We start from the raw sequence: 55719 nt of genomic DNA, 5'->3' as shown, positions 1-55719 counted from the left end.
GCCGCCATCATCAACCCGGGCATTCTGGGGTTGATGGAGACCCTCTCCGGCCCCGTCATCGCCATGATCCTCTTCATCATGCCGGTGGTGGCCATCTACAAGGTGGAGGCGCTGGCCCGCTTCCGTCACCGTTGGGTCAACGGCTTCATCCTGCTGACCGGTGCCCTGGCGGTCTCGGCCCTGCTGTTCAGCCTGCTGAAATAAGCCAGGCCGTCAGCATCAAACAAGAGAGGCGACCCCGGGGGTCGCCTCTCTTGCTTCTGCTCTCTGGTTGCCTTGCCGTCGTCTCACCCCAGCTTGGCGCCGTTCTCCACCGTCTGCTCGGGGATGGCGATCACCACGGCGCCATCCGGGCGATAGAAGCCGGTCAGCAGAAACTCCGACTGGATGGGGCCTATCTGCTTGGGGGGAAAGTTCACCACGGCGACGATCTGGCGGCCCACCAGATCCTCCGGTCGATAGAGGTCGGTGATCTGGGCGCTGCTCTTGCGCACCCCGAGCTCGGGGCCGAAATCCGCCCACACCTTGTAGGCGGGGCGGCGCGCCTCGGGGAAGGGCTCGACCCGCACCAGGGTGCCCACCCTGAGCTCCACCATCTCGAAATCCTGCCAGCTTATGGTCTGCATCTTGACTCCTCGTTGCCCATACCTTGCATGAGCCTCAGCATGCCTCGAATGCCCGGGGATTGTCTTCGGCAAAGAGCCGACCGATTACGGCAGGCAGCCGTTTTGCCGGCGCCAGAGGGAAGGGGTCAGTCCGGTCTCGGCCAGGAAACGCTCGGCAAAGGCCCCCTGGTTCTGGTAGCCGCAACGGCTGGCCACCTCGCCGACGGGCAGCCGGGTGCGGGCGAGCAGGGTGCGGGCCAGCGCCATTCGCCGCATCCTGAGGTAGTGGGAGACGCTCGTGCCCACCTGCTGGCGAAAGGCGTGTTTGAACTGGCTCAGGCCGAGGCAGGCGATGGCGGCGAGTTCCTCGTTGGTGAGGGGGTCTGCGAGGTGGGCTTCCATATGACGCTGCACCTTGGCGATACGAGGGGCTATGCGGGGAGCGACGGCGGGGCCCATGCCGCGTCCCTCGGTCAGCAGCCCGAGCCACACCTGATCCATGCCGGCCACGTGGCGCCCCTCGGCCACCATGCGGTGCAGGAAGGCGAGGTAGTGGCGCTGGGCCTCATCCAGCTCGACGAAGGGGTGGTCCCCCAGGGCGGCCGGCAGCCAGTGGCTCTCCTGCACCAGAAACACGTGCGCCGGGTCGGCGGCGTAGTCGTGGCGAAGGCCAGGGGCGATGATGCAGGCAAAACCGGGGGCGAGACGACATCCCCGACCCTGCACCTCGATCTCGAGGGGACCGACGAGGGGGATCACCAGCTGGGCGTGGTCATGACTGTGGCTCTGCATGTCGCTCTGGTAGTGACGCAGGCTGAAGGGGGAGGCGGCAGATAAGCATGACGCGGCACCGGGCCGCGTCATTGAAAGGGATGCATCGTTTGCCATGGGCAGCCGCATTACTCGGCGTCGAAGTCTTCGATCTCTTTGCCAAGGGCTTCCATGATGGCGCGGGCCTCGGCGGGGACGCTGTCCGGGTGATCCTTGCGCAGGTCGTCGTCACAGGGCAGCGGCTGGCCGGTGAAGGCGTGCAGGAAGGCTTCGCAGAGCAGCTCGCTGTTGGTCGCATGACGCAGGTTGTTCACCTGGCGACGGGTGCGCTCATCGGTCAACACCTTCAGCACCTTGAGCGGGATCGAGACGGTTATCTTCTTGACCTGTTCGCTCTTCTTGCCGTGCTCTGCATAGGGGCTGACGTAGTCGCCGTTCCACTCTGTACCCATGTTCCACCTGTAGTCGTTTGGCCGTGAGCGCGGATTTTAACCCTTAAGGAATTCAATGGCAATCCAACAGCAAAGCCATTTAGACGTCTAGAAGTGTTGACGGCTTTTTTAAGGTGGCGTAGTGTGGTGCACCATGGGCCGGCAGTCCGGCCAGCGAAAATGAGAGCGGGGCTGGACGACCCACGAGGCGGACCGGCTCCGGCAACCCATCAAGGAGAGTGACATGACCCACAAGGCCACCCTGGCGGTACGCACCGGGATTGAGACAGACACGCAGCACGGTGCCGTGGTGCCCCCCATCTACCTCTCCAGCAACTACACCTTTGCCGACTTTGGCGAGCCCCGTCAATACGACTATGCCCGCTCCGGCAACCCGACCCGCACCAATCTGGCGGATGCCCTGGCGGCCCTGGAAGGGGGGGCCGGCGCCGTGGTGACCGGTACCGGCATGGGGGCCGTTCACCTGGTGACCACGGCTCTGCTCAAGGCGGGGGATCTGCTGATCGCCCCCCACGACTGCTACGGCGGTACCTGGCGCCTGTTCGAGTATCTGGCGGCCAAGGGCCACTACCAGGTGCAGTTCGTGGATCAGGGGGACGAGGTGGCGCTGGCCGCCGCGCTGGCCCAGAAACCCGCACTGGTGTGGGTGGAGACCCCCTCCAACCCGCTGCTGCGGGTGGTGGACATCGCCGCCATCACCGAGGCCTCCCACGGGGTGGGGGCCCAGGTGGTGGTGGACAACACCTTCCTCTCCCCCTTGCTGCAACAGCCCCTGGCCCTTGGTGCCGATGTGGTGGTCCACTCCACCACCAAGTACATCAACGGCCACTCCGACGTGGTAGGGGGTGTGGCGATCGCCAAGGATCAGGCTCTTGCCGACTCCCTGGTGTGGTGGGCCAACTGCCTGGGGCTCACTTCCGGTGCCTTTGACTCCTACCTCACCCTGCGGGGCCTGCGCACCCTGGCCCCGCGCCTGCGCACCCATCAGGAGAACACGGATCGCATCCTCGCCTTCTTGCAGCAGCAGCCGCTGGTCAAGCGGATCTATCACCCCAGCCTGCCGAGCCATCCGGGCCACGACATTGCGCGCCGTCAACAGTCCGGCTTTGGCGCCATGCTAAGTTTTGAGCTCGATTGCAACGAGACGGGGCTGCGCGCCTTCCTCGCGGGGCTGCGCCTCTTCTCGGTGGCGGAGTCCCTCGGCGGTGTGGAGAGCCTGGTGGCCCATCCGGCCAGCATGACCCACAGGGCCATGACCCCGGCGGCCCAGCAGGCGGCGGGCATCAGTGCCCAGTTGCTGCGCCTGTCGGTGGGGATCGAACACGGTGAGGATCTGGTGGCCGATCTGGCCCAGGGGTTTGAACAGGCGCAGTTGGCACAACAGGCAGAGCAGGTGAAGTAATGGAACAACAACAAGGAGAGTGTGTGGTGGCAACAGAGGCAGTCTTCAAGCGGCGCCATGTACACAAGTTCGGCGGCAGCAGCCTGGCGGATCCGGTCTGTTATCGCCGGGTCGCCAGCATTGTCGAGCAACAGGTGGGGGGCAACGAGCTGGTGGTGGTCTCCGCCGCGGGCAAGACCACCAACCGGCTGATCCAGCTGGTGGAGCTGGCGGAAGCGGGGGATGAGGCCGCAGGCGAAGCCATCACCGCCCTGCACGCCTATCAGCAGAGCCTGATCGACGGCCTGCTGGAAGGGGAGCTTCACCTCGATCTGAGTCAGCAACTGACGGACGACATGCAGCTGATCGCCAAGACCCTGGAGGGGCAGTTTGACCGCTTCGAGCGCAACGGCCTGCTCGCCTTTGGCGAGGTGTGGTCCGCCCGCCTGCTGGCTGCCCTGCTCACCAGCCGGGGTGAGGTGGCCGCCTGGCTCGATGCTCGCAGCTTCCTGCGCGCAGAAGACGGCGCCCTCATCAAGGTGGATACCGCCCTCTCCAGCGAGCTGCTCAAGGCTCGGCTGGCCGAGCACGCCGGTCGCATCGTGGTGACCGGCTTCATCGCCGCCGACATGGAGGGGCGTTCCCTGCTGCTGGGGCGCAACGGCTCCGACTACAGTGCCAGCCTCCTGGCGGCGTTGGCAGACGGGGAGTCCACCACCATCTGGAGTGACGTGGCCGGGGTCTACAGTGCCGACCCGCGCCGGGTGAAAGAGGCGCGTCTGCTGGAGCGCCTGAGCCTGGCCGAGGCCAACGAGCTGGCGCGCCTGGGCTCCTCGGTGCTGCATTCGCGTACCCTGCAGCCGGTGGCCGACAGCCGTCAGCGCCTCACCCTGCGCTGCAGCTACAATCCGGACGAAGGCTGCACCCACATCCTGCGCCGTGCGCCCCGCTCCGGCGGTGCCCGCATCGTCTCCTCGGTGGATCAGATAGCCCTCATCGAGCTCAAGGTGCTGCCGCAGACGGACTTTGAGCAGACAGTGGCGGCCATCGAGGCCCATCTGGCCCGCCATCGCCTCCATCCGCTCACCCTGCAGCGCCAGCCGGATCGGCGGGTGCTGCGTTTGGCCTACACCCTGGAGGTGGCACAAGGGGCCTTCGAGGTGCTCCGTGACTTCCAGTTGCAGGGCAACTTTACCGGCCTCATCCAGAAGGAGGGGTTCAGCCTGGTCGCCCTGGTGGGGGCCGGCGTCACCGACAACGCCGAGCAGTGCCATCGCTTCTACCAGCTGCTGGCGGATCAGCCTCTGGAGTTCGTGCAGGTGGCCAAAGACGGCCTGAGCCTGGTGGCCGTGCTGCGCCAGATCGTGCTGGAGCCGCTGCTCATCGCTCTGCACAGTGCCCTGTTCAGCCGCCCGACCCGGGTCGGGCTGGTGGTGTTCGGCAAGGGCAATATCGGCGGTCACTGGCTGGGGCTCTACGCCCGCGAGAAGGCGCGCCTCGAGCATGAGCTCAATCTGGCGCTCACCCTCTACGGGGTCTTCGACTCCAAGGGCGGGCTGCTGGACGAAGAGGGGCTGGATCCCCTCAAGGTACAGGACAACTTCCATCCCAAGCCGCTCATCTGGCCGGAGCTGCTCTCCCAGCTGGAGCAGCACAGTTTTGACTCCCTGATCGCGCTCGACATGACCGCCAGCGAGACGGTGAGCCGCTACTACCCGGACTTTGCCCAGCTCGGCATCCACATCATCGCCGCCAACAAGTTTGCCGGTGCCGCCGACAGCGAGTTTTACCAGCGCATCAAGCAGACCTGTCGCGACCACCAGGTGCAGTGGCGCTACAACGCCACCGTGGGGGCCGGGCTGCCCATCCAGTCCAGCATCCAGATGCTGCGCCAGAGCGGTGACCGCATCCAGGGGGTCTCCGGCATCTTCTCCGGCACCCTCTCCTGGCTGTTCCAGCAGTATGACGGCACTCGCCCCTTCTCCGAACTGGTGGACGAGGCGTGGCAACACGGCCTGACCGAGCCGGATCCCCGGGAGGATCTCTCCGGTCAGGATGTGCGCCGCAAGCTGCTCATCCTGGCGCGGGAGGCGGGCTTCGAACTCGACTCCGCCGACATCGAGCTGGAGAACCTGGTGCCGGTGGCCCTGCGCAAGGTGAGTGCGGATCAGTTCATGGACAGGCTCAAGGAGCTGGATGACCCTATCCAGACCGCCTTCGAGGGGGCGCGCCGGGTCGGCAAGGTGCTGCGTTATGTCGCCCGCTTTGAGCACGACGGCAAGGCCCGCGTCGGGCTGGAGGCGCTGGAGCCCCATCACCCGTTTGCCAACCTCTTGCCCTGCGACAACGTGTTCGCCATCGAGAGCGACAGCTATCGCACCAACCCCCTGGTGATCCAGGGGCCGGGAGCGGGCCGGGAAGTGACGGCCGCCGCCATCCAGTACGATCTCTGGCAGATCTGCGCCAGCCTCTGAGGCTGCGTGACACGATGCAATGAGAAGAGGCGCCCCTGGGCGCCTCTTCTGTTATCGGGTGGAGGTGTTACCAGAACAGCCTGCCCAGAAGGGGGGCGAGCAGCACGGTGGCCATGCCGGCTATCATCATTACCATGCTGGAGACCACCCCCTCCTCGTTGCCCATCTGATAGGCCCTGGCTGTCCCGGCCCCGTGGGCCGAGGCACCAAAGCCCGCGCCCTTGCCGAGGCGGCTGCGGATGGCGAGCACGGTGAGCACGCTTTCTCCCACCGCCATGCCGATGACGCCGGTCAGCACCACGAACAGGGCGGTGAGATCGGCGTTGCCACCCACGGAACGGGTCGCCTCCACCGCGAAGGGGGTGGTGATGGATCTCATGGCCATGCTGCGCTGCAACAGCTCGGAGAGGTTGAGCCAGCGGGCCAGCAGCACAGTGCTGCCCACCGCCATCACCACGGACGCCACGACCCCGACCGAGAGGGAAAGCCAGTGGCGGCGCATCAGCTGGCGATTCTCGTAGACGGGCACCGCGAAGGCGACGGTGGCAGGGCCCAGCAGCCAGAGCAGCCAGTGGGATTCGGCCATGTAGTCCCGGTAGGGAATGTGGAACAACATCACCACGGCCACCAGCAGGGTGGGGGCCAGCAGCAGCGGCATCAGGGGCAGGATGCGCTTTTTGCCATAGAGCCACTTGCTGGCGTAGTAGAAGAGCAGGGTCAGGGCGAAGCAGAGCAGGCCGAGCAGGGTGTCAGACATGGCGGCGACTCCGGCGGGCCAGCTTCAGCTCGAGGCGATAGACCCTGTCCACCACCAGCGCCGTGGTGCCGAGCACCAGCACGGTGCTGACGATCAGGACCACCATGATGCGCCACCCCTCCTGCAGCAGCAGCTCCTGATAGTTGACCACGGCCACCACGGCAGGGACGAAGAAGAGCAGCATCTCCGCCAGCAGCCAGCGGGCCCCGGCACTGAACCACTGGGCCTTGACCACCCCGAGCAGGATGCAGACCAGCAGCAGCAACATGCCGGTGAGGTTGGCGGGCAGGGGCAGGTGCAATGTGCGCACTGCGATGTCGGCCAGCAACCAGATGGCCGCCAGCAGGGCGATTTGGAAGGGGGTTTGCAACCAGCGAAGGCAGAGGGTTTTCATGGCAAGCGTCTTTCTGTGAACCTGCTCACAGTATAGAGAGGGACAAAACCTGCAAAAAATGAATTTAAATTATCAAAATCATGCCAAAGAGGCATGATTTAGCCAGCCATCCCCGTCAAGAGAGCACCATGGATATTCGAGCCCTGCGTTACTTCGTCGAGCTGGTGCGGGAGCAGAGCTTCACCCGCGCCTCCGAGAAGCTGTTCGTCACCCAGCCCACCATCAGCAAAATGATCCGCAACATGGAAGAGGAGCTGGGCCAGCCCCTGCTGAGCCGGGTCGGCCGCCGCTTCACCCTGACCGACAGCGGCCAGGTGCTGTTCAATCGGGCCCAGACCATCCTGGCGGAGATGCAGCAGCTGGAGGCGGAGCTGGCGGATCTGCAGAGCCTGCAATCCGGGCGTCTTGCCCTCGGCATCCCGCCCATGGTGGGCCATGTCTATGCGGATCTCATCCGTACCTATCGCAGCCGCTACCCCGGTGTGGAGCTCTCCATCGTCGAATATGGCGGGCGGCGCATCGAGCAGGCGGTGCTGGCGGGGGAGCTGGATCTCGCCATCACCATGCTGCCGACCAGGGAAGAGGGGGCCCTCTGCGCCCTGGATCTGGACAGTTACCCCATCCGGGTGGTGCTACCGGACCTGCCCCGCTGGCGCGAGGGGGGCGAGATCCGGCTGGAGGCTCTGCGGGACGAACCCTTCCTGCTCTATACCCAGGCCTTCACCCTGAGCGAGCGGCTGGAGCAGGCCTGCGAGCAAGCCGGGTTCGTGCCTCAGGTGGCGGCCCGCAGCAGCCAGTGGGACTTTCTCACTGCCATGGTGCGAAGCGGCATGGGGGTCGCTTTCCTGCCGGAGCCCATCTGTCGGCGGCTGACGCCGGATGGGCTGGTGTTGCGCCCTCTGGCCCCGGCGCTGAGCTGGCGGCTCGGGGTGATCTGGCCAGGGGATCGCTACCTCTCCCGCACCGCCGAGGCCTGGCTTGCCCTGTGCTGCGAGCAGGGCTGAGGGAGGGGGGGCTGGGGTTAGGGGGTCCCCGGTGACGCCATGCCTGTGACGAAGCGGGCATAGGCTGCGGAGTGTCGCACCTCCTCAATCTCGTCCCACACCTGTTGGCTGAGATCGGGGTGGGCCTGATGGAAGGGGTGGGAGAAGATGAGGTAGTAGGGTTTTTCGACCAGGGGAGGGGTGATTCGCTCGAGTGTGGCCTGCAGCTGCGGGTGGGCGGCCAGGGTCCGTTCTGCGACCCCGGTTTGCAGGGCGGCGGCAACGGCGCGCTGCATCGCGACCTTCTTGAGCAGGATCAGTGGCTCCCTGCTGGAGTCATCCACCCTGACACCGCTCTCCTGCAGCTGGGCGACGATGGAGAAGCCGGATTGCGCCGCAATGACGCCATGGGCGACGAGTTGCCGGCCATCCCAGCGAACCTGTCCGCCTTTTGGCTGGTAGAGGCTGTAGCTCTCGGTGAGCAGGCGCTTGGCGGGATCAGGTGCTCCGTGTCGCATGGGATAGACCCCTATGGTGCGAGCACGCTCTTCGCTGTAGCTCAGCTTGACGGCGGCATCGAGCTGGCCCTGGCTGACGAGGGAGAGGCAGCGTTTCCAGGGAAGGGGGGTGAGAATGATGGGGTGCCCGATCCGGTTTGCCACCTCCTTGAGGTGGAACTGCACTATCCCCTCGCCGGACATCAGCAACCAGGGAGGCGAATCACTGTTCTCCATGCAGGCTCGAATGCTGCCGGGGGCGGCCATGACGCAGGTCGGCAGCAACCAGAGCAGCAGCGCCAGGCAGAGAGTGCGCAAGGGGAGCCTGCCTGACAGGGGAGAACCGGCGAGCCAGTCAGGGAGCGATGCCAAAGTCATCCCTCATCGGGTCATAGAGATAGGAGCGGTAGTCGGTGATCTCGTCGGGCAACTGCGGGTTGGTCAGCCGGAAGATCTGGCGTGAATCGAGCCGGGCAAAGACCAGGGAAGGCTGGAAATGATGGCGCCAGAGGCGCTGCAGGGAGCCATCTTTCCAGGCCAGTTGCAGGCCGCGCAAAAGGCGCTCGCGCTCCTTGCTGTAGGTGGCGTGGCTGTAGAGGGAGTGGATGAGCGGATAGAAGAGGGCGACATGGCTATCCACGGTCAGCCCCGGCAGGCCGGGTCTGTGGTTTTTCCACTCGCTCAATATCTCGTTGGCACCACGGCAGAAGAGATCGATCCGGCCACGGGCCACCAGGCGAAACAGTGACTCATAGTTATCCACCTCCTGCACCCTGAAGCCGTTGTAGCGCAGGATGTCGGCATCCCGCCAGCCGGTGCCCACCCCTTGCGTGAACTGCTGCAACTGGGACAGGGTGTGAACCCCGGCCAGGGCCTGGGCACGGGCGCTGCCGACAAAACAGACCCGGTAGCCGAGCACACCCAGATCGATGGGGAAGGGGACCAGGGTGACGCCGGGTTGAGGGATCTCCTGGGGCCAGCTGTCGACGATGAAGAGGGCATTCTTGCCCGGCGTTTGCACTTCGAGCCGCATCCTCGCCTTGTTCATCCTGATGGCGTCGAGCAGTTCATAGTCGCCGTAATCGGGCCGTGTTTTCTCCAGCGCCAGCCGCATCGCCGCCCGGTAATAATTCATGCGGACATCCTGTTGGGTTTCCCCGGTGATCAGGGTGAAGCGGGTGGCCGCCATCGTGAGGGACGGGAGGGAGAGGGCGAGCAAAAGGAGCAGGATTCGATGCATCTTGACCGGGTTCGGCAACGGGATTGTGCCCAGTATAGACGGGCCATTCCCGTCGACACAGCGCTATCAGGCTCTGGCAAATCTGACCTCTTGAGAAGGGGGTCATGCGGATTTCATCAAGAGACCCAGGCGACGACATAGCTGGCGCAGCGTCTGGTTGTCGAGGCAGCCAAAGCCGAGCAGCCACCCTTCCAGTGTCTGCGGGCCCAGGTAGAACTGGCCCAGATGGCGCAGCCCCAGCCCGCAGGCGTTGGCGGCATCGGTCCAGCGCGCCTCGCCACCGGGGGGCAGCAGCACGGCGCACTGCAGGCCGGCGCCGCTGTGGATGGGAGTAAGCCCCGGGCAGTGCTCTGCCAGTTCCGCCAGCAGCAGATCCCGTCTGCTCTGGTAGAGGAGGCGGCTCTGGCGCAGGTGGGTGGCGAAGTGCTCGCCCCGGATGAAGTCTGCCGTGACTGCTTGCTGCAACTGGTTGCTGTGGCCGTCGACGGCGGCCCGGGCGCGGCAGAAGGAGTCCATCAGCGGCCTGGGCAGCACCAGGTAGGCGAGGCGCAGCGAGCCGAACAGCACCTTGCTGAAGGTGCCCACATAGATCACCCGCCCCTGGCCGTCGAGCCCCTGCAGGGCGGGCAGGGGACGCTGATCATACTGGTACTCCCCGTCGTAATCGTCCTCCAGGATCCAGGCGCCGTGACGCTCTGCCTCGGCCAGCAGCGCCATGCGGCGGGGCAGGCTCATGGGGACGCCAAGGGGATACTGGTGTGCCGGGGTGCAGTAGATGAGGCGTGGTGCAGGATGATCCCCATGAGGGTTGAGCCCCTCTTCATCCACCGGCACCGGATGCACCCGGGCACCGGCGCTCTCCATGGCGGTGCGAGCCCCGGGATAACCGGGGTCTTCCACCCAGACGGTGTCACCGGCATCGATGAGCAACTGGGTCGCCAGCAGGATCCCCTGCTGGGAGCTGGTGAGGATCAGGATCTGATCCGGCTCGCACACCACGCCGCGTGACTGCACCAGATAGCTGCTGATGGCGGCGCGAAGTTCCCCAAGCCCCTGGGGATCCCCGTAGTTCATCCAGTCGCTGGCGCGCTGGCGCCACTGTTGCTGCATCAGCCGACCCCAGAGTGCCTGGGGGAAGAGGCGGGGATCCGGCTGGCTGGAAGCAAAGGTGGTGCCCACCTCGGGCACGTCGTGACAGGCGCCACCCAGGGCCATCTCCTGACCGCGACGGGAGAGGCCCGCCGCTGACTGGGGCGGGCGCGGCGCGGGGCGCACCGCCGCCAGGGCGACAAAGCTGCCGGCGCCCACCTTGCGCACCAGATACCCCTCCGCCTCGAGCCGGCCATAGGCCAGTTCCACCGTGCTGCGGGAGATACCGAGATCCCGGGCCAGGAGACGGCTGGCGGGCAGGCGGCTGTGCAGGGGCAGGTGGCCCGCCAGGATGGCCTCGCGCAGGGTACGCACCAGTTGTTCGTGCAGGGGCAGATCCCCTTGCTGCTGGCTGGCGAAGAGCGTTGGCAGAACGGTCATGGTGTGCTCCCGTTGGCGCGGGGGTTGCGCCTCTTTCGAGGCAGGGATCCTGCCCGCAGGGCATGGCGCGGCTGTGGGGCTGGCGAGCGACGGGCAGAGCGGGTGGGGTGGATGGTCATGGTGGCGGCCCGATGAAATTGGTCTGCCCATATTGGCAAAATTGGTCGGCGTGGCAAGGCCATTTTGTCGCTACATTGGTGGTCACAGGGTGGCGCCAGCAGGCGGCACGGATTGGCAACACAAGGAGTCTGCATGTCGGAATACAGTGCCACCATCAGTTGGCAGCGGGGGGAGCATGAGCCCTTTGTCGATCAGCGTTACAGCCGGGCCCATGAGTGGGCGTTTGATGGCGGGGTCAGAGTGCCGGCCTCCTCCTCTCCCCATGTGGTGCCGCTGCCTTACTCGGTGGCGGAACATGTGGACCCGGAAGAGGCGTTTGTGGCGGCCCTCTCCAGTTGCCACATGCTCACCTTCCTCTGGCTGGCGGCGAAGGCGGGCTATCGGGTAGAGAGCTACCGGGACGAAGCGGTCGGCATCATGGCGAAAAACGGACAAGGTCGCCTCGCCATGACCCGGGTCACCCTGCGTCCCAGGGTGATCTTCGGGGGAGAGCAGGAGCCCGCCCTGGCCGATCTGGAGCAGTTGCACCACCAGGCCCATGAGGAGTGCTTCATCGCCAACTCGGTCAACACCGTCGTCACCACAGAGATCGTCATCTAGTCATCAGGAGCGTTCAGGATGAGTCATGTATTGAGCACAGGGGTGGCAGGGGCCGCTGAAGCCAGCGCCTTTTTCGAGGCCCAGCTGAAGTTTCGTACCGATCCGGCGGATCTGGCCGCCGATCTGCTGGCCGGGGCGGCGGGGATCGTGGTCATCGATACCCGCTCCCCCGCACACTATGCCGAGGGGCACATTCCCGGCGCCATCTCCTTCCCCCACAGGACCATGACGGCGTCGACCACGGCGGTACTGGACCGAAACCTGGTGTATGTCTGCTATTGCGACGGCATCGGCTGCAACGGTTCGACCCAGGGGGCCTACAAGCTGGCGTCCCTCGGGTTTGAGGTCAAGGAGTTGATAGGGGGTCTGCACTGGTGGCGCCAGGACGGTTTCGCCGTCGCCACGGGCAGCGAGCCCGGAGTGCTGCTGGAAGGGGGAATTGCCTGTGCCTGTTGAACGTTGCAATGAGGGGGGCGACGCCTCCCTGTCCGGCGCCGCCCTTTTCAACGACTTTGGGCAGCCTCTGGGGCGTGCGCTGCCAGAATGGCGCGGCGCCGAGTTCCCTCCCCACCGCGCACTGCATGGCTGGGGCTGTCGTCTCGAGCCCCTTGATCCCGAGCGCCACCTGGGTGATCTGTGGCAGGCGTTCGGTGCCGACAGCGGGGCCATGTGGACTTACCTGACCAGCGGCCCTTTCGCGGACGAGGCCGCCATGGGGGTCTGGCTGCGGGAGGTCGCCACCAAGCGGGATCCCCAGTTCTACGGCATCATCGACGAGGGGAGCGGACGGGCGCTGGGACTGGCGAGTTACCTGCGCATCGATCCCCTGGCGGGCAGCATCGAGGTGGGCTGGCTGCACTTCTCCCCCGCCATGCAGCAGTCACGGCTGGCGACGGCGGCCATGGTGTTGATGATGGCGAATGCCTTTGCTCTGGGATACCGTCGCTACGAGTGGAAGTGCAATGCCCTGAACCTGCCTTCGCGCCAGGCGGCCCTGCGCCTGGGCTTTCACTATGAGGGGACCTTCCGTCAGGCGCGGGTGGACAAGGGACACAACCGGGATACGGCCTGGTTCTCCGTCATCGACAGAGAGTGGCCCGCCCTGAAAGGGTGCTTCGAGCGCTGGCTGGAGGACGGCAACTTCGACCATGCCGGGCGTCAGCGTCGCCGACTCTCCGAACTGACCGCCACCTGCCGCTCTGCGGCGTGTTGAGGGCGACAGATCACCTGCGGGGACGGGGCGGTTTCCGGTGCCGGGGCTTTGGGTATCCTTCGCACACAGGCGCCAGATCCGACATCCAGACGCAAGAGGCGCCAGTCATGGCGCCTCTTTTGTTTGTTCAGTCGTGATGATCGCCGATGGGGGCCGCAATCCAGTTCATCAGCCGGACCATGTCCCCGGGGGCCACGCCGACCGAGAGCCCCCGCTTGCCACCGCTCACCAGGATCTCGTCGAAGGCCATGGCGGAGTCGTCCAGCACGGTGGGCAGCAGCTTCTTCTGGGCCAGGGGACTGATACCGCCCACCTTGTAGCCGGTCAGCTTTTCGGCTTCCGCCGGCTTCATCATCTCCACCTTCTTGAGCCCGGTGGCCTTGGCGAGCTGCTTGAGGCTGCACATGCCCGAGGAGGGCACGATGGCCACCACCGCCTGCTTGTCGTGATGGGCGAGCAGGGTCTTGAACACCTGCGCCTCAGGCAGACCCAGCTGGGTAGCGGCATGCTTGCCGAAGTCGTCGTGGGCTTCGCACTCGTAGGGGTAGAGCCTGTGGGGGATCTTGAGCTTTTTCAGCAAGTTGATGGCGGGTGTCATGGGGTCTCCTCGAACCGTGGCAAGGCCAGACAGTCTGCGCCCGGGAGCCGGATGTGGCAAGAACCAGTCTTCACACCCAATCGGGGCCTGTGTTAGCGTAACCGGGTGCCGGATCCTATGATTTGGGCACTTGTCCCCGCATTCCAATGCAATGCGCCGGCGATCGAAAGGAATCGTAGCCATGAATACCACAGCACTTTGCGCTCGCGATATCGACGCGATGGATCGATATGAGACCCTCGCCAGGCTGACCGCCCTTGATCGGGCCTATGGCATGGTCGAGTTCGATCTCGATGGTCGCATGGTGTCGGTCAATCCCCTGTTTTGCGACATGCTGGGCTATCCCCCCGAAGCGCTGGTGGGCCAGTCCCATCTCATGCTCTTGCCGCCGGATCTGCAGGCCGAGCATGAGCTCTTCTGGCAGAGGGTATTGGGTGGCGAGATCCAGTCGGGGGAGTTTCGCCGGGTCAGGCAAGGTGGCAACCCCCTCTGGCTCCATGCCACCTACATGCCCGTGACCGACGAGGCAGGCATCCTGCTGGGGGTGGTCAAGCTGGCGCACGACATTACCTCGGCTGTGATGGCCAAGCAGCGGGTCGAGCAGCAGAGCCAGCTGTTTGACATCGTGGTGGCCGCTCACCAGAGTTTTCTGCTCGATCGCAATCTCGGCTCCGCCTGCGACACCGTCTTCGAGCGGCTGCTGAGCGTGAGCGAAAGCTCCTATGGTTTCATCGGCATCATCCAGTACGAGGATGGCCGCCCCAGTCTCTATGTCCCCTCCATCTCCAATGTCTCCTGGGATGAGGCGACCCATGCCTGGTATGAGCAGCAGCGCCAGAGCCGGGGCGGGCTCATCTTCAGCAAGCTCGACAACCTGTTTGGGCACGTGGTGACCCACAATACCCTGGTGTGCTGCAACGATCTGCCGAGCCATCCAGCCAGTCGCGGTGTCTCCCCCCGTGGTCATCCGCACCTGGAGAGCTTCCTCGGCATTCCCATCCGCCACAAGGGAGAGGCGATCGGCATGATCGCCCTGGCCAACCGCCCGGGTGGCTTTGACGAGACCCATGTCAGCCTGCTCGAGCCCCTCACCACGGCCCTTGGCACCCTTATCCACGCCCGCAACCTGGAGGATGAGCGCAGCCGCATGGAGCGGGTGCTGCGCTTCAACGCCGAGCACGACTTCTTGACCAAGCTGCCCAACCGCAGCAGCTTTTTCCAGCAGGCAAACGTGTTGCTGGATCACGTCCAGCACCATCCCGCCGAAGGGGAGGCCTGCTGCCTGGCCTTGATAGACATCGACTTCTTCAAGCAAATCAATGATGTATATGGACACCTTGCCGGGGATGCCGTGCTGGCGTCGCTGGCGGGGCTCCTGATGCAGGCGGTGCGCAGCAAGGATCTGGTGGCGCGATTTGGCGGGGAGGAGTTCATCCTGCTGCTGCGGGGCACGACCCTGGAGGAGGCCCACACCATCATGGAGCGCATCCGGCACCAGGTGGAGCAGCACACCTTCCTGTACCAGCATCAGGCGATCACCGTCACCATCAGCGTGGGGCTCACCCCCTATCAGATGAGTTACAGGCGCATGGATGACTGGCTTCAGTGCGTGGACCAGCGACTTTATGAGGCAAAACGTCGTGGTCGCAACCAGGTATCCTGATGAGAGGCTATATCGCGAAATAAAACAGGGCGCCATCATGGCGCCCTGTTTGTTGTGGATGCTTTTTTCCCTTAGAGGGGGCTGTGCTGGCGGGAATATCGGGATCCCCGTGCCCGGCAGAGACGAAAAAGGGCGCCGGGGCGCCCTTGTTTGCAACGGTCCGGGATCAGCCGGTGTTGCGCATGCCGGCGGCGATGCCGGCGATGGTGACCATCAGCGCCTGATCCAGCTCGGGGTGCAGGGTCTCCGGGTGGTTGCGGGAGCGATTGAGCAGCTCGGCCTGCAGCACGTTGAGCGGGTCGGTGTAGGGGTTGCGCAGCTTGATAGACTCCTTGATCCAGGGCTGATCGTCCAGCAGGTCGCCCTGCGGGCGCAGTTTCAGCACCACTTCGATGGAGTCGGCAAGCTCCTGACGCAGCTGCTTGCCGAGTGCCCACAGGTTCTCCGGCACCAGGCGGGTGTCATAGTATTCCGCCAGCCAGAGGTCGGCCTTGAGGAACACCATCTCCAGCATTTCGAGACGGGTGCGGAAGAAGGGCCACTGGCGGCTCATCTCGTCCAGCACGCTCTTCTGGCCGTCGTCGATGGCCTGTTGCAATCCCTTGTGGGCGCCGAGCCAGGCCGGCAGCATCAGCCGGTTCTGGGTCCAGGCGAAGATCCAGGGGATGGCGCGCAGGCTCTCGACACCGCCGTTGGGCTTGCGCTTGGCGGGGCGGGAACCGAGCGGCAGCTTGCCGAGCTCCATCTCCGGGGTGGCGGCACGGAAGTAGGGCACGAAGTCCGGGTGACCGCGCACGATACTGCGGTAGTGATCGCAGGAGACAGACGCCAGCTGCTCCATGACGGCGCGCCAGCTCTCTTTCGGCTTGGGCGGCGGCAGCAGGTTCCCCTCCAGCACGGCGCTGGTGTAGAGGTTCAGACTCTGGATGGCCACTTTCGGCAGGCCGAACTTGAAGCGGATCATCTCCCCCTGTTCGGTGACCCGCAGGCCGCCGCGCAGGGATCCCGGGGGTTGCGACAGGATCGCCTGATGGGCGGGGGCGCCGCCACGGCCGACGGTACCGCCGCGGCCATGGAACAGGGTGAGGCGGATGTTGTTGGCTTCAGCCAGCGCCACCAGGGATTCCATGGCGGCGTACTGGGCCCAGCCAGCGGCCATCATGCCCGCATCCTTGGCGGAGTCGGAGTAGCCGATCATCACGTACTGACGGCCCTGGATGTAACCGCGATACCAGTCCACCGACAGCAGGCGTTCCATCACGGCGGTGCCCGCCATCAGGTCTTCCTGGGTCTCGAACAGCGGGGCAACCGGCATGCGGAACTTGCAGCCAGCTTCCTTCAGCAACAGCTGGACCGCCAAGACATCGGACGGGGCACCGGCCATGGAGATGATGTAGATGCCGAACGCATCGGGGTCGTGCTGGGCGATGACGCGACAGGTGTCGATGGTCTCGCGGGTCTCGGCACTGGGATCCCAGTCGCTCGGGATGAGGGGGCGGCGGGAGTTCAGCTCGCGCAGCAGGAAGGCCTGCTTGTCCTCTTCGCTCCACTCGGCGTAGTCGCCCACACCCAGGTAGCGGGTCAGCTCGGAGAAGACCTGGCCGTGACGCTCGCCATCCTGACGAATGTCCAGCTTGACCAGGTGGATGCCGAAGCAGGCCAGCTTGCGCAGCACGTCCAGCAGCATGCCGTCGGCGATGTTGCCCATGCCGCAGGCGTGCAGGGAGTGGTAGCAGAGCTCCAGGGGCTCGCGCAGCTGGGCGGTGCTCTTGACCAGATCCCGGCTCTCGCTCGCCTGGCCCTGTACCTTGGCGGTCAGGTACTCCTGGGTCTCGCGCAGTTGCTCGCGCAGCTCGCGTACCAGGGCGCGATAGGGCTCGGGATTGTCGCCGACCCGGGCACGCACGGCGTCGGTGCAATCGGCCATGGAGAGCTCGGAGGTGAGCTCCTTGATGTCCTTGTAGAACAGGCTCACCGCCATCCAGCGGCCCAGCTCCAGCACTTCGGCGGTCACCTTGGCGGTGACGAAGGGGTTGCCGTCGCGGTCACCGCCCATCCAGGAGGTGAACTTGACCGGCGCGGCGTCCAGCGGCAGCCGCACACCCAGATGGTGTTGCAGGCGCTCGTCCAGATTGCGCATGAATTCGGGGATGGCCGGCCACAGGCTGTTTTCCACCACGGCGAAGCCCCACTTGGCTTCGTCCACCGGGGTCGGGCGCTGTTCGCGGATCTCGTTGGTGTGCCAGGCCTGGTTGACCAGTTGCTCGATGCGACTCTGGATCTTGTCCCGCTCGCGGGGCAGCAGATCGGAGAGTTCCAGGGCCTCGAGGCAGTCGTTGAGCTGCACGTGCTTGTGGATCAGGGTACGACGGGTCACCTCGGTGGGGTGAGCGGTCAGCACCAGATCGATGTCCAGCTCGCGCACGGCCTGGATGATGGCCTCCTGGGACAGGTTGGAGGCTTTCAGCTTGTCGAACATCTGCTCCAGCGGGTCCGGGGTGCAGACCTGCTCTTCGCAGCGACGGGAGATGGTGTGGAACTGCTCCGCCACGTTCGCCAGGTTGAGGAACTGGCTGAAGGCACGGGCCACGGGCAGCAGTTCGTCATCGGAGAGGGTACGCAGGGTGTCGAGCAGGCGCTCTCTGTCTGCCTCGTTCCCCTTGCGGGAAGACTTGGCCAGTTGGCGAATGGTCTCAATCTTGTCGAGGAAGGCCTGCCCCTGATGATCCTTGATGGATTTACCCAGCAGTTGGCCCAACATGCCTACGTTGGCCCGTAGTGCGGCGTACTTTTCGTTCATTCCACATCCTTATTTTGTTGGTGCCTCCTGACCTTCCAGGCGGGAGGCGACCTCACTTATTGTTGTGCGATTACAACATATGCTCCGTCATCTTAGGGGGACAATCTACCCAGATTGTCTGCGCAAGGTCAAATAACAAGCCGATTCAGAACATGTATTTCCCTCACCTGTCCCAAGGCGCCTGTCATGTAACTTACTTACACCCCTGTTTGGCTAGACGCAGAAGCGCCGGATCAGGTGCTGCAGCACCGCCGTGGTCGGTTTGACGAACGACAGATCCAGGTATTCATCGGGCTGGTGGGCCTGGGTGATATGGCCTGGGCCCATCACTATGGTCTCGCAACCCAGTTGCTGGATAAAGGGGGCTTCGGTGCAATAGTTCACGGACTCGGCGGCCCGGCCGCTCGCCTTTTCCGCCTCCCGCACCAGCTCGGAGTCATCCTGGCAGGCATAGGCCGGAATGGGTTCGTGCAGGTGCTGCAGGTGCAGGCAGCCGGGCTGGTGGATCTCGATGGGGGAGAGCGCCTCTTTCAACATGCCCATCAGCTCGTCGGGACCCACCTGCGGGGTGGGACGCATGTCGATGTGCAGCTCGCAGCAGCCGCAGATGCGGTTTGGGCTGTCGCCCCCCTGGATGTAGCCGAGGTTCAGGGTGGGCTGGGGCACGGCGAAGCGGTGATCCGCGTACTTCTCCTTCAAATCCTGCTGGAGCCTGAGCACCTGACCCATGGCCTTGTGCATGATCTCCATGGCATTGACGCCGTTGGCGGGATCCGAACTGTGGCCGCTTCGGCCTGTGATGCGAATGGCTTCCGACATGTGGCCCTTGTGGGCCACCACGGGCACCAGCCCGGTGGGTTCGCCGATCACCGCGTAGTCGGGTTTGAGTTCGGCTGCGGCGGCGATGGCGCGGGCCCCGGCCATGGTGGTCTCTTCATCGGCGGTGGCCAGGATGCGCAGCGGCTTGCTCAGGGTCTTGAGGTCGACTTCCTTGAGCGCTTCCACGATAAAGGCGAAGAAGCCCTTCATGTCGATGGTGCCGAGCCCGTACAGGCGGTTGCCCTCTTCGGTCACCTTGAAGGGGTCTTTGGTCCAGGCTCCTTCATCGAAGGGAACCGTATCCGTGTGGCCCGCCAGCAGCAGCCCCCCTTCTCCGTGACCATAGGTCGCCACCAGGTTGAACTTGCCCGGCAGATCCGGCAGGGCCGTCACCTCGCACTGGAATCCGAGCTGACCGAACCAGTCGGCCAGCAGCCGGATCACCGCCTCGTTGCTCTGATCCCAGCGAGTATCCGTGCTGCTGATAGAGGGAATCGCAATAATATTCTTATAAAGTGAAAAAAAATCCAGTTTGGCCATCAGCTCCTCCTTGCGTCCCCGGAGTGTTTCTGTTAGAAAATACAAATGCAAAGTGAGTGCATGAATATTCTATTCGAGTGCTCATCGACAAGACCTCTAGTTGTAAGGGAAAGTTAATGTTCTGTCACCTGATCTGTAACCGACGACGCATATCCGCCTGAATTGCCCCTCCGCACTCGTTGCATCAAAGGGGCGATAGCCGACCCCTTGCACCGCAGCACCATGCTGTGAATTTCGAACCCAGACTTGGAATACTCAAACATGCTTAAGACCGTTATCGTCGGTGCCAGTGGCTACGCGGGGGCCGAACTGGCCGCTCTGGTCCAGAACCATCCACAACTCGAGCTGTTCGGCCTCTATGTTTCCGCCGGCAGCCAGGACGCCCACAAGCGCTTCTCTTCCCTGCATCCCCAATGGGTGGGCAAGCTGGATCAGCCGCTGCTGCCCCTGGACGAAGACGGCATGACCCGGATCCTGACCCAGGCCGATCTGGTGGTGCTGGCCACTGCTCACGAGGTGAGTGCGGAACTCGCGCCCAAGTTCCTGGCCAAGGGGTTGCCGGTGTTCGATCTCTCCGGTGCCTTCCGGGTCAACGATCAGCAGTTCTACTCCTCCTTCTACGGCTTCACTCACGAGAATGAGCAGTGGCTGGAGCAGGCCGCCTACGGTCTGGCCGAGTGGAATGCCGATGCTGTCAAGGCCGCCCAGCTGATTGCCGTGCCGGGATGCTACCCGACCGCCTCCCTGTGCGCCCTCAAGCCGCTGCAACAGGCCGGGCTGATTGCTCAGGGATGGCAGCCCATCATCAATGCGGTTTCCGGCGTCTCCGGGGCCGGTCGCAAGGCCGCCATCAACACCAGTTTCTGCGAAGTGAGCCTCAATCCCTACGGCACCTTCAATCACAGGCACCAGCCGGAGATCAGCCACCACCTCGGCAAGGAGGTGCTGTTCCAGCCCCACCTCGGCAACTATGTGCGGGGCATCCTGGCCACCATCTATGTGCAACTGGCGGAAGGGGTGACGCACACCCAGGTGGATCAGGCCTACCTCAAGGCCTACGAAGGCAAGCCCCTGGTACGCCTCACCGGCCAGATGCCCTCCATCCGCGGCGTGGCGAGCACACCCTACTGCGACATCGCCTGGCAGCAGCAGGGCAACATGCTGGTGGTGGTTTCTGCCATCGACAACCTGCTCAAGGGGGCCGCCTCGCAAGCCATGCAGTGCATAAATATCAAGTTTGGTTTTGAACCGGCCACCGGCCTGATTTAACGCTTTAAGAAAGGATCGAGAAGATGGACAAGCAGACGCTGGTAATCAAGTTGGGTGGTGCCCTGATCGAGAACGACGAGGCCCTGACCGCCCTGTTCGCCACCCTGAAGACCTTCCTGGATGATCAGCACCGTCCTCTGGTGCTGGTGCACGGTGGTGGCTGCCTGGTGGACGACCTGCTCAAGGGGCTGGGCATGACCTCCACCAAGAAGAACGGCCTGCGGGTGACCCCGTTCGAGCAGATCCCCGTGATTGCCGGTGCCCTGGCCGGGACCGCCAACAAGATGATGATGGCCAAGGCCATCTCCACCGGCATTCCTGCTGTGGGTCTGTGCCTCGCCGACGGCGGTCTGTGCCAGGTGACCCAGCTCGATCCGGATCTCGGTGCGGTCGGTGACTGCAAACCGGGCAACCCGGCGCTGGTGGCCGGCATCCTGGGGCAGGGCTTCCTGCCGGTGGTGAGCTCCATCGGCATTACCGCCGACGGACAGATGATGAACGTCAATGCGGATCAGGCGGCCACCGCCATTGCCGAGGCGCTGGGCGCCGATCTGGTGATGCTGTCGGATGTGAGCGGCATTCTGGATGGCAAAGGCAAGCTGGTGCCGCAACTGGACAAGCAGAGCGCGCTGGACCTGATGGAGAAGGGGGTTATCACGGACGGCATGGCCGTCAAGGTGAAAGCCGCCCTGCACGCAGCCGAAACCCTGGGCAAGCCGGTCTGTGTCGCCAGCTGGCGCTACCCGGATCAGCTGCTCAAGCTGCTGGCTGGCGGCGCTGTTGGCACCCAGGTCACCCTCTGATCTCCACCGGGAAAAGGACAATCCGATGCAACATCTTCTGAAAGACAGTGATTTAAGCAAGGCCCAGATCGAGGCGCTGCTGGCGCTTGGCAAGGCGATCAAGGCCGATCCGAAGAAATACAGCCAGGCCCTGGCGGGCAAGAGCGTGGTCACCCTGTTCGAGAAGCCCTCCCTGCGTACCCGGGTCACCTTCGACATCGGCATCGCCAAACTGGGTGGTCACTGCGTCTATCTGGATCAGCAGAACGGCGCGCTCGGCAAGCGGGAGTCGGTGAAGGATTTCGCCAGCAACCTGTCCCGCTGGTGTGACGCCATCGTCGCCCGGGTGTTCGATCACCAGACCCTGGTCGAGCTGGCCGAGTTCGGCTCGGTGCCTGTGGTCAACAGCCTGTGCAACCTCTACCACCCCTGCCAGGGGCTGGCGGATTTCATGACCATCAGCGAGCACTACAGCGACCTGTCCAAGGTGAAGCTGGCCTATCTCGGCGATGGCAACAACGTGAGCCACTCCCTGCTGCTGCTGGGGGCTACCCTCGGTACCGACGTGACCCTGGTCTGCCCGAAAGGCCATGGCCCGGATACCCAGATCTTCCTGCAGGCCCAGGCGCTGGCAGCTCAATCTGGCGCGACCATACATATCAGCGATGATGTCGCGGATATCGAAGGCTTTGACGTGGTTTATACCGATACCTGGGTTTCTATGGGTGACAACACACCAATGGAGCAGGTAAAAGATATCTTCATGCCTTATCAGATCAACCAGGCCCTGCTCGATCGGACCGGCATCCAGCACGTGCTGCACTGCCAGCCGGCCCACCGGGAGCTGGAGATCACCTCGGAGGTCATGGACGGCCCAGCCTCCCTCATCATGGATGAGGCAGAAAACCGGATGCATATCCAGAACGCCGTGCTGCTGACCCTGTTCGGACAGGGCCAGAAGTAATCCGGCAACCGACCCGGAATCACCCCTTTTTATCGAATCATCACGGAGAGAAGTAAATGAGCGGAATCAACAAGATCGTACTGGCTTACTCGGGCGGACTGGATACCTCGGCCATCATTCCCTGGCTGAAGGAGCACTATGACGCTGAAATCATCGCCTTCGTCGCCGACGTGGGCCAGGAGCGTGACGATCTGGAAGGGATCGAGCAGAAGGCCATCGCCTCCGGCGCGGTCAAGTGCATCGTCAAGGATCTGCGGGAAGAGTTCGTCAAAGAGTACGTCTACCCGACCCTGAAGACCGGCGCCGTCTATGAAGGCACCTACCTGCTGGGTACCTCCATGGCCCGTCCGGTGATCGCCAAGGCGATGGTCGAGGCTGCCCTGGCAGAAGGGGCTGATGCCATCTCCCACGGTTGCACCGGCAAGGGCAACGACCAGGTGCGGTTCGAAGGGGCGGTAGCTGCCCTGGCTCCCCAACTGAAAGTGATCGCCCCGTGGCGGTTGTGGGACATGCGCTCCCGGGAAGATCTGCTGGCCTATCTGGAAGCCCGCAACATCCCCTGCAAGGCGACCCTGAAGAAGATCTACAGCCGCGACGCCAACGCCTGGCACATCTCCACCGAGGGTGGCGAGCTGGAGAGCACCTGGAACGAGCCGTCCGAAGCCGTCTGGCAGTGGACCGTCTCTGCAGAGGATGCCCCGAACGAGCCGGAATACGTCAAGCTGACCGTGGCCAAGGGCGAAGTGGTCGCCGTTGACGATCAGCCGCTCAGCCCGCACCAGATCCTGACCACCCTGAACGAGCGTGCCGGCAAGCACGGCGTGGGCCGGATCGACATCACCGAGAACCGGATGGTGGGCATGAAGTCCCGTGGCTGCTACGAGACCCCGGGTGGTACCGTAATGGTTGCCGCACTGCGCGCCGTGGAAGAGCTGGTACTGGACAGACCGACCCGCGCCTGGCGGGAAAAGCTGGGTGCCGAGTTCTCCCACCTGGTGTATGACGGTCGCTGGTTCACCCCACTGTGCAAGGCCATTGTCGCCTCCGCCAACGCCATCGCCGAGGAGCTCGACGGTGAAGTGGTGCTGAAGATGTACAAGGGTCAGGTCACCGCGGTGCAGAAGAAGTCGCCGAACAGCCTGTACTCCGAAGACTTCGCCACCTTCGGTGCCGACGAAGTGTACGACCAGAGCCATGCCGAAGGCTTCATCCGTCTCTACACCCTGGCGAGCCGGATCCGCGCCATGAAAGAGCAGCATCAAGCCATCGGTGGCGACCATACCCACGGCTAAGCAAGCGCTATCACCCGTTGATTCGAGGGGGCATGGCCCCCTCTTTTACAGGTAGAGAGGCCCTTTGCCATCCTCATCGGGTGTGACAAGAGCGGCTGCGCCCTGGCCGCTTCTGTGAGATAACAGGCTCGCAGAAAAACAGGGCAAGATTTCAAGTTCGACGGCGCAAGGCGCCGCCGACAACGCATTCAAGGAGAGCAGTATGGCACTTTGGGGTGGACGCTTCAGTCAGGGAGCCGATAGCCGGTTCAAGCAGTTCAACGATTCGCTGCGGTTCGACTACCGTCTGGCGGAGCAGGATATTCAAGGCTCCATGGCCTGGGCCAAAGCGCTGGTCAAGGTGGGGGTGTTGACCGCCGATGAGCAGGCCAAGTTGCAGCAGGCGATGGAAGTGCTGCTCGCCTCCGTGCAGCAGGATCCCCAGCAGATCCTGAACTCGGACGCCGAAGACATCCACTCCTGGGTCGAGAGCCAGCTCATCGACGCCGTCGGCGCCCTTGGCAAGAAGCTGCACACCGGTCGCTCGCGCAACGATCAGGTCGCCACCGACCTGAAGCTCTGGTGCAAAGCGCAAGGGGAGCTGCTGCTCGCCTCCATTACCGCCCTGCAACAAGGGCTAGTCGCCTCTGCCCGTGCCAACCAGGCCGCGGTACTGCCCGGTTACACCCACCTGCAGCGTGCCCAGCCGGTCACTTACGCCCACTGGGCCCTGGCCTATGTGGAGATGCTGGAGCGGGACCATTCCCGTCTGCAGGATGCCCTCAAGCGCCTCGACACCAGCCCCCTCGGCTGCGGCGCCCTGGCGGGCACCGCCTATGCCATCGACCGGGAGGCGCTGGCGCTCGACATGGGCTTTAGCGGCGCCACCCGCAACAGCCTGGATTCGGTCTCCGACCGGGATCACGTGGTGGAGCTGATGCACGTCGCGTCGCTGTCCATGACCCACCTGTCGCGGTTTGCCGAAGACCTCATCTTCTACAACACCGGCGAGGCGGGCTTTGTCGAGCTCTCAGATGCGGTCACCTCCGGCTCGTCCCTGATGCCCCAGAAGAAGAACCCGGACGCGCTGGAGCTCATTCGTGGCAAGACCGGCCGGGTGGTCGGCGCCCAGATGGGTATGTTGATGAGCCTCAAGGCGTTGCCGCTGGCCTACAACAAGGACATGCAGGAAGACAAAGAGGGGCTGTTCGATGCCCTCGACACCTGGCACGACTGCCTCGATATGGCGGCGCTGGTGCTGATCGATCTGAAGGTCAATGGCGAGCGCACCATGGCGGCGGCCCAGGGCGGCTACGCCAACGCCACCGAGCTGGCGGACTATCTGGTGGCCAAGGGGATTCCGTTCCGTGAAGCGCACCATATCGTCGGCGAAACCGTGGTCTACGCGATTCAGGTGAAGAAGCCGCTGGAAGAGCTGACCATCGGCGAGTTCCAGCGCTTTAGCCCGGTGATCGAGTTCGACGTCTACCCCAATCTGGAACTGGAAGCGACCCTGGCCAAGCGGGTCGCCAAAGGCGGCGTCGCCCGCGAGCAGATCGAATCGGCCCTCACCGCCGCCGAAGCCTGGCTGAGCAAGCGGGCGGGTTAAGCCAACCGGCTTGCCATGGGAATTAGAAGGCAGAACGGCAACCTCAGGGTTGCCGTTTTTTTTATGGGTACGCCTAGGCGCCGTGGGGCGCGTTGACCAGGCGCTGTTCAGCCCCTGTGTCCGGCGCTGGCATGATGTACGGCGTCCGTGAGCAGTCGTTGCAACTGGCTCCTGGCCTCGTCGGTTTCATGGCTGGCGGCGAGCAGCACCACCCCCAGGGTACCCGGTGAGGGCAGCACGCCGCCGAGGGTGGCGAGACTGGCCGGCATGCCGATGGGGGAACGCACCGTGATCCCGAGCCCGGCCTGCACGGCGGCCCAGATCCCCCCCAGGCTCTGGCTGGTGAAGGCGATCCGCCAGGGGATCCCGGCATCGTCGAGGGCGCGGATGGCCCGTGCCCGCATCAGGCAGGGGGCATCGAAGAGCACCAGGGGCAGGGGCTCCCCGCGCGCGAGCAAAGGGACGGGGTCCCACTCGGGGTGGGCAATCCAGGCCAGTTGCACCACCTTGATGAGGGGAAGATCCTCCCGCTCTCCCTGTGGCTGCCAGGCGAGAGCCATGTCGAGGGTGCCCTCCCTGATCCCCTGCACCAGAGCCCCGTTGCGATCGATGCGGGTCGTCATGCGCAGGGCCGGGTGCTGGCGACAGAGGGGCCCCAGCACGGCGGGGAGCAAAGATTCACCGAAGTCCTCCTGCACCCCGAGCCGGATCTCCCCTTGCAGCAGTTCCCCTTTGAGGGCGAGCACGGCTTCGTCATTGAGCGCCAGCAGCCGCTTGGCGTAGCCCAGCAGGCGCTCACCGCTGGCTGTCGGCACCAGGTGACGTCCCTGCTTCATGACCAGATCGGTGCCGCACTGCTGTTCGAGTTTTTTCAACTGGGCGCTGACCGCCGAGGTGGAGCGGCACAGCCGCTGCGCCGCCAGCGCAAAGCTGCCGCACTCCAGCCCCAGCACATAGCTGCGCAGGGCATCGAGATCCAGACTGGGGGGAAGGGGTGACATAACTATCCTCATAATCGGGATGATTGGTCTTGAATATTTCGATTTTTTAAATTGTAGCAGTGAGGGAGAGTGGCTTCATCTACCAAGGAGATTGCCATGACACCCAATGTTCCCGATCGCGCCGCCCTGGCGCAGCTTGCCCCCCGACTCGCCCGACTGGCGGAAGAGACGCTGTTTGGCGATATCTGGCAGCGCCCCACCCTCTCGGCACGCGAGCGCAGCCTGATCACCCTGGCCATCCTGGCGTCACTGGGCCGGGTGCAACAACTGCCCTGGCATATTGCATTCGCCCGGCAAAACGGCCTGTCCCGGGATGAGCTGGAAGAGCTGTTTACCCATCTTGCCTTCTACGCCGGTTTGCCCGCCGCAGTGACGGCCGTGGGCTATCTGCCCCCCCGCGAGGAGGTGACCCCATGCCGCTGACCCGCATCACCCTGTGCGAGGGGATGAGCGACGCACACCTGCAGCAACTCAGCGCCCTCTACCACCAGACCCTGGTGGAGGTGTTCGAGGTGCCGCCGAAGGATAAATTCCAGATCCTCGAGATCTTGCCTGCCAGTGCGCTCATCTATGACCCCCACTACCAGACCGGCCGCCGGGACCAAGGTTTCATCCTCTTCCAGATCCTGGCGGGCAAGGTGCGCAGCACCGCGACCAGGGAGCGGCTTTATGCACGTCTCGCCGAGCGCCTTGAGGCCGAGCTTGGGATCCACCCCGACAACCTCATGGTGGTGATCCAGCAGACCGATGCCGAGGCGTGGAGTTTCGGCCAGGGCCGGATGTTCAGACAGGAGGTGGCCTCATGATCGCCATGCACTACCGATTCACCCTGCCCGCAGACTACGACATGGCGCTGATCGAGCAGCGGATCGCCAGCAATGGCGCCAGACTGGACGGCTTTCCCGGTCTGTTGTTCAAGGCCTATCTCTACAGCCGTCAGGACGATGGGGCCCTGCCGGGGCAGGAGAACCGCTATGCCCCCTTCTATGTGTGGCACAGCGCCGAGGCGATGCACCGATTCCTGGCAAGCGAGGGATTCGCGGCGCTCACCCGGCATTTCGGCTGGCCCCGCATCGAGACCTGGCATCTGCTGCGGGCGCCGGATCCGGCCTCCCTCGACGGGGCTTGCATGGCCAGGCTGCGGCGCACCAAGGTCGCTTCCCACGACCAGCTGGCCGACCTGCACGGCGAGGCCATGGTGAGCGGCTGGGATCTCACCCGATGGGAATGGCTGGAGGCGGATTTTCTCCCGTCCCTCTCATCGCCCTTGCCTGGCGGGGGCGAGATCTACCGTATTGGCTATCTGGCGAAGGGGGGCGGGGTGTAAAGCGGAATTATCTTTGTCATTGATGTTGTTTTTCCATTCACTTGGGCTGTTAAAGTGATATTCGCATCGTGAACATAGGGTGTTATATCGCGCTTGTGGATGATGATGTGGCATTGCGGCCACCTGCGGCAATGAACTGGCTCAGTGGGGCACATTCAGGGTGACGGCCCGCGCCGGGCAGGGCATGATCCCGCTGCAATGCGTATGGACGCGTCAACCGGATCAAGGAGTTCCCATGTACCTGCCACCCCATTTCGCCGTTACCGACCCCGAGGCGCTGCACCAGCTGATGCAGGCGAACCCCCTGGGGGCCCTGATCACCTGTGGTGAAGGGGGGCTGGATGCCAACCACTTGCCGTTCGAGTTCGATGGGGCGCAGGGGGCCCACGGTGTGCTGCGGGCCCATGTGGCCCGCAACAACCCGCTCTGGCAGGAGGTGAAAGACGGCGACGAGGTGCTGGTGATCTTCCGGGCCGCCGAGGGTTATATCTCCCCCAGCTGGTATCCGGGCAAGCAGGTGCATCACCAGCAGGTGCCCACCTGGAACTATGCCGTGGTGCACGCCCATGGCCGTATCCGGGTGAGGGACGATGCCCGCTTCGTGCGTCGCTTGCTCGCGGCCCTGACCCGTACCCACGAGGCGGGAGAGTCCATTCCCTGGAAGATGGCGGATGCACCGAGAGACTATCTCGAGACCATGGTGCAGGCCGTGGTGGGCATAGAGATCGAGATTGAGCGGCTGGTCGGCAAGTTCAAGCTGGGTCAGAACAAGGAGGCGGCGGATCGCCTGGGAGCTGCCAATGCCCTGCAGGATCGCGGGCAGAGCGCGCTTGCCGGCGCCATGCTGAACCCGCCCCCTTCACAGTCCTAGCGTGACATCATGGGATCCGGCCCGACAAAAACGGCAACCTCCAGGTTGCCGTTTTTCATGGTTCCACTCCCGTTCACGCGCTGGCATTGAGCAGTTTGCCGACACCTTCCCCCTTGCCATTGGGCAGGGTTTGCTTGAAGGCGTAGAGCAGCTGATCGAGGTTGAGGTCGCTGTTGCCAAGGGAGCCTTTGAGGGTGTCGAGCTCGCTCTGCAGCGCGTCGAGGCGGGTGCTCTGGGTGCCGTCTGCCAACTGGATGCGGGCGGCATCGATGGCCTGGGGCAGCGACTGGCCCGAGGATTCCTAGCCCAGGGTCTGCATCAGCGCCCCCATGAAGTGGTTGATGGCAGGGCGGTTCTGCTCGCTGTCAGCCTCCTGGATGCCAAGGCGCTGGAACAGGCTCTGCACCGTGGGGGCAAGGTGCTCTTCCTGCACGGCAGGCTCGGTCTGGGCGGGCGGCGTGCCGTCGCCCAGCAGCTTGCTGCCGAGCTTGATGGCAAGGGAGGCGAGGGGAAGCAGGGTGCCGATGGCGATCATGATGTCACTCTCCGTACGACTGATGTCATGACGGAGCAGGGAACGGGCCAGCTTGGCGATCATTCAGCCGAAAAATGACAGGGGATTGATCCTGCTGTAAATTTCGTTTTGCCAGGCAGAGGGCGAGCGGGTGCGAACGGGGGCGGCGGCAAACCCTTGCAGCCCGGGGGCTGGTTGGTTTGCCACCCGGCTTGCCGGATCAGAGATCCTTGAACGGGCGGCGTTTCTCCTCCTCGATGACGATGGCCTCCAGATTGGCGATGCGCTCCTGCAACTCCTTGATGATCATGTCCTGCTTGCCAAGACGGTCGGTAATGCGGGCATCCCCCATCTGGTAGCGGGCGCGCTTGGTGAGATAGCTGAACGACACGCTGATAAAGACGATCAGGACGATACCTGTCCACATGGTCATGAATGACTCCTTTCAAGATTTGAACGAGAGGATCTGTCTCCCGCGCTGTCGTTGTCTCATACCCGACCCTGGGCGGCAATGCCCGCCTGGTTGTTCAGAGCGGCCAGAGCGGCCAGCCGAGCCAGATCCCGAGCAGCAGCAACTGCCCCCAGACGATGGCCCAGAACCGCAGGCGGTAGCTCCCCTTCTGGGTCTTGTGGCGCAGCCACTGGCGGGCGACCAGGGCGCCGGGCCAGCCGCCGCACAGCTCAAGCAGGTGCAGGCGGGCCTCGGGCACGCGCCAGCCGCCACGAATGGCCTGGCGCTTGTCCCAGGCGTAGGCAGCCAGGGCCAGCAGGCTCATCAGCAGGATCAGGGCCAGCGGCCACCAGTTGGCATCGTGCAGGCCGAGCCAGCCTGCCCAACCCAGGGGCAGCAGGGCAAGGGCCATCATGACAGCAGCGCCGGATCCCGGGTCTCGCCCGGGTGTAGCGTGCGGATCACCCGGGCCGGATTGCCCACCGCCAGGGAGTCCGCCGGGATGTCCCGGGTGACCACGGCGCCAGCCCCTATGATGGAGCGGGGCCCTATGGTGACGCCGGGGCAGATGATGGCCCCGCCGCCAATCCAGCAGTCATCGCCGATCCGCACCGGCTTGTTGTAGGCGGTCCAGTTGCGTCGCTCCAGATGATCCAGGGCGTGGGTGGCGGTGTAGATCTGTACGTTGGGGGCCAGCAGCACATGGTTGCCGATGTGCACCTCGCCCACGTCGAGTATGGTGACGTTGAAGTTGAAGAAGGTCTTCTCGCCGATGTGGATGTTGCGGCCGAATTCGCAGGTGAAGGGGGTGCTGATCCAGCAGGAGTCGGGGCAGTGGGCGAAGAGGTCGCGGCAGATCTGCTGGCGCAGGACGTGATCCCCCGCCGGTGAGGCGTTGAGCCGGCTCAGCAGCGCCTGGCCGCGAATGCGGTCGTTCGCTATCTCCTCGCTCTGGCTGTCCAGGGCGCCCCCCGCCAGTACCTTGTCCCAGTCGCTTGCCATGGTCATCTCCTCCTGCTGCAAGAGGGGGCAGTATACGCGACAAGGGGAGGGGGTGTCAGAGTGCCGGGCCCGTCAGGTGATCCCCGTCATCCTGTCATCCTGTCATCACGCCATCACGTCACAGGACAAGGGGCAGGATGAGCAGGATGGAGACGAGGTAGGGGAGCAAGACCCGCCGCCCCAGGCTGCGTCCGCCAATCACCAGTGCCAGCACCCCTTTCACCAGGGAGTTGACCAGCCCGGCGAGCAGTATGCCCCTGGCCGCCACCTCCAGGGCCAGCTCCTTCTGGGCGAGCTGGGAGAGGGAGAGGGTGATGGCGTCCACGTCCGTGATGCCGGAGACCAGCGACAGCAGATAGACCCCGGAGTTGCCCACCTTGCTTTGCAGCAGGGTGGCCATGAAGCCGATGAGGGCGAGCAGCAGACCGAACTTGATGGCGGTGGCGAGATCCAGCGGGTTGCGGGTTTCGGGCTGTACCGGGCCGTCCGGCATCTCTTCCCGCTGGCGCCAGAACCAGAACGCAAAGCCGTAGACGATGGCTGCCAGCAGCAGCAGGGGGGCGGCCAGACGCAGCGCCAGCTCTCCGTGGATGATCAGCACCAGTGCCAGCAGCCTGAGCCACATGGTGGCCCCCGCCAGCAGGATGCCGGTGGCCAGCAGCCGCTCCAGCCCTCCCTGCTCCTTGTTGAGGCGGGCAAATTGCAGGGTGAGGGCGGTGGAGGAGGCGAGCCCCGCCAGCATGCTGGTGAGCACCAGCCCGGAGCGGGTGCCGAGCAGGCGCACCGCGAAGTGACCACAGAACGAGATGCCGGCGATCACCACCACCATGAGCCAGATCTTGAAGGGATTGAAGGCATTGAGGGGGCCCATCTCCGCATCCGGCAGCACCGGCAGCAGCACCAGGGAGATGAGCAGAAAACGCAAGGTGGCGTGAAACTCCATTTCGCTCAAGAACAGCATCCCTTGCTGGATCTTGCCCTTGAGCCCCATCAGGAGGGCCGCCAGCACGGCGCAGGCCACCGCCTCGCTCGGGCTCTGCAGCACCGACATCAGCCCCAGCAGATAGGTGAGCACCATGGCCACCGAGCTGGTGAGACCGAACTCCCCCTGCCAGCGCAGGGCCAGCCAGACCGAGAGGCCGCACCCCGTCACCACGGTCAGCAGACCGAGCAGGGCCAGCCAGGGCCCCAGGGTGGGCAGCAGCAGGGCGCAGACCCCGCCGAGCAGACCGATGAGGCCATAGGTGCGCATCCCGGCGATGCGCTGGTTGTCTCCGAGCTGGCGCACCTGCCAGCCCCGCTCCAGCCCGATGATGAGCCCGATGGCCAGGGACACCAGGGCGCCGTAGACGGGCTCGGCCTCTATCCACATGGGTTTCTCCTCCCGCTGCCGTTTCAGTGAGGATGGCACAGGGCATCCCGGGGCAGGGGGAGCTGGCTCACAGAGCGGGTGTCCCGCCTGCCGGGGTCTTGCAAACAAAAAAAAGGCGCCACCTGGAGGGGGCGCCTGGAAAGGTCAAACCTTGCGGTTTGCAGACCAACGGAACCAAAGATCACACACTTCACACTCAGCACTGCTGTGGGGGCAGGGCTCAACCCTGCCACTTGCCTCCTTCCACTATCACGTCGTTGGGATCGGTATCGGCGCTCAGTTTGTCGCGCACATACTGGTCGTAGAGTTTGAGCAGGTACTTCTCTTCCCCCAGCTTGGCGAGACGGTCGTTGACCCAGTCCCGCAGCTCGATATTGCCCTTCTTCACCGCCGGGGCGATGGGGTCTTCCGAGCCCAGCTTCTCGGGCAGCACCCGATAGCCCGGGTTCTCCTTGGCCCAGCTGAACAGCACCAGGTTGTCCTGGGCATAGGCATCGCCACGGCCCTGGGCCAGCGCCTGCAGGGATTCGGTGTTCTTCTCGAACTTGAGCACCTTCCAGTCCGGGTGGTTGCGGGTCAGCCAGATGTCGGCCGTGGTGCCGGTGGTGACGATAAGCCGCTTGCCGGCCAGATCGTCGAGTTTCTTGGCGTCGCTGCCTTCCGGCACCAGCACCTGCACCGCGACCTTGAGGTTCGGGTTGGTGAAGTCCACCACCTGCCGCCGCTCCGGGGTCACCGTCATGTTGGCGAGGATGAGATCCACCTTGTCGCTCTGCAGGAAGGGGATGCGGCTGGCGGGCTCCACCGCCACGAACTCGACCTTGTTCTCGTCCCCCAGCAGATCCTTGGCGAAGCGGCGGCCGAGATCGGTGTCAAAGCCGACGTAGTTGCCCTTCTCGTCCACATAGCCAAACGGCGGCTTGTCGGTGAAGACGCCGACGATGAGCTTGTCCCGCGCCTTGATCTTGGCGAGGGAACCGTCTTCTGCCTGGGCGGCGCCGCTGGCGAGGCCCAGGCCGATGAGGGCGCTAAACAGGACCGAGGTAATTATCTTCATGCTGACTCCTTTCGTTTGCTGACAGTTGTATAAGAAAACTTGGCGAGGAACTGGCGGGCACGCTGGCTCCTGGGATTGTCGAAAAATTGATGGGGGGCGGCCTGCTCCAGGATGTGGCCGCCGTCCATGAAGATGATGCGATCCGCCACCGCCTGGGCGAACGCCAGCTCGTGGGTGACGATGAGCAGGGTCATGCCGCTGCCGGCGAGATCCCGGATCACCTCCAGCACCTCCTGCACCATCTCGGGGTCCAGCGCAGCGGTCACTTCGTCAAACAGCATCACCTGCGGGTTCATGCACAGGGCCCGCACGATGGCGATGCGCTGCTGCTGGCCGCCGGAGAGCTGGCGTGGATAGTCGTGGCGCCGCTCCCACAGGCCGATGCGGGTCAGCAGCTGTTCCGCCTGCAGCAGGGCCTCGGCCCGCTCCCGTTTTTGCACCTGAAGGGGGCCGAGCAGCACGTTCTCCAGCACCGTCAGGTTGGGGAAGAGGTGATAGCTCTGGAACACCATGCCGATGCGCTGGCGCAGCCGCTGCCAGTCGGTGCTGGCATCCAGCCTGTCTCCATCGAAGCGAATGTCGCCCCCCTGAATGGGTTCGAGCCCGTTGAGGGTGCGCAGCAAGGTACTCTTGCCGCAGCCGCTCGGCCCCAGGATGACGATCACTTCCCCGGCGTTCACCGTGAGGCTGACCTCGTCCAGTACCCGGTGTTGGCCGAATTGTTTGCTGACAGCATTGAGTTCAAGCAGAGGTGTCATACCGCGTTACCCCATTGTTGCTCCAGCCGGCGCGAGGCGAGCGAGAGCGGATAGCAGACCAGAAAAAAGAACAGGAACAGCAGACCGTAGATAAGCAGCGAGCCATAGGTGCGCTCGATGATCTGCTGGCCCACCTTGATCACCTCCACCACCCCGATCAGCACCGCCAGGGAGCTGGTCTTGAGGATGCGGGTGTAGATGTTGATGGTCGGCGGTGTCAGCCGTTGCAGCGCCTGGGGCAGCAGCACGTGGCGATAGAGCTGCCAGCGGGAGAGCCCGAGCGCCAGGCCAGCCTCCTGCTGGCCGCGGGCGAGGGATCCCAGGCCGCCGCGCACCACTTCGCCCACCTCGCTGGCCCCCCACAGGGCCAGCACCAGCACGGCGCACCAGAAGGCCGGGATGTCTACGCCAAAGAAGATCGGCAGCCCGAAGAAGAAGAGGTAGAGCCAGACCAGCACGGGCACCACCCGAAACAGCTCCAGATAGACCCGCAGCACTCCCCGAGTCAGCCTTCCCCCTTGCTGGGCCAGCACGCCGTAACCGACCCCGCCCAGGGTGGCGAACAGGATGGCGAGCAGGGAGATGGCGAGGGTCTGACCCGCACCCACCGCCAGCAGCGGCAGCGCCTGCGTCAGCTGTTCAGTGACTGGAATGGCCATAGTGATCCCTCCCTTCTTGTGTATGGGTGGCGAGTGACGGCAGCAGCTGGACAATAGGTGTCTGCATCAGTTGTTCAATGACCGAACTGACCATGTTGCAGCCTCCTTTCAACGACGCGCAGGGCGAGGGAGAGCGGCAGAAAGATCAGCACGCACATCAAGGTCAGCACCGCCAGCATCTCGTAGGTCTTGTAGTAGAGGGCGATGTAGTTCTTGGTGGTGTAGAGCAGTTCCGGCACCGCCACCGCCGAAGCCACCGTGGTCTCTTTGAGCAGAAAGATGAAGTTGGCAAACAGCGCCGGCAGGCTGGCGAGCCAGGCCTGGGGTAGCTGGACGTGGCGTAGCAGCTGCCAGCGGGAGAGGCCGATGGCCCGGCCTGCTTCCAGCTGGCTGGGGGGGATTGCCTGAACGCCTGCCCGCAGCGCCTCGGTCAGGTAACCGCCGCCGAGGAAGGTCATGGCGATCACCGCCGTGGCAAAGCCGGAGAGCGAGATGCCGAGCGCCGGCAGCCCGAAGTAGAGAAAGAACAGCTGGATCAAGAGCGGCGTGTTGCGGGCCAGCTCCACATAGGCGCGGATCACCCGGTTCAGCCAGGGCTTGTGCAGGCTCAGCAGCGTCACATTGAGCATCGCCACGGCGAGCGAGGTGAGGATCACGATGGCGCCGAGCTGCAGGGTGACCCAGACCGATTGGCCGAACGCCGGCAGGGTAGTGAGAACAAAGGACCAGTCGAAGCTCATGCCGGGATCCTCCCGTCGCGGCGCAGCCGCTGGGGCACGACCGTGATGGCGTCAGGGTACTTGATGCCGGCGCCGGTGTTGAGCACCACCACCCGCTCGCCCCCCTGTATCCAGCCCGCTTCCCGCAGCTGGCGGGCAGCGGCGAAGGCGGCCGCCCCTTCCGGGCAGACGAAGCTGCCTTCGCGCGCGGCGAGCTGGCGGATCTCGCGCTGGATGGCGCCATCGTCTACCGCGACGGCGCATCCCTCGGTGCGATAGAGGGCGTCCAGCACCAGAAAATCCCCCAGCGCCTTGGGTACGTTGATGCCAAAGGCCAGGGTCTGGGAGTCGGGCCAGAAGCGCGACTCGCGCTCCCCCTGCTGCCAGGCCTGGACGATGGGGGCGCAGCCGCTCGCCTGCACCGCCACCAGTCGCGGCAGCGGCCCCTTGACCCAGCCCAGCTCCTGCAACTCCCGCAGCGCCTTGTAGATGCCGATGAGACCAACCCCGCCGCCGGTGGGGTAGAGGATGACGTCCGGCAGGGTCCAGCCGAGCTGCTCGGCGATCTCCAGCCCCATGGTCTTCTTGCCCTCGATGCGATAGGGCTCCTTGAGGGTGGAGGCATCGAACAGCCCCTGCTCGGCCACCGCCTCGGCCACCTGGCGACCGGCGTCGCTGATGAGGCCATCCACCAGATAGAGGCGGGCACCGGCCAGCGAGGTCTCCAGTCTTGTGATGGCGGGTGCCGCCTGGGGCATGACTATGGTGCTGCGCAAGCCGGCGCGGGCGCCGTAAAGCGCCCAGGCCGCACCGGCGTTGCCGTTGGTGGGCATGGCGAAGTGGGTGATGCCGAGCTCCCGGGCGCGGGAGACGCCGACCGCGGCGCCGCGGGCCTTGAAAGAACCGGTGGGGATGATGCTCTCATCCTTCATCCAGAGATCCGGAATGCCAATCTGCTTGCCGAAAGCGGGCAGGGGCAGCAGAGGGGTGAAGCCTTCCCCCAGGGTGATCACCTGGGCGGGGTCGCGCACCGGCAGCAGCTCGTGGTAGCGCCACAGGCTGGCGGGGCGGCCCAGCAGAGCGGCCGGGTGCCAGGCCTGTTTCAGGGCCTCGAGGTCGTAGCTGGCCAGCAAGGGGGCTCCGACCGGGCTCAACTGCTGGGGCTGATCGGCATCCACTATCTCGCCGGTCTTGCTGCAACGCAGATGTGATAAGTAGCTGTACGGCATGCTTTATCCTGAATGGCTCACGTTGGCTGGTGTCTTATTCCATCCTGTGACCCAAGGGCCGGATAACAAACAAAATAAAGCGGCAAACTTAAGCGAAAAAACTCATATGGCTCCTCCGTGTCGGCGGGCCACTCTCTGTCACCGGTCGGGGGGTTGGGCCATCCGGCGTGCTTTGTTAACCTGCTCGCTCACTCAAACCGCAGGGAGCCGCCTCGATGCGAGCCATTGTCAGCCTGCTGGCCCTGTCACTGCTCTGTGCGTGCAGCGGCCAGCCAACCAGAGAGGATGCCATGTCAGGGAATACGCGCCTTCACTACCCCGTCACCCGCCAGGGTGAGCAGGTGGATCACTATTTCGGCCAGGCCGTGGCCGACCCCTATCGCTGGCTGGAGGATGACCGCAGCCCCGAGACGGAGGCCTGGGTCAAGGCCCAGAACCGGGTGACTCAGGGTTACCTGGCGCAGATCCCGTATCGCGCCGCCATCAAGGAGAAGCTGGCCGCCTCCTGGAATTACGCCAAGGAGGGGGCGCCGTTTCGCGAGGGGCGCTACCACTACTTCTTCAAGAACGACGGCCTGCAGAACCAGAACGTCCTGTGGCGCCAGCTGGAGGGCAAGCCGGCCGAGGTGTTCCTCGATCCCAATACCCTCAGCCCCGACGGCACCACGGCGCTGGATCAACTGAGCTTCTCCCGCGATGGCCGCATCCTGGCCTACTCCTTGTCGCTGGCGGGCAGCGACTGGCGCGAGATCCACCTGATGGACGTAGAGAGCAAGCAGCCGCTGGAGGCGCCCCTCAAGGACGTGAAGTTCAGCGGCATCAGCTGGCTCGGCCACGAGGGCTTCTTCTACTCGAGCTACGACAAGCCCGACGGCAGCGAGCTGTCGGCCAGGACCGATCAGCACAAGGTCTATTTCCACCGGCTAGGCACGGCGCAGGAGGATGACCGGCTGGTGTTCGGCGCCATCCCGGCCCAGCACCACCGTTACGTGGGGGCGACCGTCACCGAAGATGACCGCTTCCTGCTTATCTCGGCGGCGAACTCCACCTCGGGCAACCGCCTCTATGTGAAGGATCTGAGCCAGGAGAACGCGCCGCTGCTGACGGTGCAGGGGGATCTGGATGCGGACGTGAGCCTGGTGGACAACAAGGGCGGCACCCTTTACCTGCTGACCAACCGGGACGCCCCCAACGGCCGGCTGGTGACGGTGGATGCCGCCAACCCGGGCCCGGCCCACTGGCGGGATCTCATTCCCGAGCGTCAGCAGGTGCTGACGGTACACAGCGGCAGCGGCTATCTGTTCGCCGAGTACATGGTGGATGCCACCGCCCGGGTCGAGCAGTTCGACTACGAAGGCAAGCGGGTGCGCGAGGTGGCGCTGCCCGGCCTTGGCAGCGTCAGTGGCTTCAACGGCAAGCACGATGATCCCGCCCTCTACTTCGGCTTCGAGCACTATGCCCAGCCGCCCACCCTCTACCGGTTTGAACCCAAGAGCGGCGCCATCAGCCTCTATCGGGCCTCGGCGGCGCCGTTCAAACCGGAGGATTACGTCTCCGAGCAGCGCTTCTACCAGAGCAAGGACGGCACCCGGGTGCCGCTCATCATCAGCTACCGCAAGGGGCTCAAGCTTGATGGCAGCAACCCGACCATCCTCTACGGCTACGGCGGTTTCGACGTGAGCCTGACCCCGAGCTTCAGCGTGTCGGTGGCCAACTGGCTGGATCTGGGGGGCGTCTATGCGGTGGCCAACCTGCGCGGGGGCGGCGAGTACGGCCAGGCCTGGCACCTGGCGGGTACCCAGCAGAACAAGCAGAACGTGTTCGACGATTTCATCGCGGCGGCCGAGTACCTCAAGGCCGAGGGCTACACCCGCACCGATCGGCTGGCGATCCGAGGTGGCTCCAACGGCGGTCTGCTGGTGGGGGCCGTGATGACCCAGCGGCCTGATCTGATGCGGGTCGCCCTGCCGGCGGTGGGGGTGCTCGACATGCTGCGCTACCACACCTTCACCGCCGGGGCGGGCTGGGCCTATGACTATGGTACCAGCGCCGACAGCGAGGCGATGTTCGACTACCTGAAGGGCTACTCGCCGCTGCACAACGTCCGGGCCGGGGTCAGCTACCCTTCGACCCTGGTGACCACGGCGGATCACGACGATCGGGTGGTGCCAGCCCACTCCTTCAAGTTTGCCGCCACCCTGCAGGCCGACAATGCCGGCCCCCATCCCCAGCTCATCCGCATCGAGACCAATGCCGGGCACGGGGCGGGCACGCCGGTGGCCAAGCTTATCGAGCAGAGTGCGGACATCTATGCCTTCACCCTGTACGAGATGGGCTACAGGGAGCTGCCGCGTCAGCCTTGATCCGGGCGAGACGGGCGCCAGCCATCCACTATCATCAGGGCCCTGCGGGGCCCTTTTTATTGCCGCGTGTTGGAAGAGCTGCGCTGGCAGCACTAGCTGCGACCATCCCTGTCTCGCCACTGGCCCGTTTTGGCAGACAGGCCCCATCTGTCATCCCCCCGGTGGTATAGTCAGCCACAAGATCCGCATTCAAGGAGTCCATCGTGAAGAAGATCATCTACATCCTGCTGGGGTTGGCGCTGGCGGCCGTGGTGGCCATCGCCGCCCTGGTGTCCCTCATCGATCCCAACCAGTTCAAGCCCCAGCTGGCGGAACAAGTGCGCAAGAGCACCGGCCGCGAGCTGGTGATACAAGGGGATATCGGCTGGCGTTTCTGGCCGAGCCTCGGCCTCTCCCTCGAGAAGGTGGCGCTGCGCAACCCCGCCGGTTTCGCCGAACCCGACCTGGTGCGATTCGAGCAGGGTGAGGCCTCGGTAGGCTTGCTGCCGCTGCTCTCCCACCGGCTTGAGATCGGCAAGGTGACCCTGAGCGGCGCCCATCTCTTTATCCAGACCAAGGCTGACGGCAGCTCCAACCTGAGTGACCTGCTCAAGGCCTCCGCCGAGCCGAAGGGGGAGGCGACGACCTCCGAGCCTGCCGCAACGACGCCCCCAGCCGCCAGTGACAAGCAGCCCTGGCAGATCAGCCTGCAAGGCATCGCGCTGGTGGATGCCAGCGCCCTGGTGCGGGACGACCGTAGCGGTACCGTCTCCCGGCTCGACAGGCTGGATTTCGATCTGGGGCAGTTGACCCCGGGGGAGTGGGTACCGGTGACTCTGGCCGCCAAGGGGGCCCAGGGTGAGCTGGCGTTTGATCTCAAGGGGTCGGCCCAGCTTAAGCTGGCGTCCGATGCCAGCCGCAGCGAGCTGAAAGATGTCGCACTGGCGGGGAGCCTGAGCGAACCGACCCAGCGGCTGGATGCCTTCTCCCTCAAGGCCGATCGGCTGGCACTGGGGCAGTGGAGCAGCCTCACCCTCAGTCTGCAAGGGGCACAGGGGGCAGCGAACAAGCCGACCCTGGCCGGTACGCTGGAGGGGACCCTCAAGGCGCGCCTCGATGAAAACCGGCAACTGCTGGAAATATCGGATGCCGTGCTGGCCGCCAAGCTCAGCGGTGATTCTCTGCCGCGCCCGCAGATGCAGGTGAAGCTGGCGGGTTTTGCCCGCGCGGAGCTCGACAAGCAGAGCGTCGCCCTCAGCAACCTGGTGCTGGGGGCGGACGATGCCCTGCTGAGCGGCAGCGGCGCCGTTCGTCTGGGGGCCGTTCCCAAAGTGGACTTTGACCTCAAGGGGGCCAAGCTCGACCTGGACAGTTGGCTGGGTCAGCCAGCCAGGACGGCGTCCGCTGCGGCCACGTCGGGGGCGGCTGCACCGGCCGGAGCAAAGGATCAGGCTGCGGCACCCGCCGCCCAGGCGCTCTCCACGGCCGAACCGGATCTGACCGCCCTCAAGTCGGTGGACCTGGCTGGCCGCCTGCAACTGGGCAGCCTGCGCCTCAAGGGGCTGGATCTGAGCGCCGTCGATCTGCAACTGGCCCTGGCGGGTGGTCAGCTCACCCTCAAGCAGTTCAGTGCCGGGGTGGCCGGTGGCAAGGTGACCGCCAGCGGCGTGCTCGATGCCCGTCAGCAGCCGGCCCGCTATCAGGTGCACAAGCGGGTGCAAGGGGTCGATGTGCGGCCCCTGCTGCAGACCCTGGCCCAGACCGACCTGCTGGAAGGCAAGGGGGATCTGGAGGTCGAGGCGCAGGGCTCAGGACTCTCCGAACAGGCGCTGCGCAGCCGGATGCAGGGCAAGGTGAACCTCAAGTTGAGCGATGGCGCCCTGCACGGCATCAACCTGGCGGAGATGATCCGCGAGGCGCGGGCCACCCTGACCGGCAAGGGGGCGGATCAGGTGAAGGAGGTGCGCAAGACCGACTTCAGCGCCCTCACCGCCAGCTTCCAGATTGCCGACGGGGTTGCCAGGAGCGATGACATCCAGCTGTTTGCCCCCGCCCTGCGGGTGAAGGGGCAGGGCCAGACCGCCCTGGTGCCGGAGACCCTCGACTTCCTGTTCCTCACCTCCGTGGTGGAGAGCAGCAAGGGGCAGGGGGGCAAGACGGTGGACGAGCTCAAGGACATCACCATACCGGTGCGCATCGGCGGCCACTGGCAGGCGCCGAGCTACAAGCTTGACGTGAAGGCCTTGCTCAGCAACAACAAGGTGCTGGAGGAGAAGGCCCGCAAGGAGGCCGAGCGCGGTCTCAAGAAGCTGCTGGGTGACAAGGCCGACAACGAAGGGGTGAAAGGGGTGGCGGACCAGCTGCTCAAGGGCCTGTTCAAATAGCCAACTTCCCCTTGTTGCCATCAAGAGCCCGCCCCGTGCGGGCTCTTTGTTGTTGTGCCGGGCGTCACGGGACGAGGTGTGGTCGGCAACATGAGGTACTATGCGAAGCAGTCATCGAAACCGGGAACCAGGAGGGTTCATGAACAAACGGGTGCTGATCACCGGCGGCGGCAGAGGTATCGGGGCCGCGACAGCCCGCTATCTGGCGGCTCAGGGTTACCATCTCTGTCTCAACTATCGTCAGGACAGGGCGTCCGCCGAGGGGGTGGTGGCCGAGATCCTGGCCACCCATCCGGTCGAGTGCATCGCGGTGCAGGCCGATGTCAGCGTGGAGGCCGAGGTGGTGCGCCTGTTCGAGGAGATGGACGCGCGGCTCGGCCCCGTCACTCATCTGGTGAACAACGCCGGCAGGTTGCAGCCTCAGATGCGGGTACTGGAGATGAGCGCCGAGCGCATCAACCAGACCCTGACCACCAATGTCACCAGCTGCTTTCTCTGCTGCCGCGAGGCGGTGCGCCGCATGACGGCGGGGGGCGCCATCGTCAATGTCTCTTCGGCCGCCGCCCGGCTGGGCTCCCCCGGGGAGTACGTGGATTATGCCGCCGCCAAGGGGGCCGTCGACGTGCTGACCAGAGGCTTGTCGCTGGAGCTGGCGGCTCAGGGGATCCGGGTCAACGGGGTGCGTCCGGGTTTCATCTACACCGAGATGCATGCCGACGGCGGCGAGCCCGGCCGGGTGGACAGGATCAAAGGCAATATTCCCCTGCAACGGGGCGGCGAACCCCGTGAGGTGGCGACCGCCATCGCCTGGCTGCTGTCGGACGAGGCCTCCTATGCCACCGGCACCTTTATCGATGTGGCGGGCGGGCGTTAGGTCATCTTCAACAAGCCTCCCGTCAACGAGAAGGGGCGCCATGGCGCCCCTTCTGCTTATTCTCCCAGCAGCTGTTGCCAGACCGCCAGCACATGGCCCCGCTCTCGCGGCAACTGATCGTCCCCCACCTTGCGGGAGATCTCCGAGAGATTGAGGCGATGGCCGAGGTTGCGGATCTCCAGATAGGCCTGCTTGAGCCCCTCCGCCTGCTCCAGTGTGAGTACCCCCGCCATCACGCACTCATCGAAGATGCGCACATTGTCTGACCAGCGGGTGAGGGCGTCCGGCTCACCGCAGGCATGGGCCAGCACCAGGTACTGGGCGATGAACTCGATGTCCACCATGCCGCCGGGGGACTGCTTGAGATCGAACTCTCCCTCTCCCGCCTTGAGCAGGTGATCCCGCATCTTCTGGCGCATCTCCCGCACTTCACGGGCCAGGGTGGGCAGATCCCGCTCCTTGGCCAGCACGTCGCGGCGGATGCGGGCAAATTCGGCGACCACGGTATCATCGCCATAGATGGGACGGGCTCGCACCAGGGCCTGATGCTCCCAGGTCCAGGCTTCCTGCTGCTGGTACTGCTCATAGGCCGACAGCGATGAGACCAGCAGGCCGGCGTCGCCGGAGGGGCGCAGCCGCATGTCGATCTCGTAGAGGATGCCGGACGGAGTGCGCGTGCTGAACAGATGCAGGATCCGCTGGGCCAGGCGCAGGTAGAACTGGCGGCTGTCGATGGGCTTGCGGCCATCGGTGTAACTGTTGGGGTCGCCGCCGTGCAGGAACACCAGATCGAGATCCGAGCCGTAGCCGAGTTCGATGCCTCCCAGCTTGCCGTAGGCCACCACCGCAAAGCCGCGCTCACCGCTCACCGCCACCTCGGGCGGCACCCCGTAGCGTTCGCTCATCTGGGCCCAGGCCTGATTGACCACCTCCTCGGTGATCGCCTCCGCCAGCCAGGTGAGGTGGTCGCTCACCTTCATCAGCGGCAGGGCACCGGCGATGTCGGCGGCGACGATGCGCAGGAGCTGCACCTGCTTGAACTGGCGCAGCGCCTCCATCTGCTGCTCCACGTCCTCCTCGGGGATGCGCAGCAGGAACTGGCGCAGCTGGGGCTTGTACTGATCCAGCGGGGTGGGGTGGTAGAGGTGCTGGGGATCCAGCAGCTCGTCCAGCAGGATGGGGTAGCGGGCCAGCTGCTCGCTCACCAGGTTGCTCTCGTCACACAGGCGCACCAGCTGGCGCAGGGCGGCGGGGTTTTCCGCCAGCAGTTGCAGATAGGCGCTGCGGGTGAAGATGCGAGTCAGCAGGGTGCAGACCCGCTCGAACAGGCGGGCGGGCTCACGGCTCGCCACCACCAGGCGCAGCAGCTCCGGCATCAGCCAGTCCAGGGCGATGCGCCCCTGGGGCCCTACCTGACGGCGCTTGTACTCCTCCTTGAAACGCAGCAGGGCGGCGCAGAGGGGGGCGGGCTCCACCACTCCCTGCGTGGTCAGCAGTTTTTCCAGCTCGGCGGCATCAAGCTCGGTGCGCCAGAGATCGAGCCAGAGCTGTTCCAGGTGGGCGGGGGCCTCCTTCTCTTCCCCCACCACGGCGACGAACTCCTGATGGACGGCGGCCATCTCCTCATCGAGGTGGGCCATGAAGGCGTCCCAGTCGGTAAAGCCGAGGGTGGCGATGAGCCGCTGGCGATCCCGATCCTCGGTGGGCAGAGTCTGGGTCTGCTGATCGCCGATCTCCTGCAAGATGTTTTCCACCCGGCGCAGGAAGCGATAGGCGGTGAGCAGGCGTTCGCACTGGCTCCCCTCCAGGGCACCCCCCTGGGCGATGGCGGCCAGCGCCTCGGGCAGGTGGCGTACCCGCAGGGCGGGCTCGCGCCCGCCACGGATGAGTTGCAGCGCCTGGGCGATGAACTCCACCTCGCGAATGCCCCCGGCCCCCAGCTTGATGTTGCCCTCCAGTCCCTTGCGGCGCACCTCGGCGGCGATCATCGCCTTCATCTGGCGCAGGCCGTCGATGACGCCGAAGTCGATGTAGCGGCGGAACACGAAGGGGCGCAGCAGTTCGGTCAGGGCCATGGCGTGTTCACACTGGGGGCCCAGCACTCGCGCCTTGACCATGGCGTAGCGCTCCCAGTTGCGGCCGTGATGCTGGTAGTAGTCTTCCATGGCGGCGAAGGAGATGGCGAGCGGCCCCGCATCGCCAAAGGGGCGCAGCCGCATGTCGACCCGGAACACCTGACCATCCTGGGTGGGCTGGTGGAGGGCGTTGATGAGACGCTGCCCCAGCTTGATGAAGAACTGCTGGTTGGCGAGCTCCCGCCGACCGCCAACGGTGTAGCCGTTCTCGGGGAAGGTGAAGATAAGGTCGATGTCCGAGGAGAAGTTGAGCTCGCCGCCGCCGAGCTTGCCCATGCCGAGGATGAGCAGCGGCTGGGGGTTGCCATCGCCGTCCATGGGGGTGCCCAGCTCGCTGCACTGTTTGGCGTAGAGCCAGTCGCGGGCACCACTGATGAGGGCATCCGCCAGCTTGGTGAGATGGATGAAGCTCTCTTCGACCTCTGACTCCCCGAGCAGCTCGCGCCAGGCGATCACCAGCATGCGGCTGCGGCGGAACTGGCGCAGGATGCGCTTGAGCGCCTCCTCGTCCGCGACCTCGGCGAGCAGGGCTGCGAGCTCAGGTTCATAGGCGGGCCAGCGCTCGGCCCGGGTCAGTGCGTCCGATGCCAGGGTCTCGGCCAGCAGCCCCGGCTGCTTGATAAGGGAGTCTGCGACAAAGTCGGAGAGGCCGAGCAGGGTCAGCAGGTTCTGGCGGGTGGACTCGGGCAGTGCGTCATACTGGGGCGCCAGGGCGAGCAGCCGCTGCCAGTGGCGCAGGGCCTGCTCCTGCAACAAGGGAGAGAAGGCGGAGAAAGAGGGAGAGTGCTGGGCCACGGTTGCCATCCTTGTGGTTGACGAGTCTGCAGGGAGAGTGAAATGCCGGCTGCCAATCTAGCACTCCCGGGCGCTGGCGTCACAGCGCCGCTGCCCGGAAGGTGATCCGGCGACGGATCTGGCGATCGGCCGGGCTCAGGGACGCCGGTAGATCTCGGGGTCGTAGATTTCCATCAGGCTGCCGGGGCTTCTCGGCGGCACAAAACCGAAACCGGCGTAGAGGCCGTGGGCATCGGAGGTGGCGAGGGAGAGACGGCGCAGCCCTTGCAGCTCCGGGTGGGCGAGGATGGCTGCCACCAGGGCCTTGCTGTGACCGCGCCCGCGATGTTCGGGCAGCACGAAGACGTCGGCGAGATAACCGAAGGTTGCCTTGTCGGTGATGACCCGGGCGAAGGCGACCTGCTGGCCGTCGAGATAGGCTCCGAAGCACAGGGAGTGGTTGATGGCCCGCTGCAGGGTAGCGAGGGGAATGCCGAGGCACCAGTAGGCCTCTTCACTGAGGAAACGGTGAATGAGCGGGACGTCGAGGCGCCCCTTGTCGTCGCTTATCTCAAGCGCACGTTCTGTGGTCTGCATCCTGGCTCCTTGCCGTGATGAAAAAAGAAAGGCCCCTAAGGGGGCCTTCCAGTGTACTCAAATCACGACCTCAGGCCAGCCTGAAGGTTTGACGATGGGCGCCAGCATCAGGCCAGCTTGAAGGCCTGGATATGGCTGTCCAGCGTCTGGCTGTGGTGTTCCACCAGTTCGGAGGCATCTTTCAGCTCCCGCAGCACCACGACGGAGCCTTCCACCACCTGTTTGACCTGCTCCAGGTTGGCATTCATCTCCTCGGCGACCGAGCTCTGCTGCTCGGAGGCGGCGGCGATCTGGCGGTTCATGTCGGCCACTCCCTGCACCCGTTGCACTATGGTGTCGAGCTGGGTACCTGCCTGGGTCACCTGCTCCACCCCCTTGTCCGCCTGCTGCACGCTCTCGGCCATCAGGCCGACGGCCTGGCGGGCGTTGCCCTGAAGCTGCTCGATCATCTTCTGGATCTCGACGGTGGCCGCCTGGGCACGGTTCGCGAGTTCGCGCACCTCGGAGGCGACCACGGCAAAACCGCGACCCGCCTCACCGGCGCGGGCGGCCTCGATGGCGGCGTTCAGGGCCAGCAGGTTGGTCTGCTCGGAGATGCTGCGGATGGTGTCCACCACGGAGCCGATGCGATCGACCCCGTGCTCCACTTCGTTGACCACGGTGGAGGAGCGCTGGATGTTGCCGGAGAGAGTGTCGATGGTGTTGACGGTAGCCGCCACGCAGCGGCTGCCCTCCTCGGCCAGCTGGCTGGTTTCGGCGGTGGCGTGGGACGCCTGCTCCGCGTGGTTGGCCACTTCTCGAATGGCACCCACCATCTGGCTCATGGCGCTGGCAAGCTGCTCAATCTGGGTGAACTCCTCGTTGATGGCCTCGTTCGCCTCATCCATACAGAGAGTCACCTGGGAGGCGATCTCGTTGAGCTCCTTGCAGGCGGCACGCTGGGTTCCGAACACCTCCTTGAGGTTCTCCTGGGAGTGGGCCACCGCCTTGGCGATGTCGCCGAACTCGTCCCGGGACTTGAGCAGCACGCTGTGGCTGAGATCCTTGTTGGCGAAACGCTCCAGCAGCCCCACCAGGTAGTGGACCTGCTTGACCATGAGGCGGGAGCCGGTGAGCAGCAGCACCACGAAGACGACCCCCATGAGCGCCGTCTCCACCAGCCCGGTCCAGAGCAGGCGATCGGCGATGGTGTTGGCCATGGCGGCATCAATGCCCTCGCTGAGCAGGGTCGCTTCCAGGTTGCTGGCATCGAACCAGAGTTTGGCCAGCAGCAGCAGGGTGCTGAACACCATGAGCAGCACCACCTTGGGCACCAGTCGGATGTTGCTCATGCGCCTCTCCAGCGGGTTCAACTGCATAATTTTTCTCCTTTCAACGTCCATTATTCCTTTGCCGTCATAGCTATCGGCATTATCTTCCTTTTTATTAATTTGCACCGTGCTTAAAGTTGGAAAATGTATGCGACATCACTTAACTCATTTGCGTACCATGGATCTGCTGATGGGGTTTCTCTCCGTGATTTCGGTTTGCCTGGTGGCTGCTCGCTGGCTGGGGCACGGTGAACTGAGCCCCCAGACTTTGCAGCTCTTTTATGATGTCGACAGTCTGATCTGCTACTTCTTCCTCGCTCACTTCGCCTATGGCTGGGCGCGCGCCTCCGACAGGATGGCCTTCTTCAAGAGCAACTGGTTCTATCTGCCCGGCAGCCTGCCCATGGTGGAACAACTACGTTGGGCGCGGCTCATCCAGCTGTGGCGGGTCTACCAGTTGCTCCGGGACAGACCGGATCTGCTGGCCATGTTCCGTCGTGAACGCAACGAAACCACCCTCTCCGGCATTCTCTTCCTCTTCTTCCTGTTGCTGGGGGTCGGCTCCGGCGTCATGTACTGGCTGGAAACGGGGCAACCCGGCAGCCAGATCCAGACTCCTTACGATGCCTTCTGGTGGACGCTGGTGACCCTCTCTACCGTGGGGTACGGGGATCTGGTGCCCAAGACGGAGGAGGGGCGCTTCGTCGCCAGCCTGCTGATCCTCTTTGGAGTGGGGTTGTTTGGCGCCCTCAGCGGCTTCATGGCCAGCCTGTTCGTCCATCCCGGCAAGACCAACGATGACACCGCGGTGTGGCGACGCCAGCAGAGCGAGCAGCAGGCGCAACTGCTCAAAGAGCTCAAGGCCCTGCGCGCCGAGGTGCAGGCGCTGAAACAGAAGTAGGTACGACGTCTGGAATGGTCGCGTGGCAAACCGGCGGCGCTGCGAGACAGCTCTCACTCGGGGAGATGGCGCTTTTCTTTGCTTGTCCTTTGACCCGCAGGCGGCTTAACATTCGGCCTGCAACCTAATCCAACGAAGAGAATCGATCGACCATGCGCGCCCTTCTCGGGATCCTGATCTGCTTGTGTGCCCAACAGGCACTGGCCGATACCCGCTATGTTTCAGACAACATCTTTACCTATATCCACAACGGTCCGGGTACCCAGTACCGGATCCTCGGCAGCGTCAAGGCCGGTGAGCCGCTGGAGGTCAAGGCGGTAAACCAGGAGGCCGGATTCACCCAGGTGGTGGACGGTCGTGGCCGCGAGGGCTGGATCAAGAACAGCGAGCTGCAGGGGGAGATCAGCCTGCGTGAACGCCTTCCCCAGGTTCAGAAAGAGCTGGACGAAGCCAAGGCCCGCCTGCTGAACCTCAATGGCGACAACGAGAAACGCTTCGCCGAGAAGGATGGCAAGATCGCCGAGCAGAGCAAGGAGATCGCCAGCCTCAAAGCCCGTCTGGACAGCCAGAGCGCCGAGATGAGCAGCCTCAAGGAACAGAACGACGCCCTGACCCAGAGCTATGACAACCGTGAGCACGACATGCAGATGGACTGGTTCATCCGCGGTGGTGCCATGGTGGGGGGGGGCATCCTGCTCGGGATCCTCCTGCCCATGCTCCCGCGCCGTCGCAAGAGCAGCGAGCGCTGGATGAACTGATCGTCCGGGCGGTCAACAGGATGAAAGGTCGCCAGAGGCGGCCTTTTTTCATGGTGTGTCTGGCGAGAAGAGGGCCATGTCGGGGGTCGCCATCGGCCCTTCCCGCTCGTAAGATGAGGCGAACGATCCTGTGCCGCGCGCATTCTCAACAAGAGCCTTCATCATATGTCATCAACTGAACAGGCCTTCTGGTTCGTGCTGGGGGGCGATCACCTCGTCCTGCTGGATGAACAGGGGCGCATTCCACAAGGGCCCCGCGCCGTTTTGCCCACCCATCTGCACACCGCCTCCTTCGAGCGCTTCGACGAGTGGGACGGCCTGCCTTGCCATCTGCTGGATCTGGGGGCTGAGGCGGAGACCGGGGCCATGGCCCCGCTGCGCCAGCTCATGGTGGCGGGGGACGAAGAGGGCTTTCGCCTCGCAGGACGGGCCTGGCAGCTCGCCACCTTTCGCCGTACCCATCGTTTCTGCGGTGAGTGCGGCGCCCCCATGACCCCGAGGGAAGGGGAGTGGGCCCAGGGGTGTCATCACGGCCATGTCGTCTATCCGCGCATCTCCCCCTGTATCATCGTCGCGGTGCGCAAGGGGCCGGCCATCTTGCTGGCAGCCCACCGCCGTCACTATCAGGCGGATGATCCCATGTATACCGTGCTGGCCGGCTTCGTGGAGGCAGGGGAGAATCTGGAGCAGTGCGTGGCGCGGGAGGTGTTCGAGGAGAGCGGCATCCGGGTGACCAATGTGCGTTACGTGGCGAGCCAGCCCTGGCCCTTCCCCCACAGCCTGATGATGGGCTTCACCGCCGACTACGAGAGCGGCGAGATCCGGGTGCAGGATGACGAACTGGTGGCGGCAGGCTTCTTTGAGGCTGACCGGCTGCCGCGCTTGCCCCCTCATGGCACCATAGCGCGCCGGCTTATCGAACAGTGCCTCGCCGACGAGGGCTGACGACCCCCAGACCGGCAGGAAACGCGGGGCGCTTGTTTGCGCCCCCTCACATCTTTGCACTCGGACGGCTCAACGGCACCTTTGGGCCGCCCTCAGCCTTGTACAAAGTGGTATCATGTCCGCCATTTTATGCGTGAGATGAGTCAGGAACTGGGATGAAAGAGCTGAAGAACGATCGATACCTGCGTGCCCTGCTGCGCCAGGATGTGGACATGACCCCGGTGTGGATGATGCGTCAGGCTGGCCGCTACCTGCCGGAATACAAGGCGACCCGCGCCGTCGCGGGGGACTTCATGTCCCTGTGCCGCAACGCCGAGCTGGCCTGTGAAGTCACCCTGCAGCCCCTGCGCCGCTACCCGCTCGATGCCGCCATCCTCTTCTCCGACATCCTCACCGTGCCCGACGCCATGGGCCTGGGCCTCTACTTCGAGCACGGGGAAGGCCCGCGCTTCGAGCGCCCCATCCAGTCCATGGCCGACGTGCAGGCCCTGCCTGTGCCGGATCCGGAAGACGAGCTCGGCTACGTGATGAACGCGGTGCGCACCATCCGCCGCGAGCTCAAGGGCGAAGTGCCGCTCATCGGCTTCTCCGGCAGTCCCTGGACCCTGGCCACCTACATGGTGGAGGGGGGCAGCTCCAAGGCGTTCACCAAGATCAAGCAGATGATGTACGCCGAGCCCATGACCCTGCACCTGCTGCTCGACAAGCTGGCGGACAGCGTGATCAGCTATCTCAACGCCCAGATCAAGGCGGGTGCCCAGGCGGTCATGGTGTTCGACACCTGGGGCGGCGTGCTGACCCCGCGCGACTACCGCGACTTCTCCCTGCAGTACATGCACAAGATCGTCGACGGCCTCATCCGCGAGCACGACGGTCGCCGCGTGCCGGTCACCCTGTTCACCAAGAACGGCGGGCAGTGGCTGGAGCAGATCGCCGCCACCGGCTGCGACGCCCTGGGGCTGGACTGGACCACCGACATCGCGGACGCCAAACGCCGGGTCGGCGACAAGGTGGCGCTACAGGGCAACATGGATCCTTCCATGCTCTACGCCGCCCCCGAGCGCATCCGGGAGGAGGTTGCCTCCATCCTGGCCGGCTTCGGTCATGGCAACGGTCACGTCTTCAACCTGGGTCACGGCATCCATCAGGACGTGAACCCGGAGCATGCCGGCGTCTTCGTCAACGCGGTACACGAGCTCTCCGCCCGGTACCACGGTCGCTGAGCGCGTCAAACAGTGCAGTGAACGGGGCCTTCGGGCCCCGTTTCGTTGCCGGCGGGGCTGCATCCCGGCCATCGCTCGGGTTACACTGCACCACCATGGAACACCGTCACGGACAGGATGGGCGAGCGCGCCTGTTCACCGGAGGATGGCGTCGCTGAACAGGGCAGGAGGCAGGATGGGCAAGAGTGCGTGGGATTGGGGCATCGACCTTGGCGGGACCAAGTGCGAGTGCGTGGTGCTGGACGGCGACGAGGTGTTGCTGCGCCATCGCATCCCCACCGAACGTGCCGGCGGTTATGATCACATCATCGGCCAGATCGCCAGGCTGGTGGACGAGTGCGCCGCGCGGCTCGGCCAGCGCCCTGCCGTCATCGGCATGGGGACGCCGGGGGCGCGGGATCCCCAGACCGGGGTGATGAAGAACTGCAATACCACCGAGCTCAACGGCAAGCCGCTCAAGGAAGATCTGGAGCGCAGGCTCGGCGTGCCCGTGCTCATCGCCAACGACGCCAACTGCTTCGCCCTGGCGGAAACCCACCTCGGCGCGGTGCGCCAGCACCATGCCGGTGCGAAAGTGGTGTTCGGCATCATCATGGGCACCGGGGTGGGGGCCGGCATCGTCATCAACGGCCAGATCCTGAACGGCCACCACGGCATCGCCGGGGAGTGGGGTCACAACGTGCTCTCACCGGACGGTCCCGAATGCTACTGCGGCAAGCGCGGCTGCGTCGAGACCATGATCAGTGGCCCGGCCCTGGAGGCCTGGTACGAGGCCAGAGCCAAGCGCCGCCTCTCACTCGCCCAGATTGCGGCAGCCACCGCCCACGATCACGTGGCCAGGCTCACCATAGACAGGTTGCACCTGCTGTTCGGTCAGGCGCTCGCGAACGTGGTCAACATCCTGGATCCGGACGTCATCGTCATCGGCGGCGGGGTGGGCAACGTGCAGAGCCTCTACAGCGCCGGCCGCCAGACCGTGCTGCCATTTCTCTTCAATCCCCGTTTCGCCACCCCCCTCATCGCGCCTGCGTTGGGGGACAGTGCCGGAGTGTTCGGGGCCGCGCTGCTTGCACGCGGTGTCTTCAGGGAGGCGCTGCTCTCGTGAGCCGCCCATTCGTTCATCCCTCAGTCGCAGGTAAGGACACAGAACTTTCATGATCAAGATTGCCATCAACGGGTACGGCCGCATCGGCCGCAACGTGCTGCGGGCCCTCTACGAGAGCGGACGCGACAAGACCATCAAGATCGTCGCCATCAACGAGCTGGCGGCGCCGGAGGCCATGGTGCACCTCACCCGCTTCGACACCAGTCACGGTCGCTTCCGCTACCCGGTGCAACTGGCGGGCAGCAGCATGCAGGTGGGGGAGGATCTCATCGCCCTGTTTGCCGAGAAGGATCCGTCCAGGCTGCCCTGGCGGGCGCTGGGGGTGGACGTGGTGCTGGACTGCACCGGCGTGTTCGGCTCGCGGGCCGATGCCGAGCTGCATCTGGGCGCGGGGGCGGGCAAGGTGCTCTTCTCCCATCCGGCGGATGCGGACGTGGACGCCACCATCGTCTACGGGGTCAATCACCAGGTACTGACGGGGCGGGAGCGGATCGTGTCGAACGCCTCCTGCACCACCAACTGCGTGGTGCCGGTGATCGAAACATTGCATCGAGAATTCGAGATAAATTGTGGTACTATTACGACAATTCATTCGGCCATGCACGATCAGCAAGTCATCGATGCCTATCACGGCGACTTGCGCAGAACCCGGGCAGCCAGCCAGTCCATCATCCCGGTGGACACCAAGCTGGCAAAGGGGTTGGAACGTATCCTTCCCCACTTCGCCGGCAAGTTCGAGGCGATCGCGGTACGGGTACCGACCATCAATGTAACCGCCATGGATCTGAGCATTACTGTTCGTAAAAAAGTGACAGTTAGTGACGTAAATCAAGCCCTGCAACGGGCATCCAGAGGTACATTACACGGTATTCTGGACTACACGGAAGAGCCACTGGTCTCCGTAGACTTTAATCATGATGCACACTCCTGCATCATTGATGGTACCCAGACTCGGGTCAGCGATGCCAACCTCGTCAAGATGTTGATGTGGTGCGATAACGAATGGGGCTTCGCCAACCGCATGCTGGATACCACCCGGGCCATGATGGCCGCAGGCTGAAAGTCTGCACCGGGCGCAAGGTTACTGTTTTTTTAACATTACCTGAAAATATATAGAGGACTGAATATGTCTGTTATCAAGATGACCGACCTGGATCTGGCGGGCAAACGCGTTCTGATCCGTGCTGACCTGAACGTGCCGGTAAAAGACGGCAAGGTCACTTCCGATGCACGTATCGTTGCGACTCTGCCGACCATCAAGCTGGCTCTGGAAAAGGGCGCCAAGCTGATGATCACCTCCCACCTGGGTCGTCCGACCGAGGGTGAATACAACGAAGAATTCTCCCTGGCTCCGGTTGTCAACTATCTGAAAGACGCACTGTCCTGCCCGGTTCGTCTGGCCAAAGACTACCTGGATGGCGTAGACGTCGCCGCCGGTGAGCTGGTTGTGCTGGAAAACTGCCGCTTCAACAAAGGCGAGAAGAAGAACACCATCGATCTGGCCAAAAAATACGCCGCCCTGTGTGACGTCTTTGTAATGGATGCGTTCGGTACTGCTCACCGCGCCGAAGGTTCTACCTACGGTGTGGCCCAGTTCGCGCCGGTTGCCTGTGCAGGCCCCCTGCTGGCCGGTGAACTGGAAGCCCTGGGCAAAGCCATGCTGAAGCCCGAGCGCCCCATGGTTGCCATCGTTGGCGGCTCCAAGGTCTCTACCAAGCTGACCGTGCTGGAATCCCTCTCCAAGATCGCTGACCAGCTGGTGGTCGGTGGTGGCATCGCCAACACCTTCATCGCTGCTGCCGGTCACAACGTCGGCAAGTCCCTGTGCGAGCACGACCTGATCGACACCGCCAAGAAACTGGCTGCCGAGACCAACATTCCGGTGACCACCGACGTGGTTGTGGGTAGCGAATTCTCCGAATCCACCCCGGCCACCATCAAGTCCGTGTCCGACGTGACTGACGGCGACATGATCTTCGACATCGGTCCGGATTCCGCCAAGGCCCTGGCCGACATCATCATGAACGCCAAGACCATCCTGTGGAACGGCCCGGTCGGTGTGTTCGAGTTCGACCAGTTCGCTGAAGGCACCAAGGTGATCGCCGAAGCCATCGCCGCTTCCCCGGCCTTCTCCATCGCTGGCGGTGGTGACACCCTGGCTGCCATCGACAAGTTCGGCATCGCCGACAAGGTCTCCTACATCTCCACCGGCGGCGGCGCCTTCCTGGAGTTCGTAGAAGGCAAGGTACTGCCGGCTGTCGCGATTCTCGAAGAGCGCGCCAAAGCCTAATTGACCCGGAACGGGGGGCAAAAGCCTCCCGTTTCGTTTATCATGTGCCCGCTGTGCCGGTTCATGATGAACCCCCCACTTTTTATTAACGGCATACGAGACAGGACGATTAAACATGTCTAAGAAAATTTTCGACTTCGTAAAACCCGGCGTGATCACTGGTGATGACGTTCAGAAAGTGTTCGCCATCGCCAAGGAAAACGGCTTCGCTCTGCCGGCCGTCAACTGCGTCGGTACCGACTCCGTGAACGCCGTGCTGGAAGCTGCTGCCAAGGTCAAAGCCCCGGTTATCGTACAGTTCTCCAACGGTGGTGCCGTGTTCACCGCCGGCAAGGGTCTGAAGCTGGAAGGCCAGCAAGCTGCCATCCTGGGTGCCATCTCCGGTGCCAAGCACGTGCACGCCGTTGCCGAAGCCTACGGTGTACCGGTGATCCTGCACACCGACCACGCCGCCAAGAAGCTGCTGCCGTGGATCGACGGTCTGCTGGATGCTGGTGAGAAGCACTTCGCCGAAACCGGCAAGCCGCTGTTCTCCTCCCACATGCTGGATCTGTCTGAAGAGTCTCTGGAAGAGAACATCGACATCTGCTGCGAGTACCTGACCCGCATGGCCAAGATGAACATGACTCTGGAGCTGGAACTGGGCTGCACCGGCGGTGAAGAAGACGGCGTGGACAACAGCCACCTGGACCAATCCTCCCTGTACACCCAGCCGGAAGACGTGGCCTACGCCTACGAGCGTCTGTCCAAGATCAGCCCGCGCTTCACCATCGCTGCCTCCTTCGGCAACGTGCACGGTGTGTACAAGCCGGGTAACGTTAAGCTGACTCCGAAGATCCTGGACAACTCCCAGAAGTACGTCTCCGAGAAGTTCGGTCTGCCTGCCAAGTCCCTGGACTTCGTGTTCCACGGTGGCTCCGGCTCTACCCTGGAAGAGATCCGCGAATCCATCTCCTACGGCGTGGTGAAGATGAACATCGACACCGACACCCAGTGGGCGACCTGGGAAGGCGTGCTGAACTTCTACAAGTCCAACGAAGCCTACCTGCAAGGCCAGCTGGGCAACCCGGAAGGTGCCGACAAGCCGAACAAGAAGTTCTACGATCCGCGCGTATGGCTGCGTGCCGGTCAGACTTCCATGATCGCGCGTCTGGAGAAGGCCTTCTCCGACCTGAACGCCATCGACGTACTGTAATTCGCAGCACCTTGATTGCATGAAAAGGCGCCCTTCGGGGCGCCTTTTGCATTTCTGTGATCCTGACGGGCTGGATTGGGGATGGGGGGCTGAGTATTATCGATGACACCCGTTTAATTTAGTAAACGAATGCAACCAGGCAGGATGCTGAGCATGCAGACAGGAAGACAGGGACATCAGGAACACACGGCCTCCTATTACGCGGCCACTCGCAACGACCATCGGCAGTGGCCCGAGCTCAGTGGTGAACTGGATGCGGACGTTTGCGTCATCGGTGGCGGTTTCACTGGCCTCAACACCGCCATCAATCTGGCCGATGCCGGTTACAAGGTGGTGCTGCTGGAGGCCAACCGCATCGGCTGGGGAGCGTCGGGGCGCAACGGCGGCCAGCTGATCCGCGGCATCGGTCACGATACCAGCCAGTTCGCCCGCTGGATTGGCGAGGCGGGCGTGCGGGAGCTGGATCTCATGGGGATCGAAGCGGTGCAGCTGGTGCGCGAGCGGGTCGAGCGTTTCAATATCGAGTGCGATCTCACTTGGGGCTATTGCGATCTCGCCACCAAGGCGCGCCACTTGAAGGGGTTCGAGGAGGAT

53 protein-coding genes and 1 pseudogene (2 of these 54 only partly in view) are annotated in these 55719 nt (G+C 64.2%); 29 read left to right on the top strand and 25 right to left on the bottom strand.

Annotated features, from left to right (window positions below; translation table 11 throughout):
* Positions 1–204 carry the final stretch of an aromatic amino acid transport family protein gene (locus C2U30_RS10915; RefSeq protein WP_029314815.1) on the top strand. It extends 1065 nt beyond the left edge of the window, so only the last 204 of its 1269 coding nucleotides appear in the window; the start codon falls outside the window, past its left edge; the stop codon is at positions 202–204.
* 83 nt (positions 205–287) lie between these two features.
* Here C2U30_RS10915 and C2U30_RS10910 read toward each other — a convergent pair whose 3' ends face one another.
* The 3 genes from C2U30_RS10910 to metJ form a co-directional block, all read right to left on the bottom strand.
* Entirely contained in the window at positions 288–626 is a 339-nt protein-coding gene (locus C2U30_RS10910; RefSeq protein WP_103243741.1) for a tRNA-binding protein, read from the bottom strand.
* Between the two features lie 84 nt (positions 627–710).
* On the bottom strand, positions 711–1469 hold the full coding sequence (locus C2U30_RS10905) for an AraC family transcriptional regulator (protein ID WP_052815545.1): 759 nt from the start codon (positions 1467–1469) through the stop codon (positions 711–713).
* Positions 1470–1504: 35 nt separating this feature from the next.
* On the bottom strand, positions 1505–1828 hold the full coding sequence (gene metJ, locus C2U30_RS10900; protein WP_005327165.1) for a met regulon transcriptional regulator MetJ: 324 nt from the start codon (positions 1826–1828) through the stop codon (positions 1505–1507).
* Positions 1829–2051: 223 nt separating this feature from the next.
* Here metJ and metB point away from each other — a divergent pair, with 223 nt between their 5' ends.
* Both metB and C2U30_RS10890 read left to right on the top strand, forming a co-directional pair.
* Entirely contained in the window at positions 2052–3230 is a 1179-nt protein-coding gene (metB, locus tag C2U30_RS10895; protein WP_103243740.1) for a cystathionine gamma-synthase, read from the top strand.
* Positions 3230–5683 (top strand): bifunctional aspartate kinase/homoserine dehydrogenase II, encoded by a 2454-nt coding sequence (locus tag C2U30_RS10890; protein ID WP_041211708.1) that lies wholly within the window; start codon positions 3230–3232, stop codon positions 5681–5683. Before metB ends, C2U30_RS10890 begins: the two co-directional genes overlap by 1 nt.
* A 67-nt stretch (positions 5684–5750) precedes the next feature.
* Here the strand turns inward: C2U30_RS10890 and C2U30_RS10885 are convergent, their stop codons facing one another.
* Both C2U30_RS10885 and C2U30_RS10880 read right to left on the bottom strand, forming a co-directional pair.
* Entirely contained in the window at positions 5751–6440 is a 690-nt protein-coding gene (locus C2U30_RS10885; protein ID WP_010675703.1) for an LrgB family protein, read from the bottom strand.
* A complete protein-coding gene (locus tag C2U30_RS10880) occupies positions 6433–6834 on the bottom strand; it encodes a CidA/LrgA family protein (RefSeq protein ID WP_039040574.1) in 402 nt (133 codons plus the stop codon). Before C2U30_RS10880 ends, C2U30_RS10885 begins: the two co-directional genes overlap by 8 nt.
* Positions 6835–6962: 128 nt before the next feature.
* Between C2U30_RS10880 and C2U30_RS10875 the strand changes: the two genes are divergently transcribed.
* Positions 6963–7838 (top strand): LysR family transcriptional regulator, encoded by an 876-nt coding sequence (locus C2U30_RS10875; protein WP_103243739.1) that lies wholly within the window; start codon positions 6963–6965, stop codon positions 7836–7838.
* Positions 7839–7855: 17 nt separating this feature from the next.
* Here C2U30_RS10875 and C2U30_RS10870 read toward each other — a convergent pair whose 3' ends face one another.
* The 3 genes from C2U30_RS10870 to pdxR form a co-directional block, all read right to left on the bottom strand.
* Complete coding sequence (locus C2U30_RS10870; protein ID WP_223933103.1) at positions 7856–8686, bottom strand: substrate-binding periplasmic protein; 831 nt, start codon at positions 8684–8686, stop codon at positions 7856–7858.
* Complete coding sequence (locus C2U30_RS10865) at positions 8670–9554, bottom strand: hypothetical protein (RefSeq protein WP_233721108.1); 885 nt, start codon at positions 9552–9554, stop codon at positions 8670–8672. The genes C2U30_RS10870 and C2U30_RS10865 overlap by 17 nt, the downstream gene beginning before the upstream one ends.
* Before the next feature lie 102 nt (positions 9555–9656).
* Positions 9657–11084 carry a MocR-like pyridoxine biosynthesis transcription factor PdxR gene (gene pdxR / locus C2U30_RS10860; RefSeq protein ID WP_103243738.1) on the bottom strand — a complete coding sequence of 476 codons (1428 nt, stop codon included), beginning with the start codon at positions 11082–11084 and terminating at the stop codon, positions 9657–9659.
* A 252-nt stretch (positions 11085–11336) separates the two neighbouring features.
* Between pdxR and C2U30_RS10855 the strand changes: the two genes are divergently transcribed.
* Genes C2U30_RS10855 through C2U30_RS10845 form a run of 3 tightly spaced genes read left to right on the top strand, consistent with a single transcriptional unit; the run spans position 11337 to position 13017 of the window.
* A complete protein-coding gene (locus C2U30_RS10855; protein ID WP_010675697.1) occupies positions 11337–11804 on the top strand; it encodes an OsmC family protein in 468 nt (155 codons plus the stop codon).
* Between the two features lie 18 nt (positions 11805–11822).
* A complete protein-coding gene (locus C2U30_RS10850; RefSeq protein ID WP_042878345.1) occupies positions 11823–12260 on the top strand; it encodes a rhodanese-like domain-containing protein in 438 nt (145 codons plus the stop codon).
* 28 nt (positions 12261–12288) lie between these two features.
* Positions 12289–13017 carry a GNAT family N-acetyltransferase gene (locus C2U30_RS10845; protein ID WP_103244685.1) on the top strand — a complete coding sequence of 243 codons (729 nt, stop codon included), beginning with the start codon at positions 12289–12291 and terminating at the stop codon, positions 13015–13017.
* 127 nt (positions 13018–13144) lie between these two features.
* Here C2U30_RS10845 and ybaK read toward each other — a convergent pair whose 3' ends face one another.
* Positions 13145–13615, bottom strand: a complete 471-nt coding sequence (gene ybaK, locus C2U30_RS10840) for a Cys-tRNA(Pro) deacylase (RefSeq protein ID WP_010675694.1) — start codon at positions 13613–13615, stop codon at positions 13145–13147.
* Positions 13616–13796: 181 nt separating this feature from the next.
* Here ybaK and C2U30_RS10835 point away from each other — a divergent pair, with 181 nt between their 5' ends.
* Positions 13797–15278, top strand: coding sequence for a GGDEF domain-containing protein (locus C2U30_RS10835; RefSeq protein ID WP_069651918.1), 1482 nt, complete (start codon positions 13797–13799; stop codon positions 15276–15278).
* Between the two features lie 166 nt (positions 15279–15444).
* On the opposite strand, the gene ppc is transcribed toward C2U30_RS10835, so the two are convergent.
* Together ppc and argE are read right to left on the bottom strand one after the other, a co-directional pair.
* Positions 15445–18078, bottom strand: coding sequence for a phosphoenolpyruvate carboxylase (gene ppc, locus C2U30_RS10830; protein WP_010675692.1), 2634 nt, complete (start codon positions 18076–18078; stop codon positions 15445–15447).
* 213 nt (positions 18079–18291) lie between these two features.
* On the bottom strand, positions 18292–19437 hold the full coding sequence (gene argE, locus C2U30_RS10825) for an acetylornithine deacetylase (protein WP_103243737.1): 1146 nt from the start codon (positions 19435–19437) through the stop codon (positions 18292–18294).
* Between the two features lie 261 nt (positions 19438–19698).
* Here argE and argC point away from each other — a divergent pair, with 261 nt between their 5' ends.
* The 5 genes from argC to argH all read left to right on the top strand — a co-directional run bounded on the left by argC (position 19699) and on the right by argH (position 25332).
* Positions 19699–20706: an N-acetyl-gamma-glutamyl-phosphate reductase gene (argC, locus tag C2U30_RS10820; protein WP_042864921.1), complete on the top strand. Its 1008-nt coding sequence runs from the start codon at positions 19699–19701 to the stop codon at positions 20704–20706.
* Between the two features lie 23 nt (positions 20707–20729).
* Complete coding sequence (argB, locus tag C2U30_RS10815; protein ID WP_010675689.1) at positions 20730–21509, top strand: acetylglutamate kinase; 780 nt, start codon at positions 20730–20732, stop codon at positions 21507–21509.
* Positions 21510–21534: 25 nt separating this feature from the next.
* Positions 21535–22452, top strand: a complete 918-nt coding sequence (locus tag C2U30_RS10810) for an ornithine carbamoyltransferase (RefSeq protein WP_199767363.1) — start codon at positions 21535–21537, stop codon at positions 22450–22452.
* A 56-nt stretch (positions 22453–22508) separates the two neighbouring features.
* Positions 22509–23744 (top strand): argininosuccinate synthase, encoded by a 1236-nt coding sequence (locus C2U30_RS10805; RefSeq protein WP_010675687.1) that lies wholly within the window; start codon positions 22509–22511, stop codon positions 23742–23744.
* A gap of 202 nt (positions 23745–23946) precedes the next feature.
* Complete coding sequence (gene argH, locus C2U30_RS10800; protein WP_103243735.1) at positions 23947–25332, top strand: argininosuccinate lyase; 1386 nt, start codon at positions 23947–23949, stop codon at positions 25330–25332.
* Between the two features lie 107 nt (positions 25333–25439).
* Here argH and C2U30_RS10795 read toward each other — a convergent pair whose 3' ends face one another.
* Positions 25440–26333, bottom strand: a complete 894-nt coding sequence (locus C2U30_RS10795; protein WP_103243734.1) for a LysR substrate-binding domain-containing protein — start codon at positions 26331–26333, stop codon at positions 25440–25442.
* A gap of 96 nt (positions 26334–26429) precedes the next feature.
* Between C2U30_RS10795 and C2U30_RS10790 the strand changes: the two genes are divergently transcribed.
* The 4 genes from C2U30_RS10790 to C2U30_RS10775 all read left to right on the top strand — a co-directional run bounded on the left by C2U30_RS10790 (position 26430) and on the right by C2U30_RS10775 (position 28531).
* On the top strand, positions 26430–26756 hold the full coding sequence (locus C2U30_RS10790; protein ID WP_103243733.1) for a carboxymuconolactone decarboxylase family protein: 327 nt from the start codon (positions 26430–26432) through the stop codon (positions 26754–26756).
* The gene (locus C2U30_RS10785; RefSeq protein ID WP_010675683.1) at positions 26747–27139 is read left to right on the top strand and encodes a tautomerase family protein; all 393 of its coding nucleotides are present in this window, start codon (positions 26747–26749) and stop codon (positions 27137–27139) included. Before C2U30_RS10790 ends, C2U30_RS10785 begins: the two co-directional genes overlap by 10 nt.
* Positions 27136–27660 carry a DUF4865 family protein gene (locus tag C2U30_RS10780; RefSeq protein WP_041211696.1) on the top strand — a complete coding sequence of 175 codons (525 nt, stop codon included), beginning with the start codon at positions 27136–27138 and terminating at the stop codon, positions 27658–27660. Before C2U30_RS10785 ends, C2U30_RS10780 begins: the two co-directional genes overlap by 4 nt.
* Before the next feature lie 235 nt (positions 27661–27895).
* Positions 27896–28531: an FMN-binding negative transcriptional regulator gene (locus tag C2U30_RS10775; RefSeq protein WP_103243732.1), complete on the top strand. Its 636-nt coding sequence runs from the start codon at positions 27896–27898 to the stop codon at positions 28529–28531.
* Between the two features lie 73 nt (positions 28532–28604).
* Here the strand turns inward: C2U30_RS10775 and C2U30_RS10770 are convergent.
* From C2U30_RS10770 to C2U30_RS10725, 10 genes and pseudogenes are all read right to left on the bottom strand, one after another.
* Positions 28605–29066: pseudogene (locus C2U30_RS10770) on the bottom strand (hypothetical protein).
* Between the two features lie 199 nt (positions 29067–29265).
* Complete coding sequence (locus C2U30_RS10765; protein WP_043154852.1) at positions 29266–29478, bottom strand: hypothetical protein; 213 nt, start codon at positions 29476–29478, stop codon at positions 29266–29268.
* Between the two features lie 94 nt (positions 29479–29572).
* Complete coding sequence (locus C2U30_RS10760; protein ID WP_103243731.1) at positions 29573–29911, bottom strand: DUF1294 domain-containing protein; 339 nt, start codon at positions 29909–29911, stop codon at positions 29573–29575.
* A complete protein-coding gene (locus C2U30_RS10755; protein WP_052815541.1) occupies positions 29908–30498 on the bottom strand; it encodes a sugar O-acetyltransferase in 591 nt (196 codons plus the stop codon). Before C2U30_RS10755 ends, C2U30_RS10760 begins: the two co-directional genes overlap by 4 nt.
* Before the next feature lie 118 nt (positions 30499–30616).
* Complete coding sequence (locus tag C2U30_RS10750) at positions 30617–31870, bottom strand: MgtC/SapB family protein (RefSeq protein WP_103243730.1); 1254 nt, start codon at positions 31868–31870, stop codon at positions 30617–30619.
* 220 nt (positions 31871–32090) lie between these two features.
* A complete protein-coding gene (locus tag C2U30_RS10745; RefSeq protein WP_039040560.1) occupies positions 32091–32927 on the bottom strand; it encodes a transporter substrate-binding domain-containing protein in 837 nt (278 codons plus the stop codon).
* Positions 32924–33685 carry an amino acid ABC transporter ATP-binding protein gene (locus tag C2U30_RS10740; protein ID WP_103243729.1) on the bottom strand — a complete coding sequence of 254 codons (762 nt, stop codon included), beginning with the start codon at positions 33683–33685 and terminating at the stop codon, positions 32924–32926. Before C2U30_RS10740 ends, C2U30_RS10745 begins: the two co-directional genes overlap by 4 nt.
* Positions 33682–34344 carry an amino acid ABC transporter permease gene (locus C2U30_RS10735; RefSeq protein WP_103243728.1) on the bottom strand — a complete coding sequence of 221 codons (663 nt, stop codon included), beginning with the start codon at positions 34342–34344 and terminating at the stop codon, positions 33682–33684. The genes C2U30_RS10740 and C2U30_RS10735 overlap by 4 nt, the downstream gene beginning before the upstream one ends.
* A gap of 74 nt (positions 34345–34418) precedes the next feature.
* Positions 34419–35084: an amino acid ABC transporter permease gene (locus tag C2U30_RS10730; RefSeq protein ID WP_103243727.1), complete on the bottom strand. Its 666-nt coding sequence runs from the start codon at positions 35082–35084 to the stop codon at positions 34419–34421.
* Positions 35081–36292 carry a threonine synthase gene (locus C2U30_RS10725; protein WP_103243726.1) on the bottom strand — a complete coding sequence of 404 codons (1212 nt, stop codon included), beginning with the start codon at positions 36290–36292 and terminating at the stop codon, positions 35081–35083. The genes C2U30_RS10730 and C2U30_RS10725 overlap by 4 nt, the downstream gene beginning before the upstream one ends.
* Before the next feature lie 215 nt (positions 36293–36507).
* On the opposite strand from C2U30_RS10725, the gene C2U30_RS10720 reads away from it, so the two are divergent.
* From C2U30_RS10720 to C2U30_RS10705, 3 genes are all read left to right on the top strand, one after another.
* Entirely contained in the window at positions 36508–38655 is a 2148-nt protein-coding gene (locus C2U30_RS10720; protein ID WP_103243725.1) for a prolyl oligopeptidase family serine peptidase, read from the top strand.
* Between the two features lie 203 nt (positions 38656–38858).
* Positions 38859–41018: an AsmA family protein gene (locus C2U30_RS10710; RefSeq protein WP_103243724.1), complete on the top strand. Its 2160-nt coding sequence runs from the start codon at positions 38859–38861 to the stop codon at positions 41016–41018.
* A 139-nt stretch (positions 41019–41157) separates the two neighbouring features.
* A complete protein-coding gene (locus tag C2U30_RS10705) occupies positions 41158–41892 on the top strand; it encodes an SDR family oxidoreductase (RefSeq protein ID WP_103243723.1) in 735 nt (244 codons plus the stop codon).
* A gap of 56 nt (positions 41893–41948) precedes the next feature.
* On the opposite strand, the gene glnE is transcribed toward C2U30_RS10705, so the two are convergent.
* The 3 genes from glnE to C2U30_RS10690 form a co-directional block, all read right to left on the bottom strand.
* Entirely contained in the window at positions 41949–44822 is a 2874-nt protein-coding gene (gene glnE / locus C2U30_RS10700; protein WP_233721104.1) for a bifunctional [glutamate--ammonia ligase]-adenylyl-L-tyrosine phosphorylase/[glutamate--ammonia-ligase] adenylyltransferase, read from the bottom strand.
* Between the two features lie 135 nt (positions 44823–44957).
* Positions 44958–45398, bottom strand: a complete 441-nt coding sequence (locus C2U30_RS10695) for a GNAT family N-acetyltransferase (protein ID WP_010675667.1) — start codon at positions 45396–45398, stop codon at positions 44958–44960.
* Positions 45399–45505: 107 nt separating this feature from the next.
* The gene (locus C2U30_RS10690) at positions 45506–46756 is read right to left on the bottom strand and encodes a methyl-accepting chemotaxis protein (protein ID WP_010675666.1); all 1251 of its coding nucleotides are present in this window, start codon (positions 46754–46756) and stop codon (positions 45506–45508) included.
* Positions 46757–46856: 100 nt separating this feature from the next.
* Here C2U30_RS10690 and C2U30_RS10685 point away from each other — a divergent pair, with 100 nt between their 5' ends.
* The 9 genes from C2U30_RS10685 to C2U30_RS10645 form a co-directional block, all read left to right on the top strand.
* Positions 46857–47609, top strand: coding sequence for a potassium channel family protein (locus C2U30_RS10685; protein ID WP_029314808.1), 753 nt, complete (start codon positions 46857–46859; stop codon positions 47607–47609).
* 152 nt (positions 47610–47761) lie between these two features.
* Entirely contained in the window at positions 47762–48367 is a 606-nt protein-coding gene (locus tag C2U30_RS10680; protein ID WP_010675664.1) for a TIGR04211 family SH3 domain-containing protein, read from the top strand.
* A 165-nt stretch (positions 48368–48532) separates the two neighbouring features.
* Entirely contained in the window at positions 48533–49312 is a 780-nt protein-coding gene (gene nudC, locus C2U30_RS10675; RefSeq protein ID WP_103243721.1) for an NAD(+) diphosphatase, read from the top strand.
* A 155-nt stretch (positions 49313–49467) separates the two neighbouring features.
* Positions 49468–50535, top strand: a complete 1068-nt coding sequence (hemE, locus tag C2U30_RS10670) for a uroporphyrinogen decarboxylase (protein WP_103243720.1) — start codon at positions 49468–49470, stop codon at positions 50533–50535.
* Between the two features lie 175 nt (positions 50536–50710).
* Positions 50711–51640, top strand: coding sequence for an ROK family protein (locus C2U30_RS10665; protein WP_103243719.1), 930 nt, complete (start codon positions 50711–50713; stop codon positions 51638–51640).
* A 49-nt stretch (positions 51641–51689) separates the two neighbouring features.
* On the top strand, positions 51690–52700 hold the full coding sequence (gene epd / locus C2U30_RS10660; RefSeq protein ID WP_103243718.1) for an erythrose-4-phosphate dehydrogenase: 1011 nt from the start codon (positions 51690–51692) through the stop codon (positions 52698–52700).
* Between the two features lie 66 nt (positions 52701–52766).
* Positions 52767–53930 (top strand): phosphoglycerate kinase, encoded by a 1164-nt coding sequence (locus C2U30_RS10655; RefSeq protein ID WP_010675659.1) that lies wholly within the window; start codon positions 52767–52769, stop codon positions 53928–53930.
* A 115-nt stretch (positions 53931–54045) separates the two neighbouring features.
* Positions 54046–55125, top strand: coding sequence for a class II fructose-bisphosphate aldolase (fbaA, locus tag C2U30_RS10650; protein WP_010675658.1), 1080 nt, complete (start codon positions 54046–54048; stop codon positions 55123–55125).
* A gap of 153 nt (positions 55126–55278) precedes the next feature.
* A protein-coding gene (locus C2U30_RS10645) for an NAD(P)/FAD-dependent oxidoreductase (protein ID WP_043154827.1) crosses the window boundary here: on the top strand, positions 55279–55719 show its 5' end (the start). Its footprint extends 861 nt past the window's final position; 441 of the gene's 1302 nt are visible here — the first part of the coding sequence; its start codon is at positions 55279–55281; its stop codon lies off the right edge, out of view.

Origin of the sequence: Aeromonas sp. ASNIH5, assembly GCF_002902865.1 — a bacterium.
GTDB lineage: Bacteria > Pseudomonadota > Gammaproteobacteria > Enterobacterales > Aeromonadaceae > Aeromonas > Aeromonas caviae.
Note: the sequence above shows the minus strand (reverse complement) of the source record. Positions and strands in the feature narration are given on the sequence as shown.

What these genes read in the sequence shown, in the direction of transcription:
- C2U30_RS10890 (WP_041211708.1), top strand. Translation starts at nt 3,230, where the DNA reads ATGGAACAACAACAAGGAGAGTGTGTGGTGGCAACAGAGGCAGTCTTC.
- C2U30_RS10735 (WP_103243728.1), bottom strand. Translation starts at nt 34,344, where the DNA reads ATGGCCATTCCAGTCACTGAACAGCTGACGCAGGCGCTGCCGCTGCTG.
- C2U30_RS10680 (WP_010675664.1), top strand. Translation starts at nt 47,762, where the DNA reads ATGCGCGCCCTTCTCGGGATCCTGATCTGCTTGTGTGCCCAACAGGCA.
- C2U30_RS10905 (WP_052815545.1), bottom strand. Translation starts at nt 1,469, where the DNA reads ATGACGCGGCCCGGTGCCGCGTCATGCTTATCTGCCGCCTCCCCCTTC.
- hemE (WP_103243720.1), top strand. Translation starts at nt 49,468, where the DNA reads ATGAAAGAGCTGAAGAACGATCGATACCTGCGTGCCCTGCTGCGCCAG.
- C2U30_RS10690 (WP_010675666.1), bottom strand. Translation starts at nt 46,756, where the DNA reads ATGCAGTTGAACCCGCTGGAGAGGCGCATGAGCAACATCCGACTGGTG.
- C2U30_RS10775 (WP_103243732.1), top strand. Translation starts at nt 27,896, where the DNA reads ATGTACCTGCCACCCCATTTCGCCGTTACCGACCCCGAGGCGCTGCAC.
- C2U30_RS10695 (WP_010675667.1), bottom strand. Translation starts at nt 45,398, where the DNA reads ATGCAGACCACAGAACGTGCGCTTGAGATAAGCGACGACAAGGGGCGC.
- argC (WP_042864921.1), top strand. Translation starts at nt 19,699, where the DNA reads ATGCTTAAGACCGTTATCGTCGGTGCCAGTGGCTACGCGGGGGCCGAA.
- C2U30_RS10720 (WP_103243725.1), top strand. Translation starts at nt 36,508, where the DNA reads ATGCGAGCCATTGTCAGCCTGCTGGCCCTGTCACTGCTCTGTGCGTGC.
- argE (WP_103243737.1), bottom strand. Translation starts at nt 19,437, where the DNA reads ATGGCCAAACTGGATTTTTTTTCACTTTATAAGAATATTATTGCGATT.
- C2U30_RS10910 (WP_103243741.1), bottom strand. Translation starts at nt 626, where the DNA reads ATGCAGACCATAAGCTGGCAGGATTTCGAGATGGTGGAGCTCAGGGTG.
- C2U30_RS10765 (WP_043154852.1), bottom strand. Translation starts at nt 29,478, where the DNA reads ATGACCATGTGGACAGGTATCGTCCTGATCGTCTTTATCAGCGTGTCG.
- ybaK (WP_010675694.1), bottom strand. Translation starts at nt 13,615, where the DNA reads ATGACACCCGCCATCAACTTGCTGAAAAAGCTCAAGATCCCCCACAGG.
- pdxR (WP_103243738.1), bottom strand. Translation starts at nt 11,084, where the DNA reads ATGACCGTTCTGCCAACGCTCTTCGCCAGCCAGCAGCAAGGGGATCTG.
- C2U30_RS10885 (WP_010675703.1), bottom strand. Translation starts at nt 6,440, where the DNA reads ATGTCTGACACCCTGCTCGGCCTGCTCTGCTTCGCCCTGACCCTGCTC.
- C2U30_RS10835 (WP_069651918.1), top strand. Translation starts at nt 13,797, where the DNA reads ATGAATACCACAGCACTTTGCGCTCGCGATATCGACGCGATGGATCGA.
- C2U30_RS10755 (WP_052815541.1), bottom strand. Translation starts at nt 30,498, where the DNA reads ATGGCAAGCGACTGGGACAAGGTACTGGCGGGGGGCGCCCTGGACAGC.
- C2U30_RS10850 (WP_042878345.1), top strand. Translation starts at nt 11,823, where the DNA reads ATGAGTCATGTATTGAGCACAGGGGTGGCAGGGGCCGCTGAAGCCAGC.
- C2U30_RS10685 (WP_029314808.1), top strand. Translation starts at nt 46,857, where the DNA reads ATGCGACATCACTTAACTCATTTGCGTACCATGGATCTGCTGATGGGG.
- C2U30_RS10790 (WP_103243733.1), top strand. Translation starts at nt 26,430, where the DNA reads ATGACACCCAATGTTCCCGATCGCGCCGCCCTGGCGCAGCTTGCCCCC.
- C2U30_RS10805 (WP_010675687.1), top strand. Translation starts at nt 22,509, where the DNA reads ATGAGCGGAATCAACAAGATCGTACTGGCTTACTCGGGCGGACTGGAT.
- C2U30_RS10740 (WP_103243729.1), bottom strand. Translation starts at nt 33,685, where the DNA reads ATGACACCTCTGCTTGAACTCAATGCTGTCAGCAAACAATTCGGCCAA.
- C2U30_RS10810 (WP_199767363.1), top strand. Translation starts at nt 21,535, where the DNA reads ATGCAACATCTTCTGAAAGACAGTGATTTAAGCAAGGCCCAGATCGAG.
- C2U30_RS10865 (WP_233721108.1), bottom strand. Translation starts at nt 9,554, where the DNA reads ATGCATCGAATCCTGCTCCTTTTGCTCGCCCTCTCCCTCCCGTCCCTC.
- metJ (WP_005327165.1), bottom strand. Translation starts at nt 1,828, where the DNA reads ATGGGTACAGAGTGGAACGGCGACTACGTCAGCCCCTATGCAGAGCAC.
- fbaA (WP_010675658.1), top strand. Translation starts at nt 54,046, where the DNA reads ATGTCTAAGAAAATTTTCGACTTCGTAAAACCCGGCGTGATCACTGGT.
- epd (WP_103243718.1), top strand. Translation starts at nt 51,690, where the DNA reads ATGATCAAGATTGCCATCAACGGGTACGGCCGCATCGGCCGCAACGTG.
- C2U30_RS10880 (WP_039040574.1), bottom strand. Translation starts at nt 6,834, where the DNA reads ATGAAAACCCTCTGCCTTCGCTGGTTGCAAACCCCCTTCCAAATCGCC.
- C2U30_RS10665 (WP_103243719.1), top strand. Translation starts at nt 50,711, where the DNA reads ATGGGCAAGAGTGCGTGGGATTGGGGCATCGACCTTGGCGGGACCAAG.
- C2U30_RS10745 (WP_039040560.1), bottom strand. Translation starts at nt 32,927, where the DNA reads ATGAAGATAATTACCTCGGTCCTGTTTAGCGCCCTCATCGGCCTGGGC.
- argB (WP_010675689.1), top strand. Translation starts at nt 20,730, where the DNA reads ATGGACAAGCAGACGCTGGTAATCAAGTTGGGTGGTGCCCTGATCGAG.
- metB (WP_103243740.1), top strand. Translation starts at nt 2,052, where the DNA reads ATGACCCACAAGGCCACCCTGGCGGTACGCACCGGGATTGAGACAGAC.
- C2U30_RS10875 (WP_103243739.1), top strand. Translation starts at nt 6,963, where the DNA reads ATGGATATTCGAGCCCTGCGTTACTTCGTCGAGCTGGTGCGGGAGCAG.
- C2U30_RS10780 (WP_041211696.1), top strand. Translation starts at nt 27,136, where the DNA reads ATGATCGCCATGCACTACCGATTCACCCTGCCCGCAGACTACGACATG.
- C2U30_RS10750 (WP_103243730.1), bottom strand. Translation starts at nt 31,870, where the DNA reads ATGTGGATAGAGGCCGAGCCCGTCTACGGCGCCCTGGTGTCCCTGGCC.
- C2U30_RS10855 (WP_010675697.1), top strand. Translation starts at nt 11,337, where the DNA reads ATGTCGGAATACAGTGCCACCATCAGTTGGCAGCGGGGGGAGCATGAG.
- argH (WP_103243735.1), top strand. Translation starts at nt 23,947, where the DNA reads ATGGCACTTTGGGGTGGACGCTTCAGTCAGGGAGCCGATAGCCGGTTC.
- C2U30_RS10655 (WP_010675659.1), top strand. Translation starts at nt 52,767, where the DNA reads ATGTCTGTTATCAAGATGACCGACCTGGATCTGGCGGGCAAACGCGTT.
- nudC (WP_103243721.1), top strand. Translation starts at nt 48,533, where the DNA reads ATGTCATCAACTGAACAGGCCTTCTGGTTCGTGCTGGGGGGCGATCAC.
- C2U30_RS10730 (WP_103243727.1), bottom strand. Translation starts at nt 35,084, where the DNA reads ATGAGCTTCGACTGGTCCTTTGTTCTCACTACCCTGCCGGCGTTCGGC.
- C2U30_RS10760 (WP_103243731.1), bottom strand. Translation starts at nt 29,911, where the DNA reads ATGATGGCCCTTGCCCTGCTGCCCCTGGGTTGGGCAGGCTGGCTCGGC.
- C2U30_RS10795 (WP_103243734.1), bottom strand. Translation starts at nt 26,333, where the DNA reads ATGTCACCCCTTCCCCCCAGTCTGGATCTCGATGCCCTGCGCAGCTAT.
- ppc (WP_010675692.1), bottom strand. Translation starts at nt 18,078, where the DNA reads ATGAACGAAAAGTACGCCGCACTACGGGCCAACGTAGGCATGTTGGGC.
- C2U30_RS10705 (WP_103243723.1), top strand. Translation starts at nt 41,158, where the DNA reads ATGAACAAACGGGTGCTGATCACCGGCGGCGGCAGAGGTATCGGGGCC.
- C2U30_RS10785 (WP_010675683.1), top strand. Translation starts at nt 26,747, where the DNA reads ATGCCGCTGACCCGCATCACCCTGTGCGAGGGGATGAGCGACGCACAC.
- C2U30_RS10725 (WP_103243726.1), bottom strand. Translation starts at nt 36,292, where the DNA reads ATGCCGTACAGCTACTTATCACATCTGCGTTGCAGCAAGACCGGCGAG.